The organism is Frigoribacterium faeni (genome assembly GCF_011761235.1).
GTDB lineage: Bacteria > Actinomycetota > Actinomycetes > Actinomycetales > Microbacteriaceae > Frigoribacterium > Frigoribacterium faeni_A.
The window spans coordinates 1-56,680 of the sequence record NZ_JAAOYW010000003.1 but is presented as its reverse complement, the minus strand read 5'-3'; the positions used below and the strand labels follow the sequence as shown (position 1 = coordinate 56,680).

Here is a 56,680-nt window from a genome sequence, read left to right as displayed (position 1 = left end):
CGTGCCCGAAGAGCGGGTGCCCCTTGAGCGTCTCGATGACCGACGCGACCCCGTCGTGCCGTCCGACCCGGAGGTTGTCGCGCTGGGCCACGTCGTGGGTGAGCACGACGCGGCTGTTCTGGCCGATGCGGCTGAGCACCGTCAGCAGCACGTTGCGCTCGAGCGACTGGGCCTCGTCGACGATCACGAACGCGTCGTGCAGCGACCGGCCGCGGATGTGCGTCAGCGGCAGCACCTCGAGCAGCCCGCGTTCGACGACCTCGTCGAGCACGTTCTGCGACACGATCGCGCCGAGCGTGTCGAAGACCGCCTGGCCCCACGGGTTCATCTTCTCGCCGGCGTCGCCCGGCAGGAACCCCAGGTCCTGCCCGCCGACCGCGTAGAGCGGACGGAACACCATGATCTTCTTGTGCTGCTGCTTCTCGAGCACCGCCTCGAGCCCGGCGCAGAGGGCGAGGGCCGACTTGCCGGTGCCCGCGCTGCCGCCGAGCGAGACGATGCCGACCTCCGGGTCGAGCAGCAGGTCGATCGCGAGCCGTTGCTCGGCCGAGCGGCCGTGCAGCCCGAAGACGTCGCGGTCGCCGCGCACCAGCCGCGCCGTGCCGCGCCCCGTCACCCGGCCGAGCGCCGAGCCCCGGTCGGAGTGCACGACGAGACCCGTGTTGACGGGCACGTCGGCGAGCTCGCGCGAGCTCAGCGACTCCTTGTCCCAGAACGAGGCCATCTGGTCGCTCGACACCTCGAGCTCGGTCAGGCCGGTGTAGCCGCTGTCGACGACCTGCTCGGCGCGGTACTCCTCGGCGGCGAGTCCGATCGACGCGGCCTTGACCCGCAGGGGCAGGTCCTTCGAGACCACGGTGACCGCCAGGCCGTCGTTCGCGAGGTTCGACGCGACCGCGAGGATGCGCGAGTCGTTGTCGCCGAGCTGGAGCCCCGACGGCAGCACGGACATGTTCGAGTGGTTCAGCTCGACGCGGAACGAGCCGCCGGCCCCCACCTCGACGGGGAAGTCGAGCCGGTCGTGCGCGACGCGCAGCCCGTCGAGCAGGCGCAGGGCCTGCCGCGCGAAGTAGCCCAGCTCGGGGTCGTGGCGCTTGGCCTCGAGCTCGCTGACGACGACGACGGGCAGCACCACGTCGTGCTCGGCGAAGCGGAAGATCGCCTGCGGGTCGCTCAGCAGCACCGACGTGTCGAGCACGTAGGTCCGCTGGTCGACGGGCGTTCGGGCGGCACCGGCCCGACGGTCTGCTGAGGTGCCCTGCTGCGCGGCCCGGGTGTTGACGGTCACGACGACTCCATCTCCGAGCGACGAGGCGCTCGGTACCTTCGGCAGGACGGCCGCGGAGCAGTCGCGAGGCGAACTTTCGTGGCCGTCTCGACCGGGCCATCTGCCCGATGAGCCGAACCTACGTCGTGCCGCCGACACCGGTCCGGCGCGCCGCGCCGTGTCGTGTGACGATCAGGTGAACGACCCTCAGGTGCTGGTCGAGGGTCTTGTCGAGGGCCGGACGAGGTGCTGGCCGACGGGCTGGACGGGGTGCCAGCCGAGGTGCCGGCCGAGGTGCCGCGCGAGCGCCCGCGAGCCCCTCAGTACGAGACGGCGCTGCCGTACGACGTGAACGCCTCGCGCAGCAGCTCGAACGAGTCCTCGCCGTTCGACACGTGCGTGCTGAGGCGCACCCCCGTGCTCCGCATCGTCGCGCTGACGCCGTGGTTGAGCAGCGACGCGGCGAGCGTCGTCAGGTGGGCCGGATCCGGCTCGATGACGACGATGCCGGCCCGCTCCGACTCGACGCGCGACGAGACCACGGGCACCGCGAACTCGTCGGCGAGGTCGATCAGCCGGGTCACGCGCTCGGCGACCGCCGCCGCGACGGGACGGATGCCGACGGCCGCGATCTCCTCCAGGGAGGTCGCGAGCCGCGCCTCCGCGATCGGGTCGGGGCGCGACAGCTGGAACGCGGCGGCGCCCGGCGCCGGCTCGGCTCCCCGCTCGTACGACCCGCCCAGGGCGATCTCCGAGCCGTGCACCCCGCTGAACACGGGGGTGAGCTCGGCGAGGGCCCGGTCGCTGAGCGCCATGAAGCCCGTGCCCCAGCCCGCCCGCAGCCACTTCTGGCCGCCGGTCACCAGCACGTCGGCGACGGCCCAGGGCGCGTCCACGACGCCGAAGCCCTGGATGCCGTCGACGATCAGCAGCCGGTCGCCGATGACCTGGCGGATGCCCTCGAGGTCGGCGAGGTACCCGGTGCGGTAGTCGACGACGCTGACGGCGACGGCCGTCACCGACGGGGTCAGGTGCTCGCGCAGCACGGCCGGCGTCACGGCGTCGTCGGGCACGTCGAGCCACACCGTGTCGAGCACGCGCAGGGCCGAGGAGGCGCGGGTCGCCGTCAGAGGAGTGGTCGGGTACTCCCGCGGAGACAGGGCGAGGCCGCCCGTCAGGCCGAAGAGCGTGTGCATCATGCCCTGGCTGGTGCTGGGCTGGAACACGACGTGGTCGGTCGGGAAGCCGGTGAGGGCGGCGACGGCCCGCCGCGCGCGCCCGGACTGCTCGTCGAGGGCGACGGCCGAGCCGTGCCGGGACCGCGACTGCAGCTCGGTCAGCGCCCGCGCCTCCTGCACGACGCCCGTGCCCATCGGGCCGTACGACGCGAAGTCGAACCAGCCTGCCTCGTCGGCGAAGCCTGCGGCGAAGTCGTCGATGGTCCTCACGGTGGTGCTCCTCGGATCGGGGTGCTCCAACCTACCCGGCCCCCGGGCGGCTCGGCCCCGACGACGGCGCCGCCGGCCGCCCCGTCGCGCTCAGCTGCCGTAGCGCCGGTGCCGCAGCGCGAAGTCGCGCACGGCCCGGAGGAAGTCGACCTCGCGCAGGTCGGGGTAGAAGGCCTCGACGAAGTAGAACTCGCTGTGCGCGCTCTGCCACAGCATGAAGTCGCTGAGCCGCTGCTCGCCCGACGTGCGGATGACGAGGTCGGGGTCGGGCTGGCCGCCCGTGTAGAGGTGGTCGGCGATGAGCTCGGGCGTCAGCACCTCGGCGAGCGCGTCGAGGGTGCCGCCCGCGGCGTCGTGGGCGCGGACGATGCTGCGCATGGCGTCGGCGATCTCGCGCCGGCCGCCGTAGCCCACCGCGAGGTTGACGTGCAGGCCGCCGTGGTCGCGGGTGCGGTGCTCGGCCGCGGAGAGCGCGGAGCAGAGCTCGGCCGGCAGGTCGTCGGTCGCGCCGACGTGCTGCACCCGCCAGTCGCGCTGGTGCGACAGCTCGTCGGCGACGTCGCCGATGATGCCGAACAGCTCGGTCAGCTCGTCGGAGGCGCGGTTGCCCAGGTTGTCGGCCGAGAGCAGGTAGAGGGTGACGACGCGGATGCCGAGGTCGTCGCACCAGGTCAGGAACTCGCTGATCTTGGCGGCCCCGGCGCGGTGCCCGTGCGCAGCCGTCTCGAGCATGCGGGCCTTGGCCCACCGGCGGTTGCCGTCGACGATCATCGCGACGTGGTGCGGCAGCTCCGCCCCGTCGAGCTCGCGGCGCAGGCGGCGCTGGTAGAGGCCGTAGAGCAGGCCGCCGGCCACGGGGGGCCGTCGAGGACTCTTCACGTGCCTACGTTAACGCACCCTCGGTCGACGAACTCCGGGTGTCGCCCGTCGACCCGCCGCGTCGGCGCCGAGACCGGTCCCAGCGACCCGGGGGCCGCCTCCCCTACGCTCGCCCCATGAGCACGCCCTCCTCCTCTCCGGTCGCCGACGACGGCGGGGCCGAGCTGCCCCGGCTCCCCCTGCTCGACGACGCGCTGAGCTACCCGTCGATCGAGCGTAAGCCGTCGTGGCGCGGCTGGATCCACGCGGCCACGTTCCCGGTGGCGATCGCGACGGGCGTCGTGCTGGTCGCGCTCGCCGACGGCGCCGCCGCGACCTGGGCCTGCGCGGTGTTCATGACGACCTCGCTGCTGCTGTTCGGCATCTCGGCGACGTACCACCGGTTCCCGTGGAGCCCGCGGGCCAAGATGTTCCTGAAGCGGCTCGACCACTCGAACATCTTCCTGCTCATCGCGGGCACCTACACGCCCATCGCGGCGATCGCGCTCCCGCCCGGCAAGTCGACGCTGCTGCTCGTGCTGGTCTGGACGGCCGCGGCCTTCGGCATCGCGTTCCGGGTCTTCTTCATCCACGCGCCGCGCTGGCTCTACGTGCCGCTCTACGTGCTGATGGGCGTGGGGGCGCTGGGGTTCCTGCCCGACCTCTTCGCGGCGAGCGTGCCGATGACGGTGCTCGTGCTCGTCGGCGGCCTGCTCTACATCGTCGGCGCCACGTTCTACGCGCTGAAGCGCCCGAACCCGTCGCCGGGGCATTTCGGGTTCCACGAGCTGTTCCACGCCTGCACGGTGGCGGCGTACCTGTGCCACTGGACGGGCATCCTCGTCCTGGCGCTGAACGCCCCGAGCTTCGCCTAGGAGGCGCGGGCCTGCCCCACGGGCTCCCTCGCCCCGCCGCTACGGCCGGTCGGGCCCGTCGCGGCGCACGTCGCCGTCGCGGCCGTCGTCGTCGAGCACGGGTCGCGGCTCGTCGTCGAGCCCCGCGGCCGCGGCGCCCGCCTCGGCGCGCTCCGCCTCGATGCGGTCGCGGACCTCGCCGCGGTACCGGGTGCGCCGCACGCGCCGCGTCATGTCGACGATGATCAGCACCGTCGCGATCGCGACGAACGCGATGGCCACGAACCCCCAGACGCCGGGCGTGACGTCGACGTCGGGCACGGTCGACGGCGGCAGCGTCGCGTCGGGGGTGGACGGCTGCGCGAGGAGGCGCACGGCCGTGGACAGCACGAGGTCGCCTGCCGCGCTCACAGGGCCTGCACCCCCACGCGGCCGGTGTCGGGGTCGACGACGCCGGCGAAGAGGTCGGTCTCGGGCAGCGGCGACTCGACGCGCGACTCGACGAGCTGGAAGTCCTCGGTGGGCCAGGCGGCGACCTGCAGGTCGTGTGGCCAGAAGAAGAAGGCGCTGTCGAGCGGCACCTGGCTGGCGTGCGCCCGCAGGGCGGCGTCGCGCACCGGGAAGTACTCGCTCACCGGCACGTGCGTCGTGGCGAGGTCCGGCCGGTCGGCGAAGCGCTCGAGCATCTCGGTGAGGCGCTCGATGAGGGGCGACTCAGGATCCTCCGCCTTCAGGTGGGTGATCATCGCGCCGACCCGGCCGGCGCTGAACATGCGGTCGTAGTAGACCTTGTCGATCTGCCAGGGCTCGCCGGCCGCGGGGTAACGCGCCGGGTCCGCGGCGGCGCGGAACGCCTCCATCGAGATCTCGTGCGTGCGGATGTGGTCGGGGTGCGGGTACCCGCCGATCTCGTCGTAGGTGACGAGCACCTGCGGCTTGAAGCGACGGACGACCGCGACGAGCGGCTCGGCGCTCGTCTCGAGCGGGATGGTCGCGAAGCCGTTGACCGCGACCGGCTCGCCCTCGGCCGGCAGGCCCGAGTCGGCGTAGCCGAGCCAGAGGTGGTCGATGCCCATCGCCTGCTGCGCGGCGCGCATCTCGTGCACCCGCAGGCCGGCGATGTCGCGCTCGGCGTGCGACCGGGCCTCGAGCTGCTCGTTGAGGATGGAGCCCTGCTCGCCGCCCGTGCAGCTGACGACGAGCACCTCGACGCCTCGGCTGCGGTAGTAGGCGTAGGTCGCCGAGCCCTTGCTGGACTCGTCGTCGGGGTGGGCGTGGACGGCCAAGAGGCGCAGGGTCACGGGTTCCTCGCAATTCGTGCAGGGCAGACGTTGCTACCCTCGACACCAGGATAATCGGACGGAGTCCCCCGTGGCGTCCATGCCCCCCGCACCATCACCGGCCGCCGAGCCCGATCAGCGGCTCGACCCGTCGGCCGACGCCGCGTCGGCGCGGCTCGACGCGCGCTACGGCCGCAGCAGCGCGACCCGACGGCGGGGCAGGTGGATCGCGATCGCGGTCGCCGCCTCCTTCGTGCTCGTCTTCGCCGCGTGGGTGGTGTTCGCCGCGTTCGACGGCGACGGCTCGAAGGTCGAGGGCACCGACGTCGGCTACACGGTGCTCGACGACCGGGCCGTCGACGTGCAGTACACGGTCAGCGTCGCGCCGGGCACCGCGGTCGACTGCGCGGTGCAGGCCCAGAACCAGAAGTTCAGCATCGTGGGCTGGAAGGTCGTGCACCTGCCGGCCTCGAGCACGCACTCGACGACCTACACGACCTCGCTCGCGACCAGCGAACGCGCGGTCACAGGGTTGATCTACGAGTGCTGGCTTCCGTAGACTGCGCGGACACCCACGAGACCGGCCACTCGGCCGGTCTCCTTTTTTCGGTGGGCGTGCCCCGACCGGGCGCGCGGCTCCCGCTCCCGCGGACAGGGCCGTCGCACCCGCAGGCCGCCGCACGGACGGAGACACCATGAGCAACGACAACGACGCCACCACCTGGCTGACGACCGACGCCCGCGACCGCCTCCAGGCCGAGCTCGAGACGCTGAGCGGCGAGGGCCGAGCCGAGATCGTGGGCCGCATCGAGGCCGCCCGCGAAGAGGGCGACCTCAAGGAGAACGGCGGCTACCACGCCGCGAAGGACGAGCAGGGCAAGCTCGAGGCGCGCATCCGCACCCTCACCAACCTGCTCAAGCACGCGACCGTCGGCGAGTCCACCGCGGCCGACGGCATCGTCGGCCCGGGCACCGTAGTCACCGCGACCATCGCCGGCGACCCCAGCACGTTCCTGCTCGGCAACCGCGAGATCATCGCGCCCGGCAGCGACCTCTCGGTCTACAGCGAGACGAGCCCCCTCGGCCAGGCCATCAACGGGCTCAAGGTCGGCACGACGACGAGCTACACGGCGCCGAACGGCAAGGAGATCACCGTCGCGGTGACCGCCGTCGAGACGTACGTGCCCTGATCGACGGCACCGCCGCACGCCCTTGAGGCGTGCACGACGGAGGCCCCGGCTCGCTTGAGCCGGGGCCTCCGTCGTGCGCGCCGGGCCTAGAAGTCGATGTCGGGCTCGAAGCCGGCCTCGCGCAGACGCCGCAGGACGTCCTCGACGTGGTCCGGCCCGCGGGTCTCGACGCTGAGCTCGAGCTCGACCTCGCTGATCTGCAGGCCCCGCCCGTGGCGGGTGTGCAGCACCTCGACCACGTTGGCGTTCGCGTCCGAGAGGATCTGCGAGACGCGGGTGAGCTGGCCGGGCCGGTCGGGCAGGCCCACGCGGAGCTTGAGGTAGCGCTCGGCGGCGGCGAGGCCCCGGCTGATCACGCGCTCCATCATGAGCGGGTCGATGTTGCCCCCGCTCAGCACGATGACGGTCGTGCCCAGGTCGCGCACCTGCTCGGTCATGACCGCCGCGACGCCCACGGCGCCGGCGGCCTCGACGACGAGCTTGGCGCGCTCGAGCAGGACGAGCATCGCGCGGGCCGTGTCGTCGTCGCCGACGGTCACGACCTGGTCGACGGTCTGGCGGACGATCTCGAAGTTCAGCACGCCCGGGCGGGCGACGGCGATGCCGTCCGCGATGGTCGGGGTGGCCACGATGTCGGTGCGGACGCCGCTCTGCATCGAGACCGCGTACGGCGCGGCGTTGGCGGCCTGCACGCCGATGACCCGCACCCGGCGCCCCGTGCGGGCCGTCTGCTGCGCCACGGCGCTGGCCACGCCCGCGATGAGGCCGCCGCCGCCGATCGGCACGACGATCGTGTCGACGTCGGGCACCTGCTCGAGGATCTCGAGGCCGAGGGTGCCCTGGCCCGCGACGACGTCGTGGTGGTCGAAGGGCGGGATGAACGCAGCGCCGGTGCTGGCGGCGAACTCGGCGGCGGCCCGGAGCGCCTGCTCGACGTCGTGCCCGCTGAGCACGACGTCGGCGCCGTACTCGCGCGTGGCCTGCAGCTTCGGCAGCGCGACGCCCACGGGCATGAAGATGGTCGCCGCGATGCCGAGCTCGCGCGCAGCGAAGGCGACGCCCTGGGCGTGGTTGCCGGCGGAGGCCGCCACGACGCCGCGTGCCTTCTCGTCGTCGCTCAGCTGCGTGAGGCGGTTGTACGCCCCGCGGATCTTGTACGAGCCCGTGCGCTGCAGGTTCTCGCACTTGAGGTGCACGGGCGAGCCGAGCAGCTCGGCGAGGAACCGCGAGCTCTCCATCGGGGTGACCCGCGCGACACGGGCCACGCGCTCGCGGGCCTGCTCGATCTCGAGCAGCGTGGGACCGGAGATGGTGGTCTCAGACATCGGTGGCCTTTCCGGGCGAGGTGACGTCGGCCGACGTCGGGCGGGGGGTCGTGCGCCACGAGCCCCTCGCGACGTAGCCGACCATGACGTTGACGACCGCCACGACGGGCACGGCGAAGAGGGCGCCGGGGATGCCGGCGAGCAGCGCGCCCGCCGCGACGCCGAACACGACCGCCAGCGGGTGCACCTTGACGGCGCTGCCCATGACGAACGGCTGCAGCAGGTGCCCCTCGATCTGCTGCACGACGATCACGACCGCGAGCATCAGCAGCGCCACGACCCAGCCGTTGTAGACGAGCGCGATGAGCACGGCGACCGCGCCGGTGGCCACCGCGCCGACCACGGGCACGAACGAGCCGAGGAACACGGCGATGGCGATCGGGGCCGCGAGGGGCAGCCCGAGCAGCAGCGCGCCCAGCCCGATGCCGACGGCGTCGACGAACGCCACGAAGATCTGCACCTTGACGAAGTTCGTGAGGGTCAGCCAGCCCGCCCGGCCGGCGCCGTCGACGGCGTCGCGGGCCCTCCGCGGGAACAGCCCGACGACCCAGCGCCAGATGTCGGCGCCGCCGACGAGCAGGAATATCGTCGTGAAGAGCAGCAGCACGAGGCCCGCGCCCACGTGCCCGGCGGTCGAGCCGATCGAGAGGGCGCCGCGCAGCAGCGGCTGGCTGTCCTGCTGCAGGGCGGCCACGGCGTCGCTCAGGTAGCCGTTCAGCTGGGCCTCGGTGAGGTGCAGCGGCGACGCGAGCAGGAACTCCTTGAGCTCGCCGTAGGAGGCGACGGTCCGGTCGCGCAGGGCCGGCCAGCCGTCGACGATCTGCAGCACCACCAGGAAGAACAGGCCCGCCACCACCACGAGGAACCCGACGAGGCTCACGACGACCGCCAGCCACTTCGGCCACCGGTGCTTCTGCAGCCAGCCCGAGAAGGGCACGAGCAGGGCCGAGACGAGCAGGGCGATGAGGAACGGGATGACGATGATGCGCAGCTGCACGACGAGCCAGATGAAGACGCCCAAAACGCCGACCACGAGCAGGATGCGCCACGACCACGCCCCGGCGATGACCATGCCCCGCGGCACCGACGGATCGGGTGCCCACGAGGTCGGGACGCCCGGGTCGTCCCCGGGCTCGGCCGGTCCGCGCGGGGGCCTGGTGCGGCGCATCATCCGCTCAGTGTAGGGCGGCCTAGGGGTTGTTCCGCCCCGCCCTGCATGCCCCCTCGGGCATGCGTCGAGGAGGCGCGGGCCGGGCCGGCGTCGGAGGCGGCCGCTAGCCTCGCACCGTGCCCCGCGACCGCCTCTCCCCCGCCCTCGCCCGCCGCGTCGCCCTGGCGGCGCAGGGGCTCGGTCGTCCGACGGCGGCGCCCGGCGCGACGACCGTGGGCACCCGCCAGCTCACCGGGCTCGTCGACCGTCTGGGGCTGCTGCAGATCGACTCGGTGAACGTCTTCGAGCGCAGCCACCACCTCCCCGTCTTCGCCCGGCTGGGCCACTACGACCGCGCCGCCCTCGACCGCCTCGTTTTCGCGCCGCGGGGTCGCTTCGTCGAGTACTGGGCGCACGAGGCGGCCATCGTGCCGGTGTCGACCTGGCCCCTCTTGCGCTGGCGCATGCACGACTACGACGCCAAGTGGCGGGCCGACGAGGGCTCGTGGTTGGCGTCGAAGCCGCAGATGGCGCGCTGGCTGCTCGACGAGATCCGCGACCAGGGCCCGCTGCCCGCCAGCCTGGTGCAGCACGACGCCGAGCTGTTCCCGACCCCGACGCGCACGGGGCCCTGGTGGGGCTGGGGCGACGTCAAGCGCGGCCTCGAGGCGCTGTTCCGCACGGGTGCGCTCGTCAGCGCCGGCCGTCGCCGCTTCGAGCGCGTCTACGCGCTGCCCGAGCAGGTCCTGCCCCCGGCCGTGCTCGGGGTCGAGGTCGACCGTGCCGAGGCGCACCGGCAGCTCGTCGAGCGAGCCGCCCGAGCCTCCGGCGTCGCCACCGCCGCCGACCTCGCCGACTACTGGCGTCTCAAGGCCGCCGACGTCCCGCCCGCGCTGCGCGACCTGCACGACGCGGGCGTCGTTCAGCCCGTGACGGTCGACGGCTGGGCCGCGCCCGCCTGGCTGCACGCCGAGGCGCGGCTGCCGCGGCGCCTCGAGGCCGACGCGCTGCTGTCACCCTTCGACCCGGTCGTCTGGCACCGGCCGCGCGCCGAGCGCCTCTTCGGGTTCCGCTACCGCATCGAGATATACACGCCGCAGGCGCAGCGGGTGCACGGCTACTACGTGCTGCCGGTGCTGCAGGACGACCAGCTCGTCGGCCGCGTCGACCTCAAGAGCGACCGGCAGGCCGGCGTGCTCCGGGTGCAGGCGTCGTGGCGCGAGCGCGACCTCGTCGTCGACGTCGACCGGCTGGCCGCGCTGCTCGGCCGGGCCGCCGCGTGGCAGGGGCTCGACGGGGTCGAGGTCGTGGCCCGCGGCGATCTCGCGGCCGACCTGGCCGCGGCCGTGGCCGTCGCGGGCTCCGGCCCTGGCACTGGCTCCGACGCCGGTGCCGGCGCCGGGCCTGGCAGCCTCGACTAGAAGCGCGAGGCGTTCTCGCGCAGCCGCGCGACGCGGTCGGCGAGCGGCGGGTGCGTGCTGAACAGCCGGTCCATGACGCCCGGCTTCATCGGGTCGCTGATCCAGAGGTGCGACATCGACGTGCTCTGCTGCTGCATCGGACGCCCGTAGGCGCCCAGCTTCTCGAGCGCGCTGGCGAGGCCCTCCGGGTGCCGGGTGGTCAGGGCCCCGGTGGCGTCGGCCAGGTACTCGCGCTGGCGCGACACCGCCGCCTGGACGCCCGCCGCCGCCAGGGGCGCGATGATCATCGCGACGAGCCCGAGCACGAGGAACACCGGGTTCGAGCCGCCGCCGTTGTTGTTGCTGTTCGTGTTCCGCCCGCCGGTCAGGGCGCTGAGGAACGACATGCGCATGAGCACGTCGGCGAGGAACCCCACGGCGACGACCAGCCCGAAGACCATCGTCGAGACGCGGATGTCGTAGTTCTTGACGTGGCCCATCTCGTGCGCCATGACGCCCTGCAGCTCGGCGTCGTCCATCAGGGCGAGCAGCCCGGTCGTCGCCGCGACGACGGCGTGCTCCGGGTCACGACCCGTCGCGAACGCGTTCGGCGCCGGGTCGACGACGACGTACACCTTGGGCATCGGCATGCCCATCGTGATCGACAGGTTCTCGACGGTGCGCCAGAGGCGGGGCGCCGTCGTCGCGTCGACCTCTTGCGCCCCGCTCATCGACAGCGCCTGACGGCCGGCCGCGAAGTACTGGATCAGGGCGTAGCCCGCCGCCGCCACGAGCACGACGAAGCCGATGGAGGGGCTGTTCCAGAGCGCGGACGCGGCGAAGCCGAGCGCGCCCACGATGAGCAGGAACACGAGGACGATGAAGACCGTGTTGCGCTTGTTGCGCGCGATCGCCGAGTACATGGCAGGGGCCGGTGCGGTGCGGGCGGCGGGCTAGAACTGGACGCGCGGCGGCTCGGCGATGGCCGAGGGCTCGGCGACCTCGAAGAAGTCGCGCTCGGTGAAGCCGAGGCGCTTCACGAAGAGCGTGTTCGGGAACGTCCGCGTCTTGGTGTTGAACTCGCGCACCCCGCCGTTGTAGAAGCGGCGGGCGGCCTGGATCTTGTCCTCGGTGTCGACGAGCTCCGACTGCAGCTGCAGGAAGTTCTGGCTCGCCTGCAGCTGAGGGTAGGCCTCGGCCACGGCGAACACGCCGCGCAGGGCCTTCTGCATGTGGCCCTCGGCGGCGGACGCCTCGGCGGGCGTCTGGGCTCCCAGGGTCTCGGCCCGCGCCTCCGTGACGTTCTGGAACACCTTCGCCTCGTGCGCGGCGTAGCCCTTGACCGACTCGATGATGTTCGGGATCAGGTCGGCGCGGCGCTTGAGCTGGACGGTGATGTCGCTCCACGCCTCGTCGACGCGGACCTTGAGCGTGACCAGCGAGTTGTACGTCGCCCAGAGGTAGATGCCGGCGATCACCGCCAGCAGGACGATGACTCCGACGGCGACGAGGATGCCGATGAGGGCCGGTTGCATGGGTGGTGACTCCTTGGGGATGCGGCTCGGGTGGGCACGCCGTCGTCGCCCTCAGGGTGCCGTGGGAGGGCCACGTCGATGCGAGGGACACTATAAATGCGCCGGATGGGGGCCTCGTGTGGACCGGGCGTCTTCTGGGGGAACTCCCGACATCAGGTGTCGCGCGTCGCGGCGGGTGAGCGCTCACCGGCCCGGCGCGGGCAGGCCGCGGCCCGGCGGGTCGCCGCGAGTTGGTCCGCGCGACCGATTGACACCTCCCCCCGAGACGTGCTGAATGGGTGACGGTGCCCTTCTCCTCGACACAGCTCTCCCCGCGTCCCGCCGTCGCCGGACGCGTCGCAGGCGAGCCCGGACGCCGCCTCCGGGCCCGGCTCGCCACGGCCCTCGGGCTGGGCGCCCTCCTCGCCGCGATCGCGGTCGCGGGCGGTCCCGCCGGCACCGCGGAGGCGGCGGGCACGCCGACCTCGACGCCCGCGCCCCAGGTCGGCACGCCCAGCCCGACCCCCGACCCCACGCCGCCGGCGCCGCCCGCCGGCCCGACGATCCAGCCGGTGGACGACAGCGCGACGGGATCGGTCGTCGTGCGCGGCGGGTCCGCGCCCGGGGCCAGGGTCAAGGTCGCCCTCACGGGCAACGGCGCCTACCGCGACCTCTGCCCCGCCGTCACGACGTCGCCGTCCGGCACCTGGGCCTGCTCGGCCACCGTCCCGAGCGGTGCGGGCTGGACGGCCGTCGCCACCGACCTCGACCACGACGAGCTCGAGCCGGCGACCTCGGCGGCCTTCTCGGTGCTCACCGCGCCCACGGTCGGCTCCGGGCTGCTCGTCGGCGCGAAGCTGAGCGGCACGGCGTTCCCCGGCGCGTCCGTCACCGTCACCTCGGGCTCGGGCGGCACGGCCGTCGCCTCCGCCTCGGCGGACGGCAGCTGGGTCGCCGTGCTCCCGGCCGCGGGCTTCCCGTCCGGCCGCCACGACGTCAGCGCCGTGCAGTCGTCGTCCCGGGTGCCGGCCGTGCCCGTCTCGGCGGCGTCGACGTCGTCGAGCGTCACCGTCGACCGCGACGCGCCCGCCGCGCCCGTCGTCACCAGCCCCTCCTCGGGCCAGCGCGTCGACGCCGTGCCGGTCGTCGTCTCGGGGACGGGCGAGGCCGGGGCGCTCGCCACCGTCTACGTCGACAGCACGCCCGTCTGCCAGGCGACGGTCTCGGGCGCCGGTGGCTGGTCGTGCAGCGCGAGCGGCTCCGAGCTCGCCGACGGCGACCGCGTGCTGCAGGCCGCGCTCGTCGACCCGGCCGGCAACTTCGGCCCGCCCAGCGAATCGGTGCGCATCACCATGGGCGCCGCGGTCGTGGCGCCCCCGTCGCCCGGCGCCTCGGCGACGCCGCGGCCGGGCGCCACGCCCGCCCCGGGCGCCGTGCCGCCCTCGCCGGCACCCCCGCAGCAGCAGGACGACGGCTCGGTCGCGCCCGGTCCCTCGGCAGGTCCCGGCGACGAAGGAGGCGCAGGCGGCGTCCCCGAGGCGCCGACGGCTCCGCAGACGGGCACCTGGGCGACCGCGACGACGTTCGGCGCCCACCTCCCCACCCTCGGGCAGACCCTCTCCGGGCCCACCTGGCCGCTGGGCGCGGCAGTGGCGCTGCTGTTCCTCGTGCTCGTGGCCGGCCCCGCGCGGCTCGTGGCCGGGGCGACCCGGGGCCGACTGCGCCCGCGCGCGGTCCGGATCGCCGGACGCAACCGCTCCGCCGAGCTGCCCACCTCGTTCAACCGCGGCGGCGTCGACCCCCGCGTCGCGTCGGGCCTGGCCCTGCTCGGAGGCGCCGCCGCCATCGCCCTCGCCGCGGGCGTCGACGGACAGGTGCAGTACCTGCGGCTGCTGGCGGGGATCGTGCTGGGGCTCAAGGCCCTGAACGCCCTCGTCGTCGTCCTCCCCGCCGCGCTCGTCGCACGCCGCCTGGGGCTCGGGGTGCGGGTGCGCATGTCGCCGGGGCTCCTGCTCGCCGCGGCGGTCGCCTGCGGCGCCACGCGCCTTCTCTCGCTCGACCCTGCCCTCGTCCTCGGCGTGCTGCTCGTCGGCACCCTCGGCGCCGTGCAGCACCACGGATCCCACGCCGTCGGCGAGGGGCGGCAGCCCGCCGACCGCGACGTCGGCATCGCCGCGACCGCCCAGCTGGCCGCGACGATCGTCGTGCCGGCCGTGGCCTGGGTGCTGCACGGGCTCGTCGACGCTCCGGGCGCCTGGCCTCAGCTGGGCCGGGAGGCGCTCGCCACCGTGTGCCTCGCCGGCCTCGGGTCGCTCGTCGTGCAGCTGCTGCCCCTGGGGTCGCTGCCGGGGCGGCAGGTGTGGGCCTGGTCGCGCAGCGCCTACGCCCTGCTCGCCGTCGTCGGCGTCTCGGTGGCCGGTGTCGTGTTCGTCGGCGCCCCCTCCTCGACGTTCCCCCTCACGGCGGTCGTCGTGACGAGCCTCGTCGCGGCACTGCTCGCGGTGGCCGCCTGGCTGTGGGTCACGATCGTCGAGCCCGCACGCCGCAGCCTGTAGCCCGGCCCTCGGCGCGGCTCGGAACTGTGGTGCCCCCGCACGGGGACGACGCGCCAGCGTCGTCGGGCCGCGTCAGGGTTCGGATCCCGGAGGGGGCGCCGAAGCGGAGCGGAGGTGCCCCCGCACGGGGACGACGCGCCAGCGTCGTCGGGCCGCGTCAGGGTTCGGATCCCTGCGGGGACACGAGCTCTGCGAGTGCCCCCGCACGGGGACGACGCGCAGCGTCGTCGGGCCGCGTCAGGGTTCGGATCCCGCAGGGGGCGCCGAAGCGGAGCGGAGGTGCCCCCGCAGGGATTCGAACCCTGACTGAAGCGATTTTAAGTCGCCTGCCTCTGACCGTTGGGCTACGAGGGCGCGCCCCCAGCCTACGATCCGGGGGCGGGACGACGACGCCCGCCGCGCTGAGGTCAGCGGGCGGGCGTCGTGGCGGGGTCGGCTCAGTCGGAGGTCGACAGCGAGCCGCGGCCCGCGTCGGCGTCCGTCGTCGCCGCGGCCTTCTTGGCGGCGGGCTTGCGCGCCGGCGTCTTGCGGGCCGGCTTCTCGGCCGACGAGTCCTTCGACTCGCCCTTCTCGTCGACGGGGTTGGCGTAGGCGGGGCCGGGCTCGCCGGCGGCCTTGCCGAGCTCGGGCGTCGCGGGTGCGGCCGGTGCGGCGGCGGACGCCTTGGGACGCGAGGCGAACTCCTCGAAGGCGGCACGGGGACGCTCGCGGTTGTCGAGCGAGACGATGTCGCGTCCGAGCCACATGTTGTTCCACCAACCGGTCGCCACGCGGAACTTGCGCTCGAACGACGGCATCGCGAGGCCGTGGTAGCCGCGGTGCGCAGCCCAGGCCGGAAGGCCCTTGAGCACGAACTTGCCGCTCTGGAACACGCCGACGCCGACGCCGAGGCCGGCCACGGCGCCGAGGTTGTCGTGACGGTACTCGGCGACGCCCTCGCCGCGCAGCGACGCGGTGATGTTCTTCGCCAGGTGCTTGCCCATGCGGACGGCGTGCTGGGCGTTCGGCACGCAGAAGCCGCCGACGCCCTTGCCGGTCACGTCGGGGGTGGCCGCGACGTCGCCACAGGCCCACGCGTCGGGCACGACAGCGTCGCCGTCGACGACCCGCAGGTCGGCCCCGACGGTGATGCGGCCGCGCTCCTCGAGGGGGAAGTCGGTGCTGCGGACCATGGGGTTGGCCATGACGCCGGCCGTCCAGACGATCAGGTCGGACTCGAACGACTCGCCCGTCGACAGCTCGATGACGCCGCCCACGGCCGACTTGAGCTGGGTGTCGAGGTGCACGGTCGCGGCGCGCTCGGCCAGGTTCTTCAGCACCCAGTGGCTGGTCTCGAGCGAGACCTCGGGCATGATGCGGCCCATGGCCTCGACGAGGTGGAAGTGCGTGTCGTCGACCGTGAGCTGCGGGTACTTCTTCAGCAGGTCGCTCGCGAAGCTGCGCAGCTCGGCGAAGACCTCGATGCCGGCGAAGCCGCCGCCGACGACCGTGACGGTGAGCAGGCGGTCGCGGGCCGGGCCGGCCGGCAGGTTCGCGGCCGCGGCGAAGTTCGTGAGGAGTTTGTCGCGGATCGCCGCCGCCTCCTCGATGGTCTTGAGGCCGATGGCCTCGTCGGCCACGCCCGGGATCGGGAACGTGCGCGAGACGGCGCCGGCCGTCATGACGACCTGGTCGTACTCCATCGTCCAGGCGTCGCCCACCTCGGGGGTGATGGTGGCGGTCTTCGAGGCGTGGTCGACCCCGGTGACCTTCGCCGTGACCACGGTCGTCTTCTTGAGGTGGCGGCGCAGCGCGACCACCGCGTGGCGCGGCTCGATCGAGCCGGCGGCGACCTCGGGGAGGAACGGCTGGTAGGTCATGTACGGCAGCGGGTCGACGATCGTGACCTCGGCTTCACCGGCGCGCAGCCACTTCTCGAGCTTCCAGGCGGTGTAGAAACCGGCGTAGCCGCCGCCGACGATCAGGATCTTGGGCACAGGGAGGACTCCTCGAGGTGGTGGGGTGGCACGACGACTTTACTCCTGCTCGTGTCGCCGCCTGAACTGGCGGGCCGCGCCCACGGCCACGGCGGCCATGGCCGACCCGAAGACGGCGAAGACGATCAGCGGCAGGCCCGTCGAGCGCATCGACTCGACGGTCGGCAGCAGCGCACGGAGGGGGTGGTCGCCTCCGCTCTGCGGGCTCGGCACCGGGGCGGGCTCGACGGGCGCGACGGCGTCGTCCGTCGGGGCCGGTGCGTCGGCGCGCCGGTGCACCCGGATCCACTCGGCGAGGTCGCCCATCGGGTTCGCCGAGACGGGCGCGACGCTGCGCTGCACGGCCGCCGCAGCGTCGACGAGCCCGTAGCCGTAGAGGGGGTCGGGCTGCGAGGCGCCGCGCGGCTCGGCCGTCGAGACAACGCGGTTGACGACGTCCGCCGCGCCGAGCTCGGGGTGGGCGCTCCGCACCAGGGCGACGACGCCGGCAACGAGGGGCGTCGCCCCGCTGGTGCCGCTCCAGCTGTAGTGAACGTCGCCGGGCCCGACGCCCACGAGCTTCTCGCTCGGGGCCGAGACGCCGATCGTGATGCCCTGGCTCGACGCGTCGAAGCTGGCCGCCCCGGAACGGTCGACGCCCGCGACGGTGAGCACGCCCGGCATGGTGGCGGGCGCGCCCACCTCGGTCGTGCCGCTGCCGCGGTTGCCCGCGGCCGCGACGACGACGACGTCGTTCTCCTGGGCGTGGAGGAACGCCTCGTCCCAGCTCGTGGGCCAGTCGAGGGTGTTGCGCGTCAGCGACATGTTGATGACGTCGGCGCCGTGGTCGACCGCCCAGGTGACGGCGTCGGCGATCTGCTGGTCGGAGTCGACGGCCCCGGCCCCGAAGCCGACGGAGATCGACAGCAGCTCGGCCTCGGGCGCGACGCCGATCACGCCGCCGTCGGCCCCGGTGCCGCGCCCGGCGAGCAGGGAGCCGACGAGGGTGCCGTGCGCGGGGTCGTCGGCGCCCACCGGGCTCTGCCCGTCGGCCGAGCCCTGCCCGGACACGTCGACGCCCCCGACGACGGCGCCCTGCAGCTCGCGGACCGAGCCGTCGACGCCCGTGTCGATGACGGCGACGGTGACCCCGGCCCCGCGCGTCGTCTGCCACGCCTGCCGGACCCCGTAGTCGGTCAGCCAGTACTCGGCGTCGCGCACCGTGTCGGCCGACGCCGCCCCCGCGGTGCCCAGCACGAGCCCCGCGGTCGTCGCGACGACGACCAGGCCCGCCACGAGCCCCCCGGGGCGGCGCACGGTCGTCAGCCCGCCTCGGACGGAGCGGAGGAGGCGGCGGGCGCGTCGGCGTCGTCGGCGGCGGCCGCCTGCTCGCCCAGGTAGTCCGGGCAGCGGCAGACGTCCGGGCTCCAGCCCGAGCGCGCGACGGCGAGGTCGCCGAGGGGGTTGACGCCGGGGCCCGCCGCCAGGGCGTGCCCTGCGAGGGCGTGCAGGCACTTGACCCGCTCGGGCATGCCGCCGGCCGTCACGTGCGCGATCTCGGGCACGTGCTCGATGCCCTCGCGGTCGGCGAGGTAGGCCTCGTGCGCGCCGTGGTACCGCCTCCTGAGGTCGTCGTCCGTCGCGAGCAGCTCGGTGTACTCGGCCATGACGCCCGTCGCCTCGAGCGTCGAGATCGCCGCGGTCGCCCCCGGGTGGCACAGGTAGTAGAGCGTCGGGAACGGCGTGCCGTCGCCGAGGCGCGGCTTCGTCGCGACGACCGTGGGGGCGCCGCAGACGCAGCGGGCGGGGATGCCGATGACGTCGCGGGCGGGGCGCCCCAGCTGCGCGGTGACGATCTGCACGTCGCGCTCGCTGACGGGGTCGAAGGGAGGGGTCGTCACGGGGTGCCGCCTGTCGAGGAGGACGGCAGGGGGGCGCCGCCGATGTCGGGCGCGACCAGCTCGGTCGCGGGTTCGTCGCTGAGGCCGGCGTCGATGACCGAGGACATCATCGCCGCGACCCAGTCGACCTCGGGGGTCTGCAGCGTGTCGCTGATCGGCGCCTGCGAGGGCGTCGTCGCGTCGCCGTCGGTGCCCATCACGAGGTAGCTGTACTCGCCCGGGTAGACGTAGAGCAGCCGGTCGCGCGCCTGGGCCTCGATGTAGGCGGGGTCGCTCCACCGGGCGACGTCGCCCTGGAGGTCGTCGACGTCGTCGCGCTGGTCGCGGACCTCCTGCTGCAGGGACGAGATCTGCTGCTGCTGCTGGACGAGCGTCCGCAGCGACGGCGCGAGCACGACGACGAAGAGCACGAGGATGACGAGCATCAACAGGCTGAAGCCCGAGAAGCGGATGCTGCGCAGCCAGCCGCCCGCGGCGGTCTCGCGCGGCGCGAAGGCGGCGGGCACGCGTCTGCTCGGGGTCTCACGGGGCATGACCCCGAGGGTAGACGACGTGCCGGGCGGCAGGGTCACGGAACGCCGAGAGGCCCGCTCCCCCGGAGGGGAACGGGCCTCTGTGCGGCTGCGGCGCGGTCGGCCGCAGCCGGGCGGTCGCTACGCCGAGAAGCGCGGGAAGGCCGAGTAGCCGGCGTACACGGCCGCGTCGCCCAGCTCTTCCTCGATGCGGAGCAGCTGGTTGTACTTGGCCACGCGCTCGCTGCGCGCCGGGGCGCCCGTCTTGATCTGGCCGGCGTCGGTGGCGACGGCGAGGTCGGCGATCGTCGTGTCCTCGGTCTCGCCGGAGCGGTGCGAGAGCACGGTCGTGTAGCCGCTGCGCTGGGCGAGCGAGACGGCGTCGAGCGACTCGGTCAGCGTGCCGATCTGGTTCACCTTGACGAGGATCGAGTTGCCGGCGCCGGCCGCGATGCCGCGGGCGAGGCGCTCGGGGTTCGTGACGAACAGGTCGTCGCCGACGATCTGCGTCTTCGAGCCGATCTCGCTCGTCAGGTGGGCCCAGCCCTCCCAGTCGTCCTCGTCGAGGGGATCCTCGATGGTGACGAGCGGGTACGCCGACACCAGGTCGGCGTAGTAGCCGGCGAGGAACGCGGAGTCGCGCTTCTCGCCCTCGAAGGTGTACGAGCCGTCGGCGAAGAACTCGCTCGAGGCGACGTCGAGGCCGAGCGCGATGTCCTTGCCGGGGGTGAAGCCGGCCTTGGTGATCGCGTCGACCAGCAGGTCGAGCGCGGCGCGGTTGCTGTCGAGGTTCGGCGCGAACCCGCCCTCGTCGCCCAGGCCGGTCGAGAGGCCCTTCGACTTCAGCTCGCTCTTGAGCGCGTGGTAGGTCTCGGCGCCCCAGCGGAGGGCGTCGGCGAACGACGACGCGCCGATCGGCAGGATCATGAACTCCTGGATGTCGACGTTGCTGTCGGCGTGCGAGCCGCCGTTGATGACGTTGAGCATCGGCACGGGCAGGGTGTGCGCGTTCGGCCCGCCGAGGTAGCGGAACAGGGGCAGGTCGGCCGAGTCGGCGGCGGCACGGGCGACGGCGAGCGAGACGCCCAGGATCGCGTTGGCGCCGAGGCGCGACTTGTTCTCGGTGCCGTCGAGCTCGATCATCGCGGCGTCGACCAGGCGCTGGTCGGTGGCGTCCATGCCCTCGACCTCGGGGCCGATCTCGTCGATGACGGCGGCGACGGCCTTGAGCACGCCCTTGCCCAGGTAGCGCGAGTCGTCGCCGTCGCGCAGCTCGTAGGCCTCGAAGGCCCCGGTCGATGCTCCGGAGGGGACTGCCGCGCGCGACACCGTCCCGTCGTCGAGCAGGACCTCGACCTCGACCGTGGGGTTGCCCCGCGAGTCGAGGATCTCGCGGGCGCCTACTGCGTCGATTGCTGCCACGGATGAACTCCTTAGTAGTCGGTGTGCGTGCGGGGCACGCGGTCGACTCGATCCTAGCCGCGCGGCGTGGACGGCAGCGGGGCGCGTCAGCCCAGGGGCCGCACCTCGAGGTCGTCGAGGGCCTCGCCCCCGCGCACCGCGACGAAGCGCCGGAACCCCGCGGCCGCGAGGGCGTCGAGCTGCCCCGCGACGTTCTTGGCCCGCTTCTGCAGCCGCACCCGCGCCTCCCCGCGGCCCACCAGGGCCTTCTGCAGGGCCAGCAGCTCGGCCGGGGCGACCGCCTTGTCGTAGAGCACGACGAGCCCGTCGTCGGCGTCGTCGTCGAGCTCGACGAGGTCGACGATGCGCTCGAAGCCGAGCGAGAAGCCCGCGGCGGGCACGTCCGTGCCGAGGAACCGGCCGATCATGCCGTCGTAGCGTCCGCCCCCGCCGAGCGAGTAGGCGAAGTCGGGGTGCGCCACCTCGAAGATGGTGCCCGTGTAGTACCCCATGCCGCGCACGAGGGTGGGGTCGAACACGAGGGCGACGTCGGGCAGCGCCGCGCGCAGGGCGAGCAGGTCGCCGAAGGCGTCCTGGTCGAGCCACGCAGGAGGCGGGGAGGCGGTCGCCGAGTCCCAGGTCGCCTCGCCGAGCTGCCCCAGCTGGGCGGCGATGCCGGGGTCGTCGACGCCGATCGACGCGAGCTGGGCCGCGACGCCCTCGACCCCGATCTTGTCGAGCTTGTCGATCTCGAGCAGGGCGCGGTCGTGCAGCTCGGCCGGGACGCCCCAGTGCGTCAGGACGCCGAGCAGCACGCGCCGGTCGTTGACCCGGACGGAGGTGCCCTCGAGCCCCAGGGCCGCGAGCACGGCCGTCGTCGCCGAGACGAGCTCGATCTCGGCGAGCTGCCCCGGTTCGCCGAGGATGTCGATGTCGCACTGCACGAACTGCCGGTAGCGGCCCTTCTGCGGCTTCTCGGCACGCCACACCGGGGCGATCTGCACGGCCCGGAACACGGTCGGCAGCTCGGCGCGGTGCGAGGCGTAGAAGCGCGCCAGGGGCACGGTCAGGTCGTACCGCAGCCCGAGGTCGGCGAGGTCGAGCGGCGACGCGGCGGCACGGAGGGCGTCGTCGTCGAGGCCGCGGCGGAGGACCGCGAAGACCTGCTTCTCGTTGTCGCCGCCCAGCCCGGAGAACAGGTACTCGCTCGACTCGACGACGGGCGTCTCGATCTCGTCGAAGCCGTGCGCCCGGTAGACGTCGCGGACGACCGAGAGGACCCGCTCGCGGCGGCGCTTGTCGGCGGGCAGGAAGTCTCTCATCCCGCGCGGCGGGGTCACGTGTGACGGCATCCGCCCATCATCCCAGAGCGGATCGGAGACGGGGTCATCGCCGGCACTTGCCGACATTTCACATTCGATGTACTGTGGCCCTGTCGCGGTGCGAATCGGGTTGCGCACCGCCGACACCGACGCTCGCCTTCCCTGCGGGGAGCGTCACGACGGACCGGGCACCTCGTGCCCGGTCCGTCCTCATGTCGGCCCGGGCGAGCACGACGGCCGCGCTCACCGGTGCGCGACGGCGACGAACCGAGCACGAGCCGTCGAGGCGACGACCCCGGCGCGGTCGAGGTCCCCCGACACGACGGCGTCGAGCTGGGCCCCCCAGAGCGCCGCCGCGTACTGGCGGGCCTCCCGCGCCGCCTCGTCGCCGCCCACCCCGCGACCCGCGAGCCAGGTCGCCAGGTGCCGGGCCCAGCGCTCAGGCGCACGCCGCGCCGTGCCCGCCTCGTCGCCGGCGACGACCTCGAGCAGGGCCGCCTCGGTCTCGAGGCGACGGAGGTCGCGGCCCCGGTCGCTGACGGACTGCTCCCAGACCGCCGCCATGTGCGACTCGAAGGCCGCCTCGTCGAGGGCCGCGACGTCGACGGCGAGCGCCTCGTCGTGGCGGGCGACGACGGCCCTCACGATCTCGGCGACGAGCTCGGCCCGGCTGCCGAAGTGGTACACGAACACGTAGGTGCTGACCCCGAGGGCGTCCGCGAGGGTGCGGAACGACATGGTGGCCAGGGAGCGACCACGGAGGTGCTCGACGATCTGGCCGAGGAGCTCGGGCTTGCGCGTCGGGTCCGGTCTGCGAGGCATCGGACGTGCTCCTTCGGCTGCTCGGTTCGTCGCCGTCCTGCGGGGGCCGAGCGGTCGATCGGACGATAACAGAGCGGCTGCGCGCCATTGCGGGACGGCAGCGAGACTCACCCGATATCCACCCCTCCACACTTGACATGTCACCCGCCGGGCTATTACCGTTGACCCATCGCCAGCGGCTCGCTCGGGCCTGATCCCTCGAGCACACGAGCCGCGCGATGGTGTGGTCCGTAGCCGAGCTGCAGCGAGACATCCGTGTCGACCGCGGCACGATGCGTCACGACGGCCCCACATCCGGGCGCCTCCCTGTTCGGGTCAGGGAGGCGCCCCCTCCCCCGTGCCTCAGGGCTGCGGTGTCGCCCGACGCTGGGCCTCGTCCGAGCGCAGCTCGGCCTCGCGCTCGCGGACGGCCCGGCGCAGCGCTCGCTCGGCGTCGATGCCGTCACGACCTGCACGGTCGACCGCGGCCAACAGGCGCCGCCCCCAGGCCAGCTCGCCGTCACCGGGCTCATCGGGCGCGGGCTCATCGGGCGCGGGCTCATCGGGCGCGGGCTCATCGGTCGCGGGCTCGTCGACTGCGGCCCCTCCCCCGGCCGCCAGCCGCCGGGCCTCGATCTTCTGGGCCCGCGCCAGGGCGGGCAGGCCGAGCGGGACGCCGTCCCAGGCGCTGCGGCGGCCCGCCTTCTCGACGGCCTTGGCCGCGGTCCAGAGCCGCACGACGTCGTCGACGTCGGCCGCCTCCTCGCCCCCGAAGACGTGGGGGTGCCGCCTGACCGTCTTCTGCCGCACGTCGTGGACGACGTCGGCCAGGTCGAAGCGGCCCTCGGGGGCGCGGGCCGCGAGCGCCGCGTGCAGCACCACCTGGTAGAGGACGTCGCCCAGCTCTTCCCGCCGGTCGGCGGACGTGCCGTCCTCGACGGCCTCGACCAGCTCGGCGGTCTCCTCGACGAGGTAGGTGACGAGCGACTCGTGCGTCTGCGCGCGGTTCCACTCGCAGCCGCCCTCGTCGGCGAGCAGGGCCTCGACCACGTCGGACAGCTCTCGGACCTCGGACTCCAGCCGTTCGGGCTCGGGCACCGCTCCTCCTCGTCTGACGACCGGGGTCGTCGTGGTCGGCGAGGCGGCGCTGCGCCGCCCCGCCGGGTCAGGCCGTCGGGGAGACCCCGTCGACCGCGGGCCGGGGCACGTCGGCGCCGTAGATGGCCGTCATCAGCTGCTCGACCCAGAGGATCAGCTCGTCGTCGCCGAGGCTCTCGCCGTGCCGGCTCGGCAGCGGCACGCTCACCGAGTTGGTCTGGCCGAACCAGCGGGCCCCCGGGTACATGCGCTGCAGGCGCACCTGCATGCTGTCGGCGAGGTCGGCGCCGGCCACGCGCAGGTTGCTGCCCATGACGACGACCTCGCTGAGACCGGCCTTCTGCGCCGCACGACGGAGGCGCGAGACCTCGATGAGCGCGAGCACCGAGGCGGGCGGCGTGCCGTAGCGGTCGGTGAGCTCGTCGAGCACCGAGTCGATCTGCTCGTCGCTCGAGGTCGGCGAGCTCGCGGTCGACAGCTTCTGGTAGGCCTCGAGGCGCAGCCGCTCGCTCTCGACGTACTCGTCGGGGATGTGGGCGTCGACGGGCAGCTCGAGCCTGAGCTCGGTCTGGCCCTCGGCCACGTCGCCGCGGAACGCGCCGACGGCCTCGCCGATCATGCGCAGATAGAGGTCGAACCCCACGCCCGCGATGTGGCCGGACTGCTCGCCGCCGAGCAGGTTGCCGGCGCCGCGGATCTCGAGGTCCTTCAGGGCGACCTGCATGCCGGCGCCGAGCTCGTTGTTCGCGGCGATCGTCTCGAGGCGGTCCTGGGCGGTCTCGCTGAGGGGCTTGTCGGCGTCGTAGAGGAAGTACGCGTAGCCGCGCTCGCGCCCGCGGCCGACACGACCGCGCAGCTGGTGCAGCTGGCTCAGGCCGTACTTGTCGGCCCGGTCGATGATCAGCGTGTTCGCGTTCGCGATGTCGAGGCCGGTCTCGATGATCGTCGTCGAGACGAGCACGTCGAACTTGCGCTCCCAGAAGTCGACCATGACCTGCTCGAGGGTGGACTCGGCCATCTGGCCGTGCGCGACCGCGACCCGCGCCTCCGGCACGAGCTCGGCGATCTGGGCGGCCACCCGGTTGATGCTCGACACGCGGTTGTGCACGTAGAAGACCTGCCCCTCGCGCAGCAGCTCGCGGCGGATGGCGGCGGCCTTCTGCCGGTCGCTCTCGGGCCCGACGAAGGTGAGGATGGGGTGGCGGTCCTCGGGCGGCGTCGCGAGCGTGGACATCTCGCGGATGCCGGTGACGGCCATCTCGAGCGACCGCGGGATCGGCGTCGCGGACATCGCGAGGATGTCGACGTTCGTCTTGAGCTTCTTCAGGGCGTCCTTGTGCTCGACGCCGAAGCGCTGCTCTTCGTCGATGATGACGAGCCCGACGTCCTTGTAGACGATGCTCTCGCTGAGCAGGCGGTGCGTGCCGATCACCATGTCGACCGTGCCGTCGCCGAGGCCCTTGATCGTCTCGCGGCTCTCCTTCGCGCTCTGGAACCGGCTGAGGCTGCGCAGGTGCACGGGGAACCCCGCGAAGCGCTCGGCGAAGGTGTCGAAGTGCTGCTTGACGAGCAGAGTGGTCGGCACGAGCATCACGACCTGCTTGCCGTCCTGGATCGCCTTGAAGGCGGCTCGCACCGCGACCTCGGTCTTGCCGTAGCCGACGTCGCCCGAGAGCAGGCGGTCCATCGGGATCGGGCGTTCCATGTCGGCCTTGATCTCGTCGATCGTCGTCAGCTGGTCGGGCGTCTCGGCGAAGGGGAACGCCTCTTCGAGCTCACGCTGCCACGGGGTGTCGGGCGGGAACGCGTGGCCCTTCGAGGCCATCCGCGCCGAGTAGAGCTTGACGAGCTCGACCGCGATGTCGCGGACCGCCCGCCGCGCCTTGCTCTTGGCCGACGCCCAGTCGCTGCCGCCCATCTTGCTCAGCGACGGGGCCTCGCCGCCGACGTAGCGGCTGAGCAGGTCGAGCTGGTCGGTGGGCACGTAGAGCTTGTCGCCCGGGTAGCCGCGCTTCGAGGGGGCGTACTCGAGCACGAGGTACTCACGGCTGTTCTTCACGGCGTTGCGGCCGCCGCTCGACACCTCGCGGCTGGTGAGCTCGAGGAACTTGCCGATGCCGTGCGTCTGGTGCACGACGACGTCGCCGGGCTTGAGCTGCAGCGGGTCGACGACGTTCTTGCGCCGGCTCGCGAGCTTCTTGACCTGGCGCGAGTCGTAGTTGGCCGAGCGGCCGTAGAAGTCGCTCTCGCCCAGCACCGCGATCTTGGCCGAGGGCATCTCGAAGCCGGCCTCGACGCCGCCGGTGACGAGGTGCACGACGCCCTGCTCGAGCTCGTCGGGCAGCGCCTCGGACAGGCGGGCGGCGACGCCCTGCTCGGACAGCACGTCGCGGGCCCGCTCGACGAGGCCCGTGCCGCGGGCGGTGACGACGACGCTCCAGCCGTCCTGCACGCGACCCACGACGTGGTCGAGCGCGCCCTCGGCGTGGCCGCTGAAGCTCGGCACGGGGGCGGCGTCGACGCGGACGTAGTCGCCGGCGGCCTGGGCCGCCTCGTCGTCGGTGAGCACCTCGCCCGAGTCGAAGCCGCTGAACGTGAACCAGGCGCGGTCGCCGGCGGCGGCGCGGAGGTCGCGCAGGGCGAGGAAGTCGCCCGCGTCGAGGTCGATGGGCGCCGCGGCGCCGGCCGTCGCCGCGTTCCACGCGGCGGACAGGAACTCCCGGTTCGTCTCGGCCAGGCTCTGCGCGCGCGACTGGACGCGCTCGGGCGAGAGCACGGCCACGGAGGCGCCCGCCGGCAGGTAGTGCGTGAGCGGGACGAGGCGGTCGACCAGGGCGGGGGCCAGCGACTCCATGCCCTCGACCGGGATGCCCTCGGCGATCTTGGCGAGCATCTGGGCGAGGCCCGGGAACTCGTGCTGCATCTCGCGGGCCCGCTGGCGCACCGGCTCGGTCAGCAGCATCTCGCGGCTCGGAGCGAGCTCGACCGTCGTGACCTCGCCGTCGAGGCTGCGCTGGTCGGCCACCGAGAAGCGCCGCAGCTGGTCGACCTCGTCGCCGAAGAAGTCGACGCGCACGGGGTGCTCGGCGGTGGGCGGGAACACGTCGAGGATGCCGCCGCGCACGGCGAACTCGCCGCGGCGCGTGACCATGTCGACGCGGGCGTAGGCGAGGTCGACGAGGTGCGTCGCGATGGCCGAGAGGTCGTGCCCGCGATCGCCGGCCGTGAGCACGACGGGCTCGAGGTCGGCCAGGTTGTCCGACACGGGCTGCAGGGCGGCGCGCACGCCGGCGACGACGACGAGGGGACGCACGGGGGCGCCGCCGCCCGAGGTGGCGGCCTCGGCCTCGGCGGACCAGGCCGCGAGCCGGCGGAGGGCGTGGATGCGCTTGCCGACGGTCTCGGCGCTCGGGCTGAGCCGCTCGTGCGGCAGGGTCTCCCACGCGGGGAACTCGATGATCTCGGCGTCGGGCACGTAGCTCGCGAGCGAGAGGCGGACGGCCTCGGACTCGCGGCCGGTGGCCGTGACCACGAGCATGGCCTGGGGCCCGGCGCGCCGGGAGAGGAGCCCCGCGAGGAGCGGCACGCGCAGGCCGTCGACCACGGAGAAGTCGGTGCTGCGCTCGGCCCGCTCGAGGGCAGAGGAGTACGTGGAGGCGCGCGAGAGCGCCTGGATCAAGCCCGCGAGTATCACCCGACAAGGCTACTCGGCACCGCCGACAGCGCGCCTGCGGTTCGCTCGCCGCGAAGGGCGGGGATCTGAGCAGCGAGGCCGTCCGGCCGGCTCAGGCCTTCGCGGTGTGGAACTTGAGCTGGGCGGCGGTGAGGCCGTCCGAGGCGATCATCTCGACCGCGTCGGCGGCGTCGCCGAGCAGCAGCGGCAGCTCCCTGCGCTCGGTCGACGAGAAGGCCTTGAGCACGAAGTCGGCGGCGGGCTGGCGCCCCGGCGGGCGCCCGATGCCGACGCGGACGCGGAGGAAGTCCGGCGAGCCGGTCGCGGCGATGATGTCGCGCAGGCCGTTGTGGCCGCCGTGGCCGCCGCCCTGCTTCAGCTTGATCGAGTCGAAGTCGATGTCGAGCTCGTCGTGGACGACGATCAGCCGTGACACGTCGAGGTCGTAGTACTTGAGCAGCGCCGCGACGGGGCCGCCCGAGAGGTTCATGAAGCTGCGGGGCGCGGCGAGGACGAAGCGGGGGCCGCCCGGGAAAGGACGGCCCTCCGCGACGCTCGCGTTGGTGCGGTGGTTCTTGAAGCTCGCCGACAGGCGGTTCGCCAGCTCGGCGAGCACCATCTGGCCGACGTTGTGCCGGGTGCCGGCGTAGTCGGGCCCGGGGTTGCCGAGCCCGACCACGAGCCACTGCGAGTCGTCCACGGGGCGTTCCTCCTGGGGAGACGGGGCAGGGCTGTCTGTCGGCGGGTGGGGCGGGTGCTACTCGGAGCGCTCTTCGTCCTCGATCGAGGGCACGTCGCCCTCGGCCTCGGCGGCCTCGCCCGACTCGTCGTCGACGGCGTCGGTGGTGAGGTCGAGCTGCGGGACGGAGACGCTCGTGATGAGCACCTCGGCGTCGGTGACGAGCGAGGCGCCCTCGGGCAGGGTGACGTCGGAGGCGTGCACCTGCGCGCCGTCCTCCAGGCCCTCGATCGAGACGACGACCGACTGCGGGATGGCGGTGGCGGACACCTCGAGCGTGATGGCGTTGAGCTCGACGACGTGGATGGTGCCGGGAGCCGACTCGCCCTCGATGTGCACGGGGACGTCCACCTCGACCTTCTCGCCCTGGCGGACGACGATGAGGTCGATGTGCTCGATGACCTGCTTGACCGGGTCGCGCTGGATGTCCTTGACGAGGGCGAGCTGCTGGGCGCCCTCGATGTCGAGGGTGATGAGCGCGTTCGAGCGACGCGTGATGAGCATCGTCTCGTGGCCGGGCAGCGTGACGTGCTGGGGGTCGGTGCCGTGGCCGTAGATGACCGCGGGGATCTGGTCGTTCGCGCGGATCTTGCGGGCCGCGCCCTTGCCGAAGCTGGTGCGGACGAGAGCGGACAGGGTGTTGTCGTCAGCCATGGATGTCTCCGTTTCTGCGGGCCTGGCGGCCCGGGATGTGTGGGTCGATGTCAACTCGAACGCAGATCGCGTGAGGAGGGACCTCGCAGCCGTGGGGACGATGTCACGAGACCGAGTGCCTGCCTACCGCGTCGATAACGGGTGCCGGAGCACCCCTCGCCGAAGTCGACGCCCAGGCTACAGGCCACCCGGGCGTGTCGCCAACCCGGCCGCGGCCCGAGGGCGGTGCGTCGGCGGCCCGTCCGAGCGCGTCGGGGCCGGTCAGCGGCCCTCGAGCCTGCCCATCGCCTCCTCGACGATCTCGTCCGGCCCGGCCGACACGTCGAGGTCGAACCCGGGCTCGTCGTCGCCGAGCGGCTCGAGCGTGGCGAACTGCGACTCCATCAGGCCCGGCGGCATGAAGTGGCCCTTGCGCGCCCGCTGGCGCTCGGCGACGAGCTCGCGCACGCCGGTCAGGTGCACGAACTGGAGGCGCGGGTCGCCGCCCCGGAGCACGTCGCGGTACGACCGCTTCAACGCCGAGCACGCGACGACGACGCCGTCCGCCCCCGCGTCGCCGATGCGCCGGGCCACGATCTCGAGCCACGGCGCCCGGTCGGCGTCGTCGAGCGCGTGGCCGGCCGCCATCTTGTCGCGGTTGGCCTGCGGGTGCAGGTCGTCGGCGTCGACGAAGGGGACGCGGGCCGTGCGCGCGAGCAGCTCGCCGACCGTCGACTTGCCGGAGCCGGACACCCCCATGACGACGACAGGGGGGATCGGGGCGGGCAGCGGGGTCTCGGGCACGGGGGCCTCTCGGTGTCGGGGACGGCGCGGTCCCGCCCAGCGTAGACGCGCCTCCTCGGCTCGTCCCGGCGAGGCCGCGACCGACCCGGGGCCTGCGGCGAGACAGGACCCGACGGTCCCTGTCAGGGGCGCAGGACGGAGGAATAGTGTGCGAGCGTCATCGACCGCAAGGAGGCACCGTGACCGAACACGGAGAACAGTCCAGCCCCACCGCCCAGGCGAACATCGGAGTCGTCGGCCTGGCCGTCATGGGATCGAACCTGGCCCGCAACCTGGCCAGCCGCGAGGGCAACACCGTCGCGGTGTACAACCGCTCGCCCCAGCGCACCGAGACGCTGATGAAGGAGCACGGCGACGCCGGCTTCGTGGCCTCGACCTCGATCGAGGACTTCGCGGCGTCGCTGCAGAAGCCCCGTACGGCGATCATCATGGTGCAGGCCGGCAAGGGCACCGACGCCGTCATCGACCAGCTCGCCGACCTCTTCGAGGAGGGCGACATCATCGTCGACGGCGGCAACGCGAACTTCCAGGACACGAGGAGGCGCGAGGCAGCCCTCAAGGAACGCGGCCTGAACTTCGTGGGCGCCGGCATCTCCGGCGGCGAGGAGGGCGCCCTCAAGGGCCCGTCGATCATGCCGGGCGGGTCGAAGGAGGCGTACGAGACGCTGGGCCCGATCCTCGCGTCGATCGCCGCGGTCGCCGAGGGCGAGCCCTGCGTCACCCACATCGGCTCGGACGGCGCCGGCCACTTCGTCAAGATGATCCACAACGGCATCGAGTACGCCGACATGCAGCTCATCGCCGAGTCGTACGACCTGCTGCGCCGCGTCGGCGGGCACGAGCCGGCCGACATCGCCGCCGTGTTCGAGACGTGGAACGAGGGCGAGCTCGAGTCGTACCTCATCGAGATCACCGCCGAGGTGCTGCGCCAGGTCGACGCGAAGACGGGCGGGCCGCTGGTCGACTCGATCGTCGACGCCGCCGGCTCGAAGGGCACCGGCGTCTGGACCGTGCAGAACAGCGTCGGGCTCGGCGTGCCCGTCGGCGGCATCGCCGAGGCCGTCTTCGCCCGCGCCGTGTCGTCGAAGCCCGACCAGCGCGCCGCCGTGCAGGCGACCCTGCAGGGCCGTCCCGAGGTGCAGGAGGCGGGCGACGGCTTCGAGGACGACGTGCAGAAGGCGCTGTACGCCTCGAAGATCGTGGCCTACGCCCAGGGCTTCGACGCGATCATCGCGGGTGCACTCGAGTACGGCTGGGACATCGACAAGGGCGCCGTGGCGAAGATCTGGCGCGGCGGCTGCATCATCCGCGCGCAGTTCCTGAACCGCATCGTCGAGGCGTACGAGAAGGACGCCACCATCGCGACGCTGCTCGAGGACGACTACTTCGCCGCCGCGGTCCGCGACGGCGAGGAGGCCTGGCGGCGCATCGTCGCGAAGGCGGCGCTGTCGGGCATCCCCGTGCCCGGGTTCGCGTCGGCCCTGTCGTACTACGACTCGCTCGCGTCGGAGCGCCTCCCCGCGGCCCTCATCCAGGGCCAGCGTGACTTCTTCGGCGCCCACACCTACGAGCGGGTCGGCGAGGAGGGCGTGTTCCACACCCTGTGGTCGGGCGACCGCTCGGAGATCGAGACGGAGCCGTCGACGCACTGACGCCCGGACGGGACGGGACGAGGCGGGCGCGGACGCGCCTGCCTCGTCCCGCCCCTCTGTGTCAGGCGGTCGCCGGCCCGGGCAGGGCCTCGCGGGCGGCGGCGAGCACGACCGGGTCGGAGCAGCCGCGCGCGTACCCGCGGATGCGCCGGTCGATGTCGCGCTGCAGCACGACGACCCCGATGCGCTCGGCGAGCGGGGCGAGCCACCTCGGCCGGCAGCTGAAGTTGTAGCGCCAGGTCGCGACCGTGCTGCCGGGGTCGCCCTCGACGCCCTTGAAGCGCCAGCCGCCGCCCATGCGGGCGAAGAACCACGAGCCCTTCGTCATGGCGAAGCCCACGTTCGTCGGCGGGGCGAACGAGACGTACTCGCTCTCCATCCGGAAGCCGAAGCGCTGCACCGTCCAGGTGCGCACGCCCTTGGCCGGCCGCGTGGCGCCGTCGAGGAAGCGCTGGTGCCGGATGAACGGGTCCCAACGGAGCCGCGCCTCGCCCGTGGTCTGCGACACCGCGAAGGCGACGTCGACCGGCACCGGCACGACGCAGCGCGACTCGACGACGGGCACGAGCTGCGGCCTACGCCGCGCCGTCGAACATCGAGGTGACCGACCCGTTGTCGAACACCTCGTGGATCGCCCGGGCGATGAGGGGCGCGATCGGCAGGACCTCGAGCTTGTCGAACTTCTGGTGATCGGTCAGCGGCAGGGTGTCGGTGACGACGACCGAGTCGATGGCCGCGCTGCTGAGGATCTCGGGGGCAGGGTCGCTGAACACGGCGTGCGTGGCGGCGACGACGACCCCGATCGCGCCGGCGGCCTTGAGGGCCTCGGCGGCCTTGACGATGGTGCGCCCGGTGTCGATCAGGTCGTCGACGAGCAGGCAGACCCGCCCCTCGACCTCGCCGACGATCTCGTGCACGGTGACCTGGTTGGGCACGAGCGGGTCGCGGCGCTTGTGGATGATCGCGAGGGGGGCGTCGAGCTTCTCGCTCCAGATGTCGGCGACGCGCACGCGGCCCATGTCGGGCGAGACGACGGTGAGGGTGCTGTTGTCGAGCTTGGTGCGGAAGTGCTCGAGCAGCACCGGCATGGCGAAGAGGTGGTCGACGGGGCCGTCGAAGAAGCCCTGGATCTGCGGGGCGTGCAGGTCGACGCTCATGATGCGGTGGGCGCCGGCGGCCTTGAAGAGGTCGGCGACGAGGCGGGCCGAGATCGGCTCGCGGCCGCGGCCCTTCTTGTCCTGCCGGGCGTAGGGGTAGAACGGCGCGACGACCGTGATGCGCTTCGCCGAGGCGCGCTTGAGGGCGTCGACCATGATCAGCTGCTCCATGAGCCACTCGTTGATCGGGGCCGAGTGCGACTGGATCACGAACGCGTCGGCGCCGCGGACGCTCTCGTCGAAGCGGGCGTAGAGCTCGCCGTTCGCGAACGTGCGCGCGTCGGTCGGGATCAGCTCGGAGCCGAGCTCGGCCGCGATCTGGTTCGCCAGCTCGGGGTGTGCACGCCCCGAGACCAGAACGAGTCGGTTCTCGCCGGTGATCTTGATTCCGGACACGTCACTCGCTCTCCGGCCCCGCAGGGCCAACCCGACGGGGTCAGTCGGTCGTTCGTTCGGCGCGGGCGGCGGCCTGGGCAGCCGCGGAGCCGGGGCGGTTCGCCTCGACCCATCCGCTCGCATTGCGCTGTGGGGCGATGCTCAAGGCCAGCGCGCCGGCCGGCACGTCCTTGCGGACGACCGTCCCTGCGCCTGAGTACGCTCCGTCGCCAATCCTAACGGGGGCGACGAACACGTTGTGCGACCCGGTGCGCACGTTCGACCCGACCTCGGTGCGGTGCTTGTCGACGCCGTCGTAGTTCGCGGTGATCGTGCCGGCGCCGATGTTGCTGTCGGTGCCGACCTCGGTGTCGCCGATGTAGCTGAGGTGCGGCACCTTCGAGCCGGCGCCGATGTCGGCGTTCTTCGTCTCGACGAACGTGCCGATCTTGCCGCCCTCGCCGAGCACGGTGCCGGGTCGCAGGAAGGCGAAGGGGCCCACGGAGGCGCGGGCCCCGATGACGGCGAGGGTCGCGTCGGTGCGCTTCACCACCGCGCCCTCGCCCACCTCGGTGTCGACCAGGGTCGTGTCGGGGCCGACGACCGCGCCGGTCGCGACCCAGGTCGCGCCCTTGAGCTGCGTGCCGGGCAGCAGCTCGACGTCGGGGCTGAGCGAGACGTCGCGGTCGATCCAGGTGGTCTGCGGGTCGACGATGCTGACGCCCTCGCGCTGCCAGTGCTCGACGATGCGGTCGTTGAGGCGCCGGGCCGCGGCGGCGAGCTGCACGCGGTCGTTGATGCCCTCGAGCCGCCAGGTCTCGTCGACGGCGCGGGCCGAGACGCGCTCGCCCGCCGCGGTGAGCAGGCCGACGACGTCGGTGACGTACTTCTCGTTCTGCGCGTTGGCCGAGCCGACGCGGGGCAGGTGGGTGCGCAGGGCCGCGACGGTGAAGGCGTACGTGCCGGAGTTGATCTCCCGCAGCTGCCGCTCCTCCTCGGTGGCGTCCTTGTGCTCGACGATGCGCTCGACGTCTCCCGACGAGCGACGGACCACGCGGCCGTAGCCGTGGGCGTCGGGGAGGACGGCCGACAGCAGCGTCGCGGCCGCCGCCTCCTCGCGGTGCTGGTCGAGGAGGGCGCCGAGGGTGGCGTGGTCGAGGAACGGCACGTCGGCGCTGACGACGACGACGTCGCCGTCGAAGTCGGCGGGGAGCGCCTCGACGGCCTGCTCGACGGCGCGGCCGGTGCCGGGCACGTCGTCCTGGTCGACGATGAGGGCGCCGGGGCTCGTCTCGACGACGCTCGTGACGACGAGGTCGCGCTCGTGCCGCACGACGGCGACGAGGTGCTCGGGCTGCAGCGCGCCGGCGGTCTCGAGCACGTGCTGGATCAGCGGCAGGCCGGCCAGCCGGTGCAGCACCTTCGGGGTCGAGGACTTCATGCGCGTGCCCTGGCCTGCGGCGAGGACGACGACGGCGAGGCTGCGTTCGGGCATGGGTCTCCTAGGTGGGGTTCGTGCGTCGATCACCGGCGATCCTCCCACGGGCGGACGAGGAGGCGCGGGTCGGCAGGACGTGTCCGGTGCGGCGGTCGGGCCGGCCGGCCCCTGGGGAGGAGCGACCTCGGCGGCCCGGCTCGCGCTGGGGAGGAAGGACGTCAGCGGCGAGGCGCGCGCAGCACGGCCGCGGTGCCGCCGACCGTGAGGGCGTCCTCGACCAGCGCGACGGCGAGGTCGGGCAGGCCCGTGCGCTCGACGACGGCCTTGCGGCCGAGGTACCCCGCGAAGCTGCCCACGAGGGCGCCCGCCGCTCCGACCAGGGCGCCCTGCAGGCGGCGGTCGGCCCGCAGCTGGGTCGTGCCCATGGCGAGGCCGACGACGGCGCCCGCCGCGATGCGGCCGAACAGGGCGCCGCCGGCGACGCGGCTCGGCGTCGAGGGCAGCTTGTCGCCCACGAGCTCGCCGGCCCCGGCCGCCACGGCGATGACCCGGCCGATCGGCGAGCGGAACAGCGCCCACTCCTGCCAGCTGCCGATGACGGTGCGGCTGTCGCGCGCGAGGGCCAGGCCGGCGAACGGGGTGGCCGAGCGGGCGCCGCTGAGGACGCCGAGCAGGGCGGCGCGGGCGAGGGGGGAGAGAGCGGTGGAGGGCATGGCCGCAGGCTATCGACGCGGGCGGCCCGGGGGCCGGATCGGCCGGCTCCGCCACCAGGATTCGAACCTGGACCTAACAGCTCCAAAGGCTGTCGTGCTGCCGTTACACCATGGCGGACCGCGCTAATCGCGCAATGATGATTGTGGCAGACACCTCCGGGCACCTGGGAGCCTAAGCACCAGGGCGGACTGCGGGGAGACCATCTGGCTGAGACGCAGGCTACATCTCCTCGCGGGCGAGACATCGGCACCAACCAGTGCAGCCAGAAAGCCAAGAAGGCGCGAATTTACCAAGTAACTCGAAGTGACACGACCACGCCGGCAGCTTGTACGTCCGCGGGCCTTTCTGCCACCCCAAATGAGAATCTCCAGACGGTGGCCGCTCGCCCGGAAGCGAGAGAGGCCAGAAGAGAGCACAGCGCGAATATTTTCGGCCCGAGAGGCACGAGAGCTATGCGGGTCTCAGCGGTCAGCCCGTACAGAAGCGACTCTAGACGTGAAAATAATTCAAACGGAGCAAGGAGGTCGTACGTAGATGATCGCACGACATAGTTTGCTAGGAAAAAATCGTGATTGGCATCCGCACTGATTCTGTCAAACTCGGCATCCGCGCCGGAGGGGCTAAAAGCATAAACACCCGACACGTCAAGTTGCTCAGCTACGCCCAGGGCCAAATTAGCCTCCGCGCCCGTCCCGATGACGGCCACGAGTGGAAGGAGCGGGTCATCCGTCCAAGAGGCAAACGCAGGATGGATTGGTTCGGCATATTGTATTGGGGCATCGACGGGAACCCACGAAGCACTACTTGCCGGGGCGTAGAGAAAATCAACACTCAACTCAAGATTAGATTCATGGAACACATCAACAACCTCCGCAATGTGGAATTTAGTAAGGCTGGAAATATCTATCCCAATCGCTCGGACACCTTGGTCCGTCGCGTCTTCTAAGAGACGCCGAAGGGCGCCCGCGAACTGATCATCGATCGGCCTAACCTCGAAGCCAAGTGCACGAACTACACGCAGGTTTTGGTCGAAACTCAAGACGCCTGGACTGTCAAAGTTAAAGGCCACCTTGCGTGCTGCAACGGTACCGACGATCTCAGCGATGTACCTGCTTCGCGCCTCGTAACCAACACTTGTAATAAGGAGATCATATCGCTCAGCCATCGGCAGACTCCGGACCCTCATTGGCCTACTCATCAGTAAACAACTCAAGAGGCGTCTGTTTGTTTGATTGGGTCAGTATCGTTCGCAGTGATGTGCTGCGTTCGAGTCGTAGTGGAAGCTGATACTGAGTTGCCAGCAAGTAACTCAATCTAAAACGCTTTCCTTTCATGGAGCTTAGGAGCCCCGCCCCCGCGCTATCAGGAACATAAACGATAGCCCCAGCATTAACTGCGCTCCCCAGAGCTTCGATCAGGGCTGCAGAAGCATTGTTGTCAACGATAAAACTTCCCACTGGGTCTGGGTTGAAGGGTTCGATAATCACTGACTCTCTGAAGGTTTCACCCACGCTATTAATCAGGGAGAGAAGACCTCGCCGCGTATCAACTGAATTTGGTACGGGAATGGTCGAGAGCATTGCCCGGAAGGCATTCCGAGTTCGAGCTATCTCAGCATTTTGTTCAGAACTTGAAACCCGACTTGGCATCTCGGCAAACAGCGTTGATAGCACGCCGATAATCCATCGAGGATTTCCTTCCAGTAACGTTGAGAGCGCAGTCATACCCGAGTAGATATAAGGGTTCTTGCGGGTACGCGTGCGCCGAGAGCCGCGAGCGGCATCAGAATTATCTGGGGTTCGAAAAGCCACGCGAACGATCACAAGTGGCAAGACCTTCCGGAGGTTCTGGGACCGCTTTTGTCCCGTACTCGAAAGAAGTTCTTCGATTCCCCCTGCGACCCGCGCAACATAAGCTCGAAAAGTCTTGTCACTCGTATGCAAGTCTCGAACGAACTCCTCCTGCGTGCCACTTACCCCATCAGCCGATTCAAGCCCCTCATCATCTAGCGGGAATACTGCACTACCAAGGAGGGACTCCAACGAAACAGCTTGCCCATATCTGTCACGCACTAAGGCTCGCATGAGTTCATAACTGAACTCCATGGCCTGTGCTTTGTGTCCGTAGCTAAGCCAGATCTCTTCGTGATCATGGCCGGGCATTGCCGCGACGGCCGAAACGAGTTCAGACAGATCTGAGGCGTAAGGGGCGATGGCCAACTTAAATATCAACCTCTCATCGACGCTCCTCATGGACGCAATGAGTGACTTTCGTGTCTCCGGCGGAGCTAATTCAAGCTCGTCAAATAGAAGCCCCCACTTTTCCCCCGCCACCTGCGGCACGAGTGCCTCGAGCGTGTCAAGCGCCAGAGTCAGTTGGGGAACGAGGGGCCCCAACAAGAGACGCTCATCGACTACATCGGTCGCCGCGGTTCGATGAAGTTGCGCGGCCATACGACCAAGGTCGACGATTCTCTCAGCAGTAGCCGCCTTAAGCCCTAGCAGGCTAGGTATACGTAAATTGAGGGACCAAAGATCAGCTAGGGCTTGAGCCAACTGCGACTCGGCACCAGGATCGAGTGTGACGCGCTGAATGCCCAGCCAAGTGGCCGGCACGGGTCGAGTGAATCGATCATGGAGCGCAGCAGCAAAGCTGCGCAAGACGGAAGTCGTAAAAGAGGCCTCAAATATCTCACTCGACAGTTCTGCCGGTAAGTTCCATTTCGAATACGTCTGAAGCTGTTTACTCCATGCTATATCTGAAGGAATGAATATTCCAGTAAATTGCAAACCAGACTCAAGGCGAAAGCGCTTGCTGTGAGCTGCCTCCGCCAGAGCCTCCGGAGTTAGCATCTTAAGCAACGTCGTCTTTCCACTCCCCCTCGGCCCGACCATGACCGTGTGAGATGGCTTGGCGAGACGACGAAATTGCTCCGGGGGAATAAAACTTCGAGCTATCGTGGTCGGCGACCGAAATCTCGCGTTGGCAGTCGCGAGGAAGTCCGACGTGGTGGACGCAGTCATGAAGCTGATCCCTTTCCTACCTGTTGCGGCAAGCCCTCATCTGATAAGACACGAAGCGAATGATGGTCTCGTAATCTGCTTTTGAATGCCTCAAAATCCGAAGGCATGGCAAAACGCAGGTCAGGTATCGCGCCGACAAGGGCGCTGTATTGCATAAACGGAAGACCGGAACCCGTGTACATTGCCGCAACTTCGTCGGCTAACTCAGCACCGGTTTTCGCACCCCCGAACCCACCGAGGTGAGGTAAACCCGAGCGTTCCTGCGCGGGTTGAAAACCTTGATCAGAAATCCAATCCCAGGCGCGAAATGTCCCGCGCACTCTGTGGCCGACATCATTCTCCTCGATGTCGAGGATGTAGAACTGGTTGCGCGCTTTGTCTTGGATCTCGTCATAGAGGACAGCGGAGAAACTCCCTGCCGAGAAAACAATAGGCGCACCTTGACCACCGCTTGCCCTGCTGACACTAGGCCAATGCCGGTGGCCGTGGATCACAAGCCAAGAACCGAAATCGCCGCTCGACAGCAGCTCCAAGAGAGCAGGAGCCTCCTGCATCTCACTGTGGTCGCCGAGGTTCGAGACGCCCAATGGGTAGAGGTGATGATGAGTCACCAAGACGTTTAAACCGGGGTCGGTCGTTGCTGACAGCTTGTTTCTCAAATAATCGCGTGTTCTTGCCGAGACGCGCCCCCGCTGCCATTCATCGGAGTAACCATGGTAGGCCGCACTGTTCAGCAGAATGGAGCGGAAAGCTCCGTGGTGCTGCACTAGGGCATTATTGGCCCAATACGCGTCGCGCAAATTCTCATCCTCAAACGGATACCCTTCGAGACCTTGGAGCGCACCCCTCGCATCAAATCCGTTTATGGCTCGCGAGTCCATGTCGTGATTGCCTGTTGCTGCGAGCATCACATCTGCAGAAAGGGCTGCCCGAACCCGACGAATCTCATTCCACGCGTAGGTCAAGGCTTGGGGTGATGCTTTATCACCCAAGTCACCACCCGACACAAGAACATCGGCCTTGAGCCCCTCCCGCGCAATCAGTTCGTGCAGCGCAGTAAACGGGTTATTAGCCGGGTTATCGGGATTCGAGATTTCTACAAACGAAGGGCGTGACTGGCCCTCCTCGAGTTGAGCCTTTGAAAATGCATGGACGTCGCTAAGGACGGCGACCCTAAGCATTGCTACCTCGACCATAGTTCGTTGAGAGAATTTCTCCCCGCAATTCTGTTCTCGCCTTTGCGACCCCCGCCACGTTGCGCCGGCGTGAGACACGCGTGGTAAACCAGTTATCCAGCACTTGTTCCAACCCCGAGTCGTCATTAAAAGACAGCATTACGAAAGCACCAAGGCGGTCAAGGCGGTCTAGTTCGACAGCTAGGGATTGCACATCCTCTTCGAGGCCGAATGAGCCATAGCCATACTCACCATAGGTCGGTCGTGACTCATTACGGTAAGGCGGATCCAGATATACAAAGTCACCCTTCCCCGCTTCTGACGTAGTAGCAAGATAGTCAGCATGGTTGATCTCCTTGCCCACTAAGAGTCGAGATGCTACTAGTAGTTCTTCGTGAGAGGGAATTCTGCCTGTGCGCGCACCCTTGGGTACGTTGAACACACCTTGACGATTAGTCCTGTAAACGCCGTTAAACGCGAACCTATTCAAGTAGAGGAAGCGCGCAGCGCGCTCTTCAGTATCTAGATCCCCTGGGTCAAGGCTGCGAACATCATAGTAGTCGTCACCCGATATTGACCACGAGGTGAATGATTTATAAAGCCGCGATGGGCTATCTCGTAAAACTCGGAAAAAATCCACGAGTTCGAGGTTGAAGTCTGAGAGGGTGGCGCGCTGAGGAGCCACGTCGAAGAATACACATGCCGACCCCATGAATGGTTCCAGATACGAATTGAAACTTTCGGGCATAGCGGCACGGATGTACGGCAAGAGACTCCTCTTGCTTCCCGCCCAACGTAAGGGAGACCCCGTCATCGTTTTCCTTCTCTTTAGGAAGACCCTAGCAATCATGGCCGGGGTATCTGAGTCGTTGCAGCCGCCCTTGTCGAAGGCTCTCGGAAAACTGCCATTGAGGAGTCCATTAAGTGCGGTCTCGGCTCGGCCTGTCATCGTATGAAAGAGTGCGGTCATGCCCAATGAGTCCCAGATTGGAAGAGGGCGCGCCGATCACAGCGACGAGGTCGACCGGATCGTCGCGGCCTGGTCGCACGAGCGCCCCGACCTCGACTTCGCGCCGCTGCACGTGCTCTCGCGCGTCGGCCGCCTCGCCAAGCACCTCGACCGCGCCCGACGCGACGCCTTCGTCGCCAGCGACCTCGAGCAGTGGGAGTTCGACGTGCTCTCGGCCCTGCGCCGGGCCGGCGGCGACTACGCGCTGAGCCCCAAGGCCCTGCTGCAGCAGACGCTCGTGTCGAGCGGCGCCATGACGAACCGGATCGACCGCCTCGTGGCCCGCGGCCTCGTCGAGCGGGGCACCGACCCCCTCGACGGGCGCGGCGTCCGCGTGCGGCTGACCCGGGCCGGGGGCGCGGCCGTCGACGCGGCGATCGAGCGCCTCCTCGCTGCCGAGCGCCGCCTCCTCGCCGACCTGGGCGAGGGCGACGAACAGCGGCTCGCCGACCTGCTGCGCCGGCTCAGCCTGACGCTCGGCGACTGAGCCCGCCGCCCGCGCCGACGGCGAGTGGTCGGTCCCGGTCGACCCGAGCCTCACCGGCGACCGGACCCGACCACTCGGCGGGCGCGCCCCGCCGGACGAGCGCTACGCCAGCAGCTCGCTCAGCTCGAGCCAGCGCACCTCGAGCTCGCCCGTCTTGTGGTCGAGCGCCGTGAGCTTCGCCTGGAGGGCGGCGAGGCCGTCGAAGTCGGACTGGTCGAAGACCGCGAACTGCTCGAGCAGCGCGCTCCGCTCGGTCGCCGACTTGGCGAGCTTGCGGTCGATCGAGCCCAGCTCCTTCTCGGCGTTGCGCTTCTCGGCGCCCGAGAGGCCCGACGCCGCGGCGGCCGCGGCGACCGACGACTGAGCGCCCTGCACCGCGGTGGGACGGTCGGTGGCGCCGCCCTGGGTGTCCGTGGCCTGCTTGCGCAGCGCGAGGTACTGGTCGACCCCGCCCGGCAGGTGGCGGAACCGCCCGTCGAGCACCGCGTACTGCTGGTCGGTGACCCGCTCGAGCAGGTACCGGTCGTGCGAGACGACGAGCAGGGTGCCGGGCCAGCCGTCGAGCAGGTCCTCCATCGCGGCGAGCATGTCGGTGTCGAGGTCGTTCGTGGGCTCGTCGAGGATGAGCACGTTCGGCTCGTTGAGCAGGATCAGCAGGAACTGCAGGCGCCGTTTCTGACCGCCCGAGAGGTCCTTGATCGGCGTCTGCAGCTGGGCGCTCGTGAAGCCGAGGCGCTCGAGCAGCTGCCCCGGCGTCATCTCCTTGCCGGCCGTCACGTAGGAGGTGCGCTGCCGGCCGATCAGGTCGTTCACCTTCTCGTTCGCCACCTCGTGCAGGTCGGCGAGCTGCTGGTCGAGGATCGCGAACTTGACCGTCTTGCCCTGCTTGACCCGCCCCTCCGTGGGCTGGACGTCGCCCGTGACGACCTTGAGCAGCGTCGACTTGCCGGCCCCGTTGACGCCCAGCACGCCGGTGCGCTCGCCAGGGGCGATGCGCCACTCGACGCCCTGCAGCACCCGCTTGTCGCCGAACGAGACGCCGACCTCGACGAGGTCGACGACGTCCTTGCCGAGCCGGGCGGTCGCCATCTGCGACAGCTGCACCGAGTCGCGGGCGGGCGGCTCGTCGGCGATCAGCTCGTTGGCCGCGTCGATGCGGAACTTCGGCTTCGACGTGCGGGCGGGGGCGCCGCGGCGCAGCCACGCCAGCTCCTTCTTCATGAGGTTCTGGCGCTTCGCCTCGCTCGCCGCCGCGCTGCGGTCGCGCTCGACGCGCTGCAGCACGTAGGCCGCGTAGCCGCCCTCGAAGGGCTCGACGATGCCGTCGTGCACCTCCCACGTGTCGGTCGAGACCTCGTCGAGGAACCACCGGTCGTGGGTGACGACGACGAGCGCGCCCGACGACGGCGACCACCGGCGGCGCAGGTGCTCGGCCAGCCAGGCCACGCCCTCGACGTCGAGGTGGTTGGTGGGCTCGTCGAGGAACAGCACGTCCCAGTCGCCCACGAGGAGGCGCGCGAGCGCCACCCGACGACGCTGGCCGCCCGAGAGGTCGCCGAGCCGCGCCTCCCACGGGATGTCGGTCGCGAGGCCCGAGATGACGTCGCGGATGCGGGCGTCGCCCGCCCACTCGTGCTCGTCGCGCTCGCCGACGATCATGCGGCCGACGGTCTCGTCGTCGGGCAGCACGTCGCGCTGGTCGAGCATGCCGATGGTCAGCCCGCGGCGGGTCGTGACCCGGCCCTCGTCGGGCTCGAGGCGACCGGCGAGCACCGACATCAGCGTCGACTTGCCGTCGCCGTTGCGGCCGACGACCCCGATGCGGGAGCCCTCGTCGATGCCGAGCGTCACCCCGTCGAGGACGACCTTGGTCGGGAATTCGAGCTTGAGGGATTCTGCGCCTAGTAGGTGTGCCACCTGACGAGCGTAGGCGACGCCGCCTGACCGGCCGGACGGGCGTCAGCCGAGCGACGCCGTCCACTCGTCGGTGCCGTCGACGAACGCCTGGCGCTTCCAGATCGGCAGGCGCTCCTTGACGAGGTCGACCAGGGCCGAGCAGGCGGCGAACGCCTCGGCGCGGTGGGCCGACGCGACGGCACAGGCCAGGGCCACGTCGCCGATCTCGAGGTCGCCGACGCGGTGCTGCACCGCGACGGTGACGGCCGGGTGCTCGGCCGCGATCTGCTCGGCGACCTCGCGCATCACGTCGCCGGCCGACGGGTGCCGCTCGTAGTGCAGCGCCGCCACGTCGCGCCCCTCGTCGTGGTCGCGGACGACGCCCTCGAACGTCACGACGGCCCCGGAGGCCCGGCTCGACACGATCACGCCGCACTCCGCCGTCGAGAGGGGCACGTCGACCACCTCGGCGAGCAGCACGCGTCCGCTGGGGCCCGCGGCGGGGGCGACGGAGTCGGGGTCAGTCATGGGCGCCTCCGGAGAGCTGGTCGAGCAGGTGGTCGAGCAGCGGGTCGAGCACGGCGAGCCCGTCGCGCACTCCCCCGCGCGACCCGGGCAGGTTGACGACGACGGTGCGGCCGGCGACGCCCGCCAGCCCCCTCGAGAGCACGGCCGTGGGGGTGGCGGCGGTGCCGCGCCTCCTCAGCTCTTCGGCGATGCCCGGGATCTCGCGGTCGAGCAGGGGCGCGGTCTGCTCGGGGGTGCGGTCGGTGGGCGAGACGCCGGTGCCGCCGGTGGTGACGACGGCGTCGACGCCCTGCTCGAGGGCCGCGGCGAGCGCCGCGCCCACGGCCTCGCCGTCGGCGACGACGACGGGCTCGTCGGCCTGCCAGCCGCGGGCGGCGAACCAGTCGCGGATGACGGGGCCGGTGAGGTCGGGGGCGGTGCCGGCCGCGGCCCGGGTCGACGCGACGACGACGACCCCGCGACGGACGGCCCCCGAGGAGGCGCGGGCCGGGTCGGCGGGATCGGCCGGCGTCGTCACCGCGACCAGTCCCCGGACTTGCCGCCGCTCTTCTCGAGCACCTTGACGTCGCCGATGACGGCGAGGTGGTCGACGGCCTTGACCATGTCGAAGAGGGTGAGGGCGGCGACGGTCGCGGCGGTCAGCGCCTCCATCTCGACGCCGGTGACGCCCCGGGTGCGCACGCGGGCGACGACGGTGACCGACGACTCGTCGGCCTCGAAGTCGACCGTGATCGCCCCGAGCGGGAGGGGGTGGCAGAGCGGGATGAGGGCGGGCGTCTGCTTGGCCGCCATGATGCCCGCGACGCGCGCGGTGCCGAGCGCCTCGCCCTTGGGCAGGGTGCCGTCGACGAGCCGGGCGACGACGTCGGCACGGGTCGTGAGCACGGCCTGGGCGGCGGCCTCGCGGCGGGTCTCGGGCTTGCCCGTGACGTCGACCATGTGGGCGCTGCCGTCGGGGCGGACGTGGGTGAGGCCGCCGTCGGGCTGCTGCCCGGTCGACGCGGCCGGGGCGGGGTGCACGTCGTCACTCATCGAGCGACCACACTACGACCTCGTCGCCCTCGTCGAGCCGGTCGACGCCGACCGGCACGTGCACGAGGACGGTGGCGGCGGCGTGCGCCGCGAGCAGGTGCGAGCTCGGCCCGCCGACGAGGACGACGCGGCCGTCGACGTCGATCCGGCCGCGGCGCAGCTGGTGCTTGCCGACGGGCGAGTCGGCCGCCTCGCCCATCACGGCGGTGCGCCGCCGCCGCGGGGCGCCGACGCCCGTGGCGTCGTGCAGCACCGGGCGGAGGAACGCCTCGAACGAGACCAGGGCGCTGACCGGGTTGCCGGGGAAGCACACGACGGGCAGGGCCCGGTCGTGCACGGTGAGCGTGCCCCAGCCCTGCGGCCCCCCGGGCTGCATGGCGACGTGCCCGAAGACGACGCCGGCGGCCTCGAAGGCGTCGCGCACCACCTCGTAGGCGCCGGCGCTGACCCCGCCGGTGGTGAGCACGAGGTCGACCCCGTCGGCGTGCCGGGCGACGACGGCGAGCAGGGCGTCGGCGTCGTCCGGGACGCGCTCGACGACGACGTCGACGCCGACGTCGACCAGCGCGGCGGCGAGGCCGGCGCCGTTCGCGTCGTGGATCGTGCCGGGCGCGAGCGGCTCGCCGGGCGCGGCCAGCTCTTCTCCCGTCGAGACCAGCAGGAGGCGCGGGCGGCGGACGACCGGGACGCTCGCGAGCCCCGAGGCGGCCAGCACGCCGAGGCGCGCCGGGGTCAGCACCGTGCCGGCGGCGAGGAGGACGCTGCCCGCGGCGACGTCGCTGCCGACGGCCCGCACGAAGGCGCCCTCGGCGACGGGGCCCCGGAGCACGACCCGGGCGGTGCTGCCCGCGGCGGGGAACGTCGCGGGGTCGGCCTGCTCGATCGGCACGACCGCGACGGCGCCCTCGGGCACCGCGGCGCCCGTCATGATCGGCGCGGCCGTGCCGGGGCGGAGCGGGGGCCCGACGCGCCCGGCGGGGACGGGGTCGACGACCAGCAGGTCGACGTCGGCGTCGCGGGCGGCGTCGGCGGCCGTGACCGCGTAGCCGTCCATCTGCGAGTTGGCGAAGGGCGGCAGGTCGAGCGGGGCGACGACGTCGGCGGCGAGCACGCGGCGGCGGTGCCGCTCGGGCTCGGCCGCGATGCGGGCCGGGTCGACCGGCAGCGACTCCACAGGGCGCCTCGCGAGCGCCTCCTCCACCAGGGCCCGGACGGTGCTCTGGTGCTGCTCGACTGTGCGCACGGGTTCCTCTCACGGCGGTCGTCGCTAGCGTAGCGAGCGTGACCGACACCACCTCCTCCTCGTCCCCCGGCCTCCCCCGCGTCGAGGTCGCCGTCATCGGCGGCTCCGGCCTGTACTCGCTCTTCGCGCCCGGCACGGCGACGAGCCACGTCGTCGAGACGCCCTACGGGCCGACCTCGAGCGAGGTGACCGTCGGCGAGATGGGCGGCAGGACCGTGGCGTTCCTCACCCGGCACGGCAAGGGCCACTCGGTGCCGCCGCACCGCATCGACTTCCGGGCGAACGTCTGGGCGCTCGCGTCGCTCGGCGCGAGGGCCGTCGTATCGTCGTCGGCCGTCGGCGGCGTCAGCCCCGAGTACCCGCCGGGCACGATGGTCGTCACCGACCAGTTCATCGACCGCACGTGGGGCCGGCCCGACACCTTCTTCGACGAGGAGGGCTCGGTGCAGCATCTCGTCGCCGCCGACCCGTTCGACCCGGTGCTGCGCGCCGCCGCCGTCTCGGCCCTCGAGGCGCAGGGCGAGCCGTTCGCCGCGACCGGCACCTGCGTCGTCATCCAGGGCCCGCGCTTCTCGACCCGCGCCGAGTCGCTGTGGTTCCGCGCCGCCGGTGCGCACACGATCAACATGACGATGTACCCGGAGGTGCCCCTCACCCTCGAGCTCGGCATGGGCGCGGTCAACATCTCGTTCGTCACCGACAGCGACGCCGGCCTCGCGCCCGAGGAGGGCGACGACGACGACGCGGTCAGCCACCAGCTCGTCATGGACCGCCTCGCGGCGGCCCAGCCCCGCATAGTCGCCGCGATCGAGGCCATCGTCGCGGGCCTGCCCGACGACTACGCGCCCCGCGAGCTGGTGCCCGCGTCGGCGACGGCGGCGGTGCTCGCGCGTCCCGTGCGGTCGGCGACGGCGTGACCGGCGTGGGCGACGCGACCGGCGCCTCCTCGTCCCCGGGCCTGCTGCTCGTGACCGGCGGGGCCGGCTTCATCGGCTCGGCGATCGTCGAGCAGGCGCTCGACCGGGGCTGGTCGGTGCGCGTGCTCGACTCGCTGCGCCCCGACGTGCACGGGGGCCCGCCGACGCTCGACCCTCGGGTCGACTTCGTGCACGGCGACGTGCGCGACGCGACCGTCGTCGACGCGGCGCTCGTCGGCGTCGACGCGGTCTGCCACCAGGCGGCGAAGGTCGGCCTCGGCGTCGACTTCCAGGACGCCCCCGACTACGTCGACAGCAACGAGCACGGCACCGCCGTGCTGCTCGCCGCCATGGACAGGGCCGGCGTCGACCGGCTCGTCGTGGCGTCGTCGATGGTCGTCTACGGCGAGGGCAGCTACCGCACGAGCCGGGGCGAGACCGAGCGCCCCGCCCCGCGGCGCATCGCCGACCTCGACGCCGGGGTCTTCGACCCGCGCGACGCCCACGGCGAGCTGCTCGAGCCGCAGCTCATCGCCGAGGACGCCCCGCTCGACCCCCGCAACGTCTACGCGATCACCAAGCTGACGCAGGAGCACCTCGCGACCTCGTGGGCCCGCAGCACCGGCGGCCGCGCCGCCGCCCTGCGGTACCACAACGTCTACGGCCCGGGCATGCCGCAGAACACCCCGTACGCCGGGGTCGCGTCGCTGTTCCGCTCGGCGCTCGAGCGCGGCGAGGCTCCCCGCGTCTACGAGGACGGCGCCCAGCGGCGCGACTTCGTCCACGTGCGCGACGTCGCCTCGGCGAACCTCGCGGCGCTCGACTGGACCGCCGGGCAGGAACCCGACGCGTTCCGGGCCTTCAACGTCGGCAGCGGCACCGTGCACACCATCGGCGAGATGGCGGAGGCGCTGGCCCGCGAGGCCGGCGGGCCCGCGCCCGTCGTCACCGGCCAGTACCGCGCGGGCGACGTGCGGCACGTCACCGCGTCGTCGGCGCGGCTGCGCGACGAGCTCGGCTGGGCCCCGGCGGTGTCGTTCGAGGCGGGCATGCGCGAGTTCGCCACCGCGCCGCTGCGGGCGGCCGTCGCCGGCTAGCGACCCGCGGGCGGCACGGGCGGGTCCGTCGTCGACGGTCCGTCGACACGGCCCGTCCCCGACGGACCCGCCCGGACCGGCCCGGACCGGCTGCACGGACGCCGCACGACCCCCAGTCCGGGGCCGGCTCGGCCCCCTCTTAGGCGGCGTCCGTAGGGTCGGGAGGATGAGCATCCCCACCGTCGACGTCGTGCTGCCCTGCCTCGACGAGGAGGGGGCGCTGCCCTGGGTGCTCGGGCGCCTGCCCGAGGGGTGGCGCGCGATCGTCGTCGACAACGGCTCCACCGACGACTCCGCGCAGGTGGCGCGCGACCACGGCGCCCTGGTGGTCGAGGAGGCGCGGCGCGGCTTCGGCGCGGCGGCCCACGCCGGTCTCGAGGCCGCCACCGCCCCGTTCGTCGCGTTCTGCGACGCCGACGCGTCGATGGACCCGGCCGACCTGCCCCTGCTCGCCGCCCCCGTGCTCGCGGGCGAGGCCGAGCTCGTGCTCGGCCGTCGCCGACCGACGACGCGCGGCGCCTGGCCCTTCCACGCCCGGGTCGCGAACCGGGTGCTCGCCCACCTCATGCGCCGCGCCTCCGGCGTCGCCCTGCACGACCTGGGCCCCATGCGCGTCGCCAGCCGCGAGGGCCTGCTCGGCCTGGGGCTCGCCGACCGCCGCAGCGGCTACCCGCTCGAGATGGTGCTGCGCGCCTCCGAGGCGGGCTGGCGCATCCGCGAGCTCGACGTGCCGTACGCGCCGCGCGTGGGCCGCAGCAAGGTGACCGGCACGATCCGGGGCACCGCGCGGGCCGTCGGCGACATGTCCCGGCTGCTGCGGGAGGCCGGACGATGACGACGGTCGTGGTGATCTGCAAAGAGACGCTGCCCGGCAAGGTCAAGACCCGCCTGCACCCTCCCCTCAGCCTCGAGCAGGCCGCCGACGTCGCCGCGGCGGCGATCCAGGACACCCTCGACGTGGTGCGCCGGCTGCCCGCGACCCGGCGCGTCCTGCTCTTCGACGGCAACCGAACGCCGTCCGGCTCCGAAGACTTCGATGTGATCCACCAGATCGGCGGCGGCCTCGACGCACGGCTCGGCGCCCTCTTCGACGAGGTCGACGGCCGGACCGTGCTCGTCGGCATGGACACCCCCCAGCTCACCGTCGCCGACCTCGCCCCCGCGTTCGACGACCCGGCCGACGACGTCGACGCGTGGTTCGGCCCCGCCAACGACGGCGGCTTCTGGGCCCTCGGGCTCGAGCGTCCCACCGGCGACCTGCTGCGCGGCGTGCCCATGTCGCGCGACGACACGGGCGCCCACCAGCTCCGTCGGCTCGCCGAGGCGGGGCTGCGCGTGCGCACCCTGCCCGAGCTGGTCGACGTCGACACCATCGACGACGCCCGCCTCGCCGCCGCGGCCGCCCCCCACAGCCGCTTCGCCCGGGCCCTCGCCCGGTTCGACGCAGACCACGACCACGACCTCGCAGGCGAGCCCGACGCCTCCCGGCACCCCACCGAGGAGACCCTCTCATGACGCTCACCGCCGACCCCCGACCCGCCTTCGGCGCAGGAGGCGCGGAGCCGTACGCCCGCGCCCTCCGCCGCGAGGGGCGCCTCCAGCTCGTCCGCTCCCCCGGGCGCTCGCAGCCCGACGCCGAGCCGTTCGCCGACGACGCCTTCGACGTCGCCCGGTGGAGCCGCGGCGCCGACGCCGCCGACCTCAGCACCATCCTCGACGCCTCGTCGGTGCTCGACATCGGCTGCGGCCCCGCGCGCATGGTGCGCGCCGCGGTCGACCGCGGCCTGGACGCCCTCGGCGTCGACGTCAGCGTCACCGCCGTCGCCATGGCCGTCGACGCGGGGCTGCCCGTCGTCGCCGGCTCGGTCTTCGACGCGCTGCCCGGCGAGGGCACGTGGGACGTCGCCCTGCTGCTCGACGGCAACATCGGCATCGGAGGCGACCCGACCGCCCTGGTGGCCCGCGCCTCCTCGGCGGTCGCCCCGTCCGGGTCGGTCGTCGTCGAGACCGCTCCGGACGCGTCGGTCGACGTCGCCTACGACGCCCACGTGGTCGACGAGCAGGGCCGCGCGAGCGCGTCGTTCCCGTGGGCCGAGGTCGGCCGCGAGGCGCTCGGCCGGCACGCCGCGGCCGCCGGGCTGCGCGTCTCGCAGACCTGGTCGGTGGGGCGCCGCACGTTCTGCCGGCTCGTCCGCGCGGCCTGACCCGCGCCTCCGCCTGGGGACGTCGCGACGGCGGCGTCCCGTGCCGGGCCCGCGGTGTCAGGCCGAGCGGCGCGCCTCGCGGCGCCGGGCCAGCACGACCCAGCCGGCCACGGCGAGCGCGGTGAGCGCGGCCACGACGAGCCAGGCCACGCCGAGGCGTGCGCCGTAGTCGAAGGGCAGCACGGTGTCGTTCTTCGGCCCGCGCGCCTTCGCGACGATCTCGGGCACGACGATCAGCGACAGCACCACGCCGACGACGACGCCGACCTGCACGATGGCGATCACGGCGGGCCGCACGCGACGACCGGTGCGCCCGACGAGCAGGGCCACGCCGGCCACGACGGGGGCGATGACCGCGTCGTGCGCGAGGACGGCGCCGATCAGCCACACGAGGAGGCCGCCGTAGCGGGTGGGCGACACGGTGTCGGTCAGCACCCAGCCGCCGACGCCGATCAGGGCCACGCCCACGACGAGCAGCACGGCCCGAGCGGCGCGGACGCCGCGGCCGGTGGAGGCGGGGACGGCGGGGACGGCGGGGACGGCCGACGAGCGGGTCATCAGATCACCTCGATCAGGCTGAGCCACTTGGTCTGCAGCACCCCGGGCCGCCCGGGGGCGATGATCCGGGCAGGGTACCCGTGCTCGATGTCGAGCCGGCTGCCGTTCACCTCGAGCGCGACGAGGGTGGCCGGGTCGGTGGCGTACTCGGGGCCCATCAGCATGACGCGGTAGCCGCCCTTCTCCTCGAGGCTGGTGACGCGCAGCGACCGGTCGGCCGGCGCGCCCACGAGCGCCATCAGCTCGACGAGGCGGACGCCCCGCCAGTGCGCGGTCTGGCTCCAGCCCTCGACGCACGAGATGGGGAGGCGCTCGTCGCCCTGCGTCATCGCCTCGAGGTCGTCGGCGCTCAGTGCCATCGAGCGCTCGCCGTGCGCGATCGTCAGGGTCCAGTCGGGGTCCATGGCGGTCTCGAGCACCTTGGCCGCGGCGGCGGTGCGGTTGATCGGCAGATCGTTCGGGCCGAGGCCGCGCTGCCGCGGGCCGAAGGCGTTGAGCGGCTGCAGCGGCGTGAACGACTGGCCGGCGGTGAGCGCCACGACGCCGACGGTCGAGACGCCCACCGCGCCGAAGAAGCCGCGCCGGGTGACGCGGGACCGCGCCGGCTCGCGCTCGGGCTCGCGGGCGTCGTCGATCCAGCGCGTGACGCGGCCGACCAGGCCGCGGGGCTGCGGCTCGTCGCGGCGCAGCAGGGCGAGCTCGCGGACGGCCTGGTGCTCGGCCCGGGCCGGGTCGAGCTCGCCGGACGGCTCGACGAACCGGCCGTCGGCGTCGTAGCTGTCGTGGGCCCGCCAGTAGCGCTGGATCAGGGGCAGCTTCACCGCGATGTGCACCGCGAGCGAGCCGATGATGACGAACGACAGGGCGAAGTGCACCTGCTTGAACGGGAACGGCCACGGGTACCACTGGTACGTGTTCAGCAGGCCGGTCACGAGCTGCAGCACCGAGGTCGCCACGAACAGGGCGATGGAGGCGCGCTCGAGCACCTGCACCGGGTGCCGGACCGGAGGGGTCTGGAACAGCTGCGGGAACACGGCGTGCAGCTTGCCGAGCAGCAGCGGGATCGCCGCGATGCCGGCCGTGATGTGCACGCCCTGCGTGACCTGGTACAGCCAGACCGGCGAGGTGGGGAACCGCATCCACGAGGCGGGCTCCTGCAGCACGTGGCTGTACAGGCCGGTGAGCAGGCAGACCAGGAACGCGAGCCCGAGCAGGCGCCCGAGCACGGTCGCCGAGCGCGCGTTCCGCACCGGCGAGGACGCCGCGGTGCGGAGGGTGAGGAGCAGGCGTCTCATGGGACTTCATCTCGGTCGGCCGTGCGTGGTCGCGGACTCCCAGGCCGGCGTCGACCAGACTGGACAGGTGCGTACTCTATTCGCGGCCGTCGCCGTCACCGGATTGGCGGCGTCCGTGGCGTGGGGCGTGCTCGAGCTGCCGTTCTTGCGGGAGGAGCTGCGCGCCTCCTACGTGGTGTGGTCCGCGGTGTGCTGGGCGGTGTTCGTCGTGGCCGTCCTGCTGCTGCGTCGCGTGCCCGCCCGGGCGGCCACGGCGCTGGTGCTCGCGGGCACGGCGCTGGTGGGCGGGGCCGGCCTGCTCGGCGACCCGAACACGAGCACCGACCCGGCGCGGTACGCCTGGGACGGCATCGTGCAGGTCGAGGGCGTGTCGCCCTACGCCTACACGCCCGACTCGGGCGAGCTGCGCGACCTGCGTCCCGACTGGATCTTCCCGGAGGCGGCCCCCTTCACCCGGGACGACGGCACGATCGGCGAGCGGTGCAGCCAGCCCGACCGGCAGATCCACCGCGCCTACGACACCGAGACCGGCGACGTCGTGTGCACGGCCATCAACCGGCCCGAGGTGCCGACGATCTACCCGCCGGCCGCCGAGCTGTACTTCTGGGGCGTGCGCGCCCTCGTCGGGCCCGAGGTGGGGTTCTTCCCGCTGCAGCTCGCGGGCGCGCTGCTCGTGCTCGGCACGACCGTCGCGCTCGTCGTCACCCTGCGCCGCCGCGGCCTCGACCCGCGCTGGGCGGCCCTCTGGGGCTGGTGCCCGCTCGTCGTCGGCGAGGGGATCACCAACTCGCACGTCGACCTGCTCGGGGCCGTGCTCGTCGTCGCCGCCACGCTGCTCGTCGCGACCGGGCGGCGCTGGCGCGGCGGCGTCGCGCTCGGCGTCGCGGTCGCGACGAAGCTCATCCCGGCGATCGCCGCCCCTGCCCTGCTGCGCCGCCAGCCGGCCAAGGTCGTCGTCGCGTCGATCGTCACGTTCGCGCTGCTCTACGTGCCGTACGTCGCCACCACCGGGTGGCAGGTGCTCGGGTACCTGCCCGGCTACCTGACCGAGGAGGGCTACGAGGACGGCTCGCGGTTCGTCTTCATGTCGGCGTTCCTGCCCGACGCCTGGACGACCCCCGTCGTCGCCCTGCTGCTCGCGGTGACGGCCGCGCTCGTCTGGGTGAAGACCCCGCCGGACAGCCCGTGGCTCGGCCAGCTCGTGATGATCGGCGTCGTGCTCGTCGCCGTCAGCCCTCGGTACCCCTGGTACGCGCTGCTGCTCGTGCCCTTCGTCGCCCTCACCGGGCGGTGGGAGTGGCTCGCGATCCCCCTCGCGTTGCTCGTCCGACAGCTCGAGCCGTACATGGCGCTGCAGAAGTCGTCGTTGGCGGCCGCGGTGCTGGTGATCCTGCTCGTGTCGATCCTGCGCGCCGGGCCGGGGTGGTCGGACCGGCTGGCCGGGACGGTCGTCGCCGACGCCCGCAGGCTGCGGCAGATCGTGGCGCGCCGACCCGCACGAGCGGTGCCGGACGGCGGTTGACGCCGCAGGTGCGGAGTGACGGTACGCTCGCGACATGACCGAGACCCTCTACCGCGTGAGCGAGGCCGCCGCCCTCGTCGGCGTCTCCGACGACACCGTCCGCCGCTGGGCCGACGCCGGGCGACTGGGCCTCGTGCCCGGGCCGGGCGGGCGCCTCGCCGTCGTCGGGTCGGAGCTCGCCCGGGTGGCGCGCGAACAGGCGGGCGCGGCAGGGTCGACCGGCGCGGGGTCGGCCGGCGCGGGGTCGGTCAGCGAGCGCAACCGGTTCTCGGGCATCGTCACCGCGATCGTCCGCGACACCGTCATGGCCCAGGTCGACGTGCAGGCCGGCCCGTTCCGGGTCGTGTCGCTCATCAGCCGCGAGGCCGCCGACGAGCTGGGCCTCGAGGTCGGCAGCCCCGTCGTCGCGAGCGCCAAGGCGACGAACGTCAGCGTCACGCTCGGGCCCCAGGGCGAGCGGACCACGGCCGGGGAGGACGACCGATGACGGGCGCGTCCCGCACCCGCGCCTCCTCGGCTCCGTCCGGGTCGTCGGGTCGCCGGGCGGGCGCGCGACGCGGAGGTGCGCTCGCGACGCTCGCCGCGCTGGGGCTGCTGCTCACGGGCTGCTCCGCCGCCGACGGCGCGCCCGGCGCCGCGGGCGGTGCGACCGGCGACCCGGCTCCGACGGGGAGCATCACGGTGCTCGCGGCCGCCTCGCTGACCGGCCCCCTCGACGAGATCGTCGACGCCTTCGAGGCCCGCACCCCCGGTGCCGAGGTCACCGTGAGCTACGGCGGCAGCTCCGCCCTCGCCCAGCAGGTCGTCGCCGGGTCGCCGGTGGACGCGTTCCTCAGCGCGAGCTCCGCCACGATGCGGACGGTCGCCGACGCCGACCTCGTCGAGGGCGAGCCCGTGACCTTCGCCCGGAACTCGCTGCAGATCGCCGTGCCCGCGGGCGACCCCGGCGGCGTCGGGTCGCTCGCCGACCTCGCGTCGCCCGACGTCTCGGTGGCCCTGTGCGCCCCCGAGGTGCCGTGCGGCGCCCTCGCCGTGCAGGTGCTCGAGGCGGCGGGCGTCTCGGTCGTGCCGGCGACGCTGGAGCCCGACGTCAAGAGCGCGCTGACGAAGGTCGAGCTGGGCGAGGTCGACGCCGCCCTCGTCTACCGCACCGACGTGGTGGCCGCCGGCGACGCCGTGCAGGGCGTCGAGATCGGCGGCGACGACGCCCCCACGACCGCCTACGAGGCCGCCCGCCTGCGCGACTCTGCGGACCCCGCCCTCGCCGACGCCTTCGTCGCCTCCGTGCTCTCGGCCGACGGCCGCTCCGTGCTCGCCGACGCCGGCTTCACGGTCGGCTGACGCCGCCGTGGCTGCCCTCCCCGACCGGCGCCTGAGACCAGACCGGCGCCCAGGACGCGACCGGACCCCGGGACGCGACCGGCGCCCCGGGCGCGACCGGCGCCTCCCCGTGCTCGTGCTGGTGCCCGCGCTCGTCGGGCTGGCCCTGCTCGTGCTGCCCGCCGTCGCGCTGCTCGTGCGCGCGCCGTGGTCGACGCTCGGGTCCCGGCTCGCGAGCGAGGCCGTGCTCGACGCCCTGCGCGTGTCGCTCACGAGCGCCGTGCTCGCCACCGCCCTCAGCCTGTTGCTCGGCGTGCCGCTCGCCTGGCTGCTGACGGCGAGCGACGCGTGGCCCCGGGCCTGGCGCCGCCTGCTGCGCGCGGTCGTCACGGTGCCGCTCGTGCTGCCGCCCGTGGTCGGGGGCATCGCCCTGCTCTACCTGCTCGGGCGCACCGGGCTGCTCGGCCGCCCCCTCGACGCCGTGTTCGGCGTGACGATCCCGTTCACCCTCGCCGCCGTCGTGATCGCCCAGACGTTCGTCGCCATGCCCTTCCTCGTGCTGAGCGTCGAGGGCGCGCTGCGCGGCGTCGACCGCGGGCTCGACGAGGCCGCCGCCTCGCTCGGGGCGTCGCGCTGGTACGCGTTCCGACGCGTCACGCTGCCCCTCGTCGCGCCGGGCGTCGCCGCCGGGGCCGTGCTCTGCTTCGCCCGGGCCCTCGGCGAGTTCGGGGCCACGATCACCTTCGCCGGGACGTTCCCGGGCCGCACCCAGACCCTGCCGACCAGCGTCTACCTGGCCCAGCAGAGCGACCCGGACAGCGCCGTCGCCCTCTCGCTGCTGCTGCTCGCGGTGGGGGTCGGCGTGCTCCTGCTGCTGCGCGACCGGTGGCTGACGACGGGGGTGCGGTGAGCGGCGGCGGGCTCTCCGCCTGCCTGCGCCTCGAGCGCGGCTCGTTCGCCCTCGACCTCGACCTCGAGGTGGCGGCCGGCGAGGTCGTCGCCCTGCTCGGGCCCAACGGCGCCGGCAAGTCGACCGCCCTCGCCGCCCTGGCCGGGCTGCTCCCCCTCACGGGCGGCCGGGTCGTGGTCGACGGGGAGGTGCTGGACGGGCAGGTTCTCGACGGGCGGGGACTCGACGGGCGGGTGCTCGACGGGCGGGGACTCGACGGGCGGGCACGCGACGGGCGGGCACTCCCGGGGCAGGTGCTCGACGGGCCCTCCGTCCCCGCCCGCGACCGTCGCGTCGGCACGGTGTTCCAGGACCACCGGCTGTTCCCCCACCTCACCGCGCTCGAGAACGTCGCCTTCGGCCCGCGCAGCCGAGGCGTCCCCGCCCGGGCCGCCCGGGGACGCGCGCTCGACGAGCTGCGCCGCGTGGGCCTCGCCGACCTGGCCGACCGTCGGCCGGGAGCCCTCTCCGGCGGGCAGTCGCAGCGCGTGGCCGTGGCGCGGGCGCTGGCGGCCGACCCGCGCCTCCTGCTGCTCGACGAGCCGCTCGCGGCCCTCGACGCGGAGCAGCGTCCCGCCCTGCGTGCCGCCCTCGCCGACGTGCTGCGCGACGTGCCGGTGGCGACCCTGCTCGTCACGCACGACCCGGTCGACGCCGTCGCGCTGGCCGACCGTGTCGTCGTGCTCGAGGGCGGCGTCGTCGTGCAGCGCGGGACGCCGACCGCCGTGCTCACCGACCCGCACACCCCCTACGTGGCCTCGCTCACCGGGGCCACCGTGTGGCGGCCGCTCGAGGTGGCGGCGACGGAGGGCGGTGCTCGCGCGCTGCTGCCCGGCGGGCTGGCCGTCACGTCGGCGCGGCCCCCCGCGGACGGCCCGCCGCGGGTGTCGGTGCCGGTCGAGGCGGTGACGCTCGTGGGGCTCGACGGGCCTCCCGGGCGCGTCGGCGGGGGCGGGCCCGCATGCGGTGCCGGGCCCGCAGGCGACGCCGGGCGTCCAGATGGTGCAGGGCGCGGGCGCTCAGGAGGTGCCGGGCACGCAGGAGGCGCGGCGTCCGCCCCGATCCCGGCGCGCGTCGTCGGAGTCGAACAACGGCTCTCGCGGCTGGCCGTGACCGTCGTCACCGACCAGGGCGAGCTGTCCGCCGTCGCGGAGCTGCCGCTCGCCGCCGCCGACCGGGCCCGCCTGCGCCCCGGAGCCCGGGTCGGGCTGGTGCTCGACCCCGCCCGGACGACGATCGCGTGATGCGGGGCGCGGGGCGGGCGGCACTCTCCCCATGCACCCCGGAGTGGGGGGGGGGTGGGCCCCCCGGGGGGGGGGGGGGGGGGCCACCGGGGGGGGGGGGGGGGGCCCCCCCCCGGCGGGCGGGGCCGGGGGGGGGGGGGGCGGGGCGGGGGGGCCGGGGGGGCC

The 56,680-nt window shown here is 72.5% G+C and carries 53 protein-coding genes and 2 tRNA genes (1 of these 55 cut by a window edge); 17 read left to right on the top strand and 38 right to left on the bottom strand.

The window, feature by feature from the left end:
- From FHR78_RS12370 to FHR78_RS12360, 3 genes are all read right to left on the bottom strand, one after another.
- Positions 1-1,288: the 5' portion of a PhoH family protein gene (locus FHR78_RS12370; RefSeq protein ID WP_347878191.1), read on the bottom strand. 77 nt of this gene lie to the left of the window's left edge; only the first 1,288 of its 1,365 coding nucleotides appear in the window; the start codon lies at positions 1,286-1,288; its stop codon lies beyond the left edge, outside the window.
- A gap of 299 nt (positions 1,289-1,587) precedes the next feature.
- Positions 1,588-2,715 (bottom strand): aminotransferase class V-fold PLP-dependent enzyme, encoded by a 1,128-nt coding sequence (locus FHR78_RS12365; protein ID WP_166760858.1) that lies wholly within the window; start codon positions 2,713-2,715, stop codon positions 1,588-1,590.
- Positions 2,716-2,805: 90 nt separating this feature from the next.
- Positions 2,806-3,594: an isoprenyl transferase gene (locus FHR78_RS12360; RefSeq protein ID WP_347878190.1), complete on the bottom strand. Its 789-nt coding sequence runs from the start codon at positions 3,592-3,594 to the stop codon at positions 2,806-2,808.
- Between the two features lie 116 nt (positions 3,595-3,710).
- Here FHR78_RS12360 and trhA point away from each other — a divergent pair, with 116 nt between their 5' ends.
- The gene (gene trhA / locus FHR78_RS12355; RefSeq protein ID WP_166760857.1) at positions 3,711-4,448 is read left to right on the top strand and encodes a PAQR family membrane homeostasis protein TrhA; all 738 of its coding nucleotides are present in this window, start codon (positions 3,711-3,713) and stop codon (positions 4,446-4,448) included.
- 39 nt (positions 4,449-4,487) lie between these two features.
- On the opposite strand, the gene FHR78_RS14895 is transcribed toward trhA, so the two are convergent.
- Positions 4,488-4,838, bottom strand: a complete 351-nt coding sequence (locus FHR78_RS14895; protein ID WP_208393209.1) for a hypothetical protein — start codon at positions 4,836-4,838, stop codon at positions 4,488-4,490.
- Positions 4,835-5,728 (bottom strand): mycothiol conjugate amidase Mca, encoded by an 894-nt coding sequence (gene mca / locus FHR78_RS12345; RefSeq protein WP_347878189.1) that lies wholly within the window; start codon positions 5,726-5,728, stop codon positions 4,835-4,837. Before mca ends, FHR78_RS14895 begins: the two co-directional genes overlap by 4 nt.
- Positions 5,729-5,807: 79 nt before the next feature.
- On the opposite strand from mca, the gene FHR78_RS12340 reads away from it, so the two are divergent.
- Both FHR78_RS12340 and greA read left to right on the top strand, forming a co-directional pair.
- Positions 5,808-6,266 carry a DUF4307 domain-containing protein gene (locus tag FHR78_RS12340; RefSeq protein ID WP_243862581.1) on the top strand — a complete coding sequence of 153 codons (459 nt, stop codon included), beginning with the start codon at positions 5,808-5,810 and terminating at the stop codon, positions 6,264-6,266.
- A gap of 136 nt (positions 6,267-6,402) precedes the next feature.
- Complete coding sequence (gene greA / locus FHR78_RS12335; RefSeq protein ID WP_166760855.1) at positions 6,403-6,897, top strand: transcription elongation factor GreA; 495 nt, start codon at positions 6,403-6,405, stop codon at positions 6,895-6,897.
- An 86-nt stretch (positions 6,898-6,983) separates the two neighbouring features.
- Here the strand turns inward: greA and ilvA are convergent, their stop codons facing one another.
- Together ilvA and FHR78_RS12325 are read right to left on the bottom strand one after the other, a co-directional pair.
- Positions 6,984-8,222 (bottom strand): threonine ammonia-lyase, encoded by a 1,239-nt coding sequence (ilvA, locus tag FHR78_RS12330; RefSeq protein ID WP_166760854.1) that lies wholly within the window; start codon positions 8,220-8,222, stop codon positions 6,984-6,986.
- Positions 8,215-9,393, bottom strand: coding sequence for an AI-2E family transporter (locus tag FHR78_RS12325; RefSeq protein WP_166760853.1), 1,179 nt, complete (start codon positions 9,391-9,393; stop codon positions 8,215-8,217). The genes ilvA and FHR78_RS12325 overlap by 8 nt, the downstream gene beginning before the upstream one ends.
- 116 nt (positions 9,394-9,509) lie before the next feature.
- Between FHR78_RS12325 and FHR78_RS12320 the strand changes: the two genes are divergently transcribed.
- Positions 9,510-10,793: a DNA glycosylase AlkZ-like family protein gene (locus FHR78_RS12320; protein ID WP_166760852.1), complete on the top strand. Its 1,284-nt coding sequence runs from the start codon at positions 9,510-9,512 to the stop codon at positions 10,791-10,793.
- Here FHR78_RS12320 and FHR78_RS12315 read toward each other — a convergent pair.
- Entirely contained in the window at positions 10,790-11,695 is a 906-nt protein-coding gene (locus FHR78_RS12315; protein WP_166760851.1) for a M48 family metalloprotease, read from the bottom strand. The genes FHR78_RS12320 and FHR78_RS12315 overlap by 4 nt on opposite strands.
- Before the next feature lie 30 nt (positions 11,696-11,725).
- The gene (locus FHR78_RS12310) at positions 11,726-12,307 is read right to left on the bottom strand and encodes a LemA family protein (RefSeq protein ID WP_208393208.1); all 582 of its coding nucleotides are present in this window, start codon (positions 12,305-12,307) and stop codon (positions 11,726-11,728) included.
- A gap of 284 nt (positions 12,308-12,591) precedes the next feature.
- Between FHR78_RS12310 and FHR78_RS12305 the strand changes: the two genes are divergently transcribed.
- Positions 12,592-14,841, top strand: coding sequence for a hypothetical protein (locus FHR78_RS12305; protein ID WP_166760850.1), 2,250 nt, complete (start codon positions 12,592-12,594; stop codon positions 14,839-14,841).
- A 280-nt stretch (positions 14,842-15,121) separates the two neighbouring features.
- Here FHR78_RS12305 and FHR78_RS12300 read toward each other — a convergent pair.
- The 13 genes from FHR78_RS12300 to FHR78_RS12240 form a co-directional block, all read right to left on the bottom strand.
- Positions 15,122-15,195 (bottom strand) — tRNA-Leu (locus FHR78_RS12300).
- 83 nt (positions 15,196-15,278) lie between these two features.
- Complete coding sequence (locus tag FHR78_RS12295) at positions 15,279-16,817, bottom strand: FAD-dependent oxidoreductase (RefSeq protein WP_166760849.1); 1,539 nt, start codon at positions 16,815-16,817, stop codon at positions 15,279-15,281.
- A gap of 39 nt (positions 16,818-16,856) precedes the next feature.
- A complete protein-coding gene (locus FHR78_RS12290) occupies positions 16,857-18,113 on the bottom strand; it encodes a S8 family serine peptidase (protein ID WP_432207156.1) in 1,257 nt (418 codons plus the stop codon).
- A gap of 5 nt (positions 18,114-18,118) precedes the next feature.
- On the bottom strand, positions 18,119-18,697 hold the full coding sequence (locus tag FHR78_RS12285) for a DUF501 domain-containing protein (RefSeq protein ID WP_166760848.1): 579 nt from the start codon (positions 18,695-18,697) through the stop codon (positions 18,119-18,121).
- On the bottom strand, positions 18,694-19,230 hold the full coding sequence (locus FHR78_RS12280) for a septum formation initiator family protein (RefSeq protein ID WP_166760847.1): 537 nt from the start codon (positions 19,228-19,230) through the stop codon (positions 18,694-18,696). Before FHR78_RS12280 ends, FHR78_RS12285 begins: the two co-directional genes overlap by 4 nt.
- A 120-nt stretch (positions 19,231-19,350) precedes the next feature.
- Positions 19,351-20,631, bottom strand: coding sequence for a phosphopyruvate hydratase (eno, locus tag FHR78_RS12275; RefSeq protein WP_166760846.1), 1,281 nt, complete (start codon positions 20,629-20,631; stop codon positions 19,351-19,353).
- An 86-nt stretch (positions 20,632-20,717) separates the two neighbouring features.
- Positions 20,718-21,962 carry a histidine--tRNA ligase gene (hisS, locus tag FHR78_RS12270; RefSeq protein WP_166760845.1) on the bottom strand — a complete coding sequence of 415 codons (1,245 nt, stop codon included), beginning with the start codon at positions 21,960-21,962 and terminating at the stop codon, positions 20,718-20,720.
- A 213-nt stretch (positions 21,963-22,175) separates the two neighbouring features.
- On the bottom strand, positions 22,176-22,754 hold the full coding sequence (locus FHR78_RS12265) for a TetR/AcrR family transcriptional regulator (RefSeq protein WP_166760844.1): 579 nt from the start codon (positions 22,752-22,754) through the stop codon (positions 22,176-22,178).
- A 342-nt stretch (positions 22,755-23,096) separates the two neighbouring features.
- Positions 23,097-23,831 (bottom strand): MazG nucleotide pyrophosphohydrolase domain-containing protein, encoded by a 735-nt coding sequence (locus FHR78_RS12260; protein ID WP_166760843.1) that lies wholly within the window; start codon positions 23,829-23,831, stop codon positions 23,097-23,099.
- Positions 23,832-23,898: 67 nt separating this feature from the next.
- On the bottom strand, positions 23,899-27,525 hold the full coding sequence (gene mfd, locus FHR78_RS12255) for a transcription-repair coupling factor (protein ID WP_166760842.1): 3,627 nt from the start codon (positions 27,523-27,525) through the stop codon (positions 23,899-23,901).
- A 91-nt stretch (positions 27,526-27,616) separates the two neighbouring features.
- Positions 27,617-28,204 carry an aminoacyl-tRNA hydrolase gene (gene pth, locus FHR78_RS12250; protein WP_166760841.1) on the bottom strand — a complete coding sequence of 196 codons (588 nt, stop codon included), beginning with the start codon at positions 28,202-28,204 and terminating at the stop codon, positions 27,617-27,619.
- A 57-nt stretch (positions 28,205-28,261) separates the two neighbouring features.
- Positions 28,262-28,897: a 50S ribosomal protein L25/general stress protein Ctc gene (locus FHR78_RS12245; protein WP_166760840.1), complete on the bottom strand. Its 636-nt coding sequence runs from the start codon at positions 28,895-28,897 to the stop codon at positions 28,262-28,264.
- A gap of 261 nt (positions 28,898-29,158) precedes the next feature.
- Positions 29,159-29,680, bottom strand: coding sequence for a gluconokinase (locus tag FHR78_RS12240; protein WP_347878188.1), 522 nt, complete (start codon positions 29,678-29,680; stop codon positions 29,159-29,161).
- 248 nt (positions 29,681-29,928) lie between these two features.
- On the opposite strand from FHR78_RS12240, the gene gndA reads away from it, so the two are divergent.
- Positions 29,929-31,332: an NADP-dependent phosphogluconate dehydrogenase gene (gene gndA, locus FHR78_RS12235; RefSeq protein ID WP_166761152.1), complete on the top strand. Its 1,404-nt coding sequence runs from the start codon at positions 29,929-29,931 to the stop codon at positions 31,330-31,332.
- Between the two features lie 61 nt (positions 31,333-31,393).
- On the opposite strand, the gene FHR78_RS12230 is transcribed toward gndA, so the two are convergent.
- The 9 genes from FHR78_RS12230 to FHR78_RS12190 all read right to left on the bottom strand — a co-directional run bounded on the left by FHR78_RS12230 (position 31,394) and on the right by FHR78_RS12190 (position 40,184).
- Entirely contained in the window at positions 31,394-31,897 is a 504-nt protein-coding gene (locus FHR78_RS12230; RefSeq protein ID WP_166760839.1) for an SRPBCC family protein, read from the bottom strand.
- 10 nt (positions 31,898-31,907) lie between these two features.
- Complete coding sequence (locus tag FHR78_RS12225; RefSeq protein ID WP_166760838.1) at positions 31,908-32,885, bottom strand: ribose-phosphate diphosphokinase; 978 nt, start codon at positions 32,883-32,885, stop codon at positions 31,908-31,910.
- Positions 32,886-32,925: 40 nt separating this feature from the next.
- On the bottom strand, positions 32,926-34,359 hold the full coding sequence (gene glmU, locus FHR78_RS12220; RefSeq protein ID WP_166760837.1) for a bifunctional UDP-N-acetylglucosamine diphosphorylase/glucosamine-1-phosphate N-acetyltransferase GlmU: 1,434 nt from the start codon (positions 34,357-34,359) through the stop codon (positions 32,926-32,928).
- A gap of 161 nt (positions 34,360-34,520) precedes the next feature.
- Positions 34,521-35,015 carry a DUF4126 family protein gene (locus tag FHR78_RS12215; RefSeq protein WP_166760836.1) on the bottom strand — a complete coding sequence of 165 codons (495 nt, stop codon included), beginning with the start codon at positions 35,013-35,015 and terminating at the stop codon, positions 34,521-34,523.
- A 46-nt stretch (positions 35,016-35,061) separates the two neighbouring features.
- A tRNA-Gln gene (locus FHR78_RS12210) sits at positions 35,062-35,133 on the bottom strand.
- A 169-nt stretch (positions 35,134-35,302) separates the two neighbouring features.
- Complete coding sequence (locus FHR78_RS12205; protein WP_166760835.1) at positions 35,303-36,181, bottom strand: hypothetical protein; 879 nt, start codon at positions 36,179-36,181, stop codon at positions 35,303-35,305.
- Positions 36,182-36,206: 25 nt separating this feature from the next.
- Complete coding sequence (locus tag FHR78_RS12200; RefSeq protein ID WP_432207155.1) at positions 36,207-38,039, bottom strand: hypothetical protein; 1,833 nt, start codon at positions 38,037-38,039, stop codon at positions 36,207-36,209.
- The gene (locus tag FHR78_RS12195) at positions 38,036-39,235 is read right to left on the bottom strand and encodes a metallophosphoesterase family protein (protein ID WP_166760833.1); all 1,200 of its coding nucleotides are present in this window, start codon (positions 39,233-39,235) and stop codon (positions 38,036-38,038) included. Before FHR78_RS12195 ends, FHR78_RS12200 begins: the two co-directional genes overlap by 4 nt.
- Positions 39,213-40,184 carry a DNA adenine methylase gene (locus tag FHR78_RS12190; RefSeq protein WP_166760832.1) on the bottom strand — a complete coding sequence of 324 codons (972 nt, stop codon included), beginning with the start codon at positions 40,182-40,184 and terminating at the stop codon, positions 39,213-39,215. Before FHR78_RS12190 ends, FHR78_RS12195 begins: the two co-directional genes overlap by 23 nt.
- Between FHR78_RS12190 and FHR78_RS12185 the strand changes: the two genes are divergently transcribed.
- Positions 40,183-40,710, top strand: a complete 528-nt coding sequence (locus tag FHR78_RS12185; RefSeq protein WP_166760831.1) for a MarR family winged helix-turn-helix transcriptional regulator — start codon at positions 40,183-40,185, stop codon at positions 40,708-40,710. The two genes, FHR78_RS12190 and FHR78_RS12185, sit on opposite strands and share 2 nt — an antisense overlap.
- A 102-nt stretch (positions 40,711-40,812) precedes the next feature.
- Here the strand turns inward: FHR78_RS12185 and FHR78_RS12180 are convergent, their stop codons facing one another.
- From FHR78_RS12180 to FHR78_RS12160, 5 genes are read right to left on the bottom strand one after another with little or no spacing between them, the layout of a single operon-like run.
- Positions 40,813-42,627: an ATP-binding cassette domain-containing protein gene (locus FHR78_RS12180; protein ID WP_166760830.1), complete on the bottom strand. Its 1,815-nt coding sequence runs from the start codon at positions 42,625-42,627 to the stop codon at positions 40,813-40,815.
- 42 nt (positions 42,628-42,669) lie between these two features.
- A complete protein-coding gene (locus FHR78_RS12175; protein ID WP_166760829.1) occupies positions 42,670-43,134 on the bottom strand; it encodes a molybdenum cofactor biosynthesis protein MoaE in 465 nt (154 codons plus the stop codon).
- On the bottom strand, positions 43,127-43,651 hold the full coding sequence (locus tag FHR78_RS12170; RefSeq protein ID WP_347878186.1) for a MogA/MoaB family molybdenum cofactor biosynthesis protein: 525 nt from the start codon (positions 43,649-43,651) through the stop codon (positions 43,127-43,129). The genes FHR78_RS12175 and FHR78_RS12170 overlap by 8 nt, the downstream gene beginning before the upstream one ends.
- Entirely contained in the window at positions 43,648-44,166 is a 519-nt protein-coding gene (gene moaC / locus FHR78_RS12165; RefSeq protein WP_166760828.1) for a cyclic pyranopterin monophosphate synthase MoaC, read from the bottom strand. Before moaC ends, FHR78_RS12170 begins: the two co-directional genes overlap by 4 nt.
- Positions 44,159-45,409, bottom strand: coding sequence for a molybdopterin-binding protein (locus FHR78_RS12160; RefSeq protein ID WP_166760827.1), 1,251 nt, complete (start codon positions 45,407-45,409; stop codon positions 44,159-44,161). The genes moaC and FHR78_RS12160 overlap by 8 nt, the downstream gene beginning before the upstream one ends.
- 38 nt (positions 45,410-45,447) lie before the next feature.
- Here FHR78_RS12160 and FHR78_RS12155 point away from each other — a divergent pair, with 38 nt between their 5' ends.
- From FHR78_RS12155 to FHR78_RS12135, 5 genes are all read left to right on the top strand, one after another.
- Positions 45,448-46,326 (top strand): MTAP family purine nucleoside phosphorylase, encoded by an 879-nt coding sequence (locus FHR78_RS12155; RefSeq protein WP_166760826.1) that lies wholly within the window; start codon positions 45,448-45,450, stop codon positions 46,324-46,326.
- Entirely contained in the window at positions 46,323-47,423 is a 1,101-nt protein-coding gene (locus FHR78_RS12150) for an NAD-dependent epimerase/dehydratase family protein (RefSeq protein ID WP_347878185.1), read from the top strand. Before FHR78_RS12155 ends, FHR78_RS12150 begins: the two co-directional genes overlap by 4 nt.
- A 166-nt stretch (positions 47,424-47,589) precedes the next feature.
- Entirely contained in the window at positions 47,590-48,258 is a 669-nt protein-coding gene (locus tag FHR78_RS12145) for a glycosyltransferase family 2 protein (RefSeq protein WP_166760825.1), read from the top strand.
- Positions 48,255-48,938 carry a TIGR04282 family arsenosugar biosynthesis glycosyltransferase gene (locus tag FHR78_RS12140; RefSeq protein WP_208393206.1) on the top strand — a complete coding sequence of 228 codons (684 nt, stop codon included), beginning with the start codon at positions 48,255-48,257 and terminating at the stop codon, positions 48,936-48,938. The genes FHR78_RS12145 and FHR78_RS12140 overlap by 4 nt, the downstream gene beginning before the upstream one ends.
- Positions 48,935-49,627 (top strand): class I SAM-dependent methyltransferase, encoded by a 693-nt coding sequence (locus tag FHR78_RS12135; RefSeq protein WP_166760824.1) that lies wholly within the window; start codon positions 48,935-48,937, stop codon positions 49,625-49,627. The genes FHR78_RS12140 and FHR78_RS12135 overlap by 4 nt, the downstream gene beginning before the upstream one ends.
- A 57-nt stretch (positions 49,628-49,684) precedes the next feature.
- Here FHR78_RS12135 and FHR78_RS12130 read toward each other — a convergent pair whose 3' ends face one another.
- Complete coding sequence (locus FHR78_RS12130; protein WP_166760823.1) at positions 49,685-50,185, bottom strand: hypothetical protein; 501 nt, start codon at positions 50,183-50,185, stop codon at positions 49,685-49,687.
- Entirely contained in the window at positions 50,185-51,480 is a 1,296-nt protein-coding gene (locus tag FHR78_RS12125) for a molybdopterin-dependent oxidoreductase (RefSeq protein ID WP_166760822.1), read from the bottom strand. The genes FHR78_RS12130 and FHR78_RS12125 overlap by 1 nt, the downstream gene beginning before the upstream one ends.
- A 67-nt stretch (positions 51,481-51,547) precedes the next feature.
- Between FHR78_RS12125 and FHR78_RS12120 the strand changes: the two genes are divergently transcribed.
- The 5 genes from FHR78_RS12120 (at position 51,548) to FHR78_RS12100 (ending at position 56,515) form a co-directional block, all read left to right on the top strand.
- The gene (locus tag FHR78_RS12120) at positions 51,548-53,002 is read left to right on the top strand and encodes a glycosyltransferase 87 family protein (protein ID WP_208393205.1); all 1,455 of its coding nucleotides are present in this window, start codon (positions 51,548-51,550) and stop codon (positions 53,000-53,002) included.
- A gap of 34 nt (positions 53,003-53,036) precedes the next feature.
- Positions 53,037-53,489, top strand: a complete 453-nt coding sequence (locus tag FHR78_RS12115; RefSeq protein ID WP_166760820.1) for a TOBE domain-containing protein — start codon at positions 53,037-53,039, stop codon at positions 53,487-53,489.
- Positions 53,486-54,343 carry a molybdate ABC transporter substrate-binding protein gene (gene modA, locus FHR78_RS12110; protein WP_166760819.1) on the top strand — a complete coding sequence of 286 codons (858 nt, stop codon included), beginning with the start codon at positions 53,486-53,488 and terminating at the stop codon, positions 54,341-54,343. Before FHR78_RS12115 ends, modA begins: the two co-directional genes overlap by 4 nt.
- A 109-nt stretch (positions 54,344-54,452) precedes the next feature.
- Positions 54,453-55,232: an ABC transporter permease gene (locus FHR78_RS12105; protein ID WP_166760818.1), complete on the top strand. Its 780-nt coding sequence runs from the start codon at positions 54,453-54,455 to the stop codon at positions 55,230-55,232.
- Complete coding sequence (locus FHR78_RS12100; protein WP_347878184.1) at positions 55,229-56,515, top strand: ABC transporter ATP-binding protein; 1,287 nt, start codon at positions 55,229-55,231, stop codon at positions 56,513-56,515. The genes FHR78_RS12105 and FHR78_RS12100 overlap by 4 nt, the downstream gene beginning before the upstream one ends.
- Positions 56,516-56,680: the final 165 nt, after the last annotated feature.

Excerpts from the sequence above, each read along its gene's own strand:
- trhA (WP_166760857.1), top strand. The coding sequence starts at position 3,711 with ATGAGCACGCCCTCCTCCTCTCCGGTCGCCGACGACGGCGGGGCCGAG.
- FHR78_RS12340 (WP_243862581.1), top strand. The coding sequence starts at position 5,808 with ATGCCCCCCGCACCATCACCGGCCGCCGAGCCCGATCAGCGGCTCGAC.
- greA (WP_166760855.1), top strand. The coding sequence starts at position 6,403 with ATGAGCAACGACAACGACGCCACCACCTGGCTGACGACCGACGCCCGC.
- ilvA (WP_166760854.1), bottom strand. The coding sequence starts at position 8,222 with ATGTCTGAGACCACCATCTCCGGTCCCACGCTGCTCGAGATCGAGCAG.
- FHR78_RS12325 (WP_166760853.1), bottom strand. The coding sequence starts at position 9,393 with ATGATGCGCCGCACCAGGCCCCCGCGCGGACCGGCCGAGCCCGGGGAC.
- FHR78_RS12315 (WP_166760851.1), bottom strand. The coding sequence starts at position 11,695 with ATGTACTCGGCGATCGCGCGCAACAAGCGCAACACGGTCTTCATCGTC.
- FHR78_RS12310 (WP_208393208.1), bottom strand. The coding sequence starts at position 12,307 with ATGCAACCGGCCCTCATCGGCATCCTCGTCGCCGTCGGAGTCATCGTC.
- FHR78_RS12280 (WP_166760847.1), bottom strand. The coding sequence starts at position 19,230 with ATGCCCCGTGAGACCCCGAGCAGACGCGTGCCCGCCGCCTTCGCGCCG.
- hisS (WP_166760845.1), bottom strand. The coding sequence starts at position 21,962 with ATGCCGTCACACGTGACCCCGCCGCGCGGGATGAGAGACTTCCTGCCC.
- FHR78_RS12265 (WP_166760844.1), bottom strand. The coding sequence starts at position 22,754 with ATGCCTCGCAGACCGGACCCGACGCGCAAGCCCGAGCTCCTCGGCCAG.
- FHR78_RS12245 (WP_166760840.1), bottom strand. The coding sequence starts at position 28,897 with ATGGCTGACGACAACACCCTGTCCGCTCTCGTCCGCACCAGCTTCGGC.
- gndA (WP_166761152.1), top strand. The coding sequence starts at position 29,929 with ATGGGATCGAACCTGGCCCGCAACCTGGCCAGCCGCGAGGGCAACACC.
- glmU (WP_166760837.1), bottom strand. The coding sequence starts at position 34,359 with ATGCCCGAACGCAGCCTCGCCGTCGTCGTCCTCGCCGCAGGCCAGGGC.
- FHR78_RS12215 (WP_166760836.1), bottom strand. The coding sequence starts at position 35,015 with ATGCCCTCCACCGCTCTCTCCCCCCTCGCCCGCGCCGCCCTGCTCGGC.
- FHR78_RS12205 (WP_166760835.1), bottom strand. The coding sequence starts at position 36,181 with ATGGCTGAGCGATATGATCTCCTTATTACAAGTGTTGGTTACGAGGCG.
- FHR78_RS12200 (WP_432207155.1), bottom strand. The coding sequence starts at position 38,039 with ATGACTGCGTCCACCACGTCGGACTTCCTCGCGACTGCCAACGCGAGA.
- FHR78_RS12195 (WP_166760833.1), bottom strand. The coding sequence starts at position 39,235 with ATGGTCGAGGTAGCAATGCTTAGGGTCGCCGTCCTTAGCGACGTCCAT.
- FHR78_RS12185 (WP_166760831.1), top strand. The coding sequence starts at position 40,183 with ATGCCCAATGAGTCCCAGATTGGAAGAGGGCGCGCCGATCACAGCGAC.
- FHR78_RS12190 (WP_166760832.1), bottom strand. The coding sequence starts at position 40,184 with ATGACCGCACTCTTTCATACGATGACAGGCCGAGCCGAGACCGCACTT.
- FHR78_RS12175 (WP_166760829.1), bottom strand. The coding sequence starts at position 43,134 with ATGACTGACCCCGACTCCGTCGCCCCCGCCGCGGGCCCCAGCGGACGC.
- moaC (WP_166760828.1), bottom strand. The coding sequence starts at position 44,166 with ATGAGTGACGACGTGCACCCCGCCCCGGCCGCGTCGACCGGGCAGCAG.
- FHR78_RS12145 (WP_166760825.1), top strand. The coding sequence starts at position 47,590 with ATGAGCATCCCCACCGTCGACGTCGTGCTGCCCTGCCTCGACGAGGAG.
- FHR78_RS12140 (WP_208393206.1), top strand. The coding sequence starts at position 48,255 with ATGACGACGGTCGTGGTGATCTGCAAAGAGACGCTGCCCGGCAAGGTC.
- FHR78_RS12135 (WP_166760824.1), top strand. The coding sequence starts at position 48,935 with ATGACGCTCACCGCCGACCCCCGACCCGCCTTCGGCGCAGGAGGCGCG.
- FHR78_RS12130 (WP_166760823.1), bottom strand. The coding sequence starts at position 50,185 with ATGACCCGCTCGTCGGCCGTCCCCGCCGTCCCCGCCGTCCCCGCCTCC.
- FHR78_RS12125 (WP_166760822.1), bottom strand. The coding sequence starts at position 51,480 with ATGAGACGCCTGCTCCTCACCCTCCGCACCGCGGCGTCCTCGCCGGTG.
- FHR78_RS12115 (WP_166760820.1), top strand. The coding sequence starts at position 53,037 with ATGACCGAGACCCTCTACCGCGTGAGCGAGGCCGCCGCCCTCGTCGGC.
- modA (WP_166760819.1), top strand. The coding sequence starts at position 53,486 with ATGACGGGCGCGTCCCGCACCCGCGCCTCCTCGGCTCCGTCCGGGTCG.